This window comes from Tunturiibacter gelidiferens, assembly GCF_014201335.1.
Classification (GTDB): Bacteria; Acidobacteriota; Terriglobia; order Terriglobales; family Acidobacteriaceae; genus Edaphobacter; species Edaphobacter lichenicola_E.
In genome coordinates this window covers 55976-101537 of record NZ_JACHEB010000018.1, presented here as the reverse complement: position 1 = coordinate 101537, position 45562 = coordinate 55976, and the positions used below count along the sequence as shown (strand labels likewise).

Genomic DNA, 45562 nt, shown 5'->3' with positions numbered 1-45562 from the left:
AATCTGCATATCGATGATCCTCCTTATACCTGCCTACAAGATCACCCAGTCCAAACCAGGTGATCAAGCGGCGGACCATCTCAGTAACCCCGTTTCTCTCGCGAACGACGCTTACGATCGGTGTATTTGCTCATGCCGTTCGGCGCCTTGCGACTCGTTGCCGCGAGGGCCAGATCAATGGGTTGATGCCGGCCGTGTAGTACCTTCCCTCGGACTGAAGAGCCCACTCCTCTTGCCCTTGAAAGCAATGGGTATTCGATTCTTCGTCTCCATCATCCACGTCGTCTGCAAGTCGCAGATGAACTCGGGAGAGCGTGTCAAAACGAAAAGGCATTGCGATACGAATAGAACATTTCTTTTTGAGGGCCGTTGAAACCAGATGTCCTAGATCCGGCATGATGACTCTACGTTCTGTTGTGTCATAAAGAAGGATGCTCAGGCCGCCGGCATCTGACTCATAAGATCCAGTCCGATAGACGACAAGCAGCCATCGCTCGTCCGGCGACCAACCGATAGGTTCAAGAGAATTCGCTGTCCCCCGGAGAGATGAACCGTTCTCCAGTAAACCTGCTGAATGCGTTCTGAGCTTTGACTTGAGACGAAAAGCCGTATCGTGTTGAGGCATTCCATCGGCCCTGCCGCCCTCGCTTCGATAACCGCATAGGCTGTAAATCTGCCGTCAGCGGAAGTCACTTGCGCCGTACGCACAGTCTTGGGTCCTCTCCATTCAGCGCTTGGAGGGTTTTGCAAAGCAGGACACCCATGGCGGCTGGGTACCGTCCCCTCAGAAACCGATTTCCTGCGCGAAGAATGTCGAACAACTCAAGCAAAATACGACAACGCGCCACATAGGTGCTCCGTTACCGACTTTACATCGTAATATCCGCCTTCACATTTGTTCGGCAGTACGAAGTCCAGTTGCGGCGGAGTATAGGATCGAAGCGTATCCTATAAGGATTAGCGAGTCTCTTCGCATCTCGCCTTAAGCAGTTATTTGCTTCGCGCTAGACGAGCACCCTCCAAGTACGCAGCGGAATTACTGGAGCAGCTATGTTAAACAAAGGATCGGATGTAAGAAATCATCTTTCGAGTGCTCACAAAGCACACCTGGTGACATCACCGTCAGACCATCCCCGCGACGTCGATCTGAAAGCCAACGACTCACATCCAGAGAGCGGGAGTAAGAATCCAAGACCGATCGATGAGCGACAGGAAGCGAATGCGGGAAGCCAAACACAATAAGGGCAATTCAATCGCGTGTTTCGGAGCACTCGGCTATTCAATCATTGAGCTGTAAAAGAAGTAAGAGCCAGCGGTCTAAACGACTGCTGGCTCTTGTATTTTGTCGCCTAATGCACCGAACACAGGACGTTCAATTACGTAGCAAGTCTCTACGGGTTGGTTGAGCGCCTTCAGCATTCACGGATCGCAACCAAGCTCCCCATGCTGAGAGTGGAATTGTAAGCCAGGTATGAAGTTTTATCATCAGCTTCAATATGGAAGAGAAGTCTAAACGTCTTCAACCAATTTTGCATCCAGACGAGACTATTATGCCGTTTGCTCGTATTGATCTACTTCAGGGGAAAAGTGCCGAGTATCGCGCCACTGTCGCTGACGTTGTGTACCAGGGATCGTCGAGGTCTTGAAGCGCCGGACGGTGACCGCTTCATCGTCATCGGCGAGCATTCACCGGAAAATTTAATTTACGACCCCAAATTCCTCGGCTGGGATCGATCGCCCGACTTCATCTTGATACAAGTGACCAGCACTGTCGGAAATAATAAAGATTCAAAGCTTGCCTTCTTCCGATATATAGCTGACGAACTGAAAAGCAAGCTATCCGTACGCTCGGATGACGTCATGATCAACATGGTCTTCGTTGACCGCTCGGACTGATCATTCGGCAATGGCGATCCGTGGGTTTAGCGGCTGATCGCCCCGATACGGCCCGATGGAGAGTAGGCGCAGCGACTGACAGCTTTACAACCGCAGAGTAATGCTTTGCGGCAGCGACAAGGGCGTACGTTTAGATTCGTACCGACAACCTTTCTTCACGGAAGTTGGCTGCGCTCGGCCTAAGGGGGTTAATGGACGTTTTTGACGTTCGGTGTAGTGATCCTCAGCCCCAGGGCGCGAAGCGCTAGCCTACCAGGGGTAAGTGCCGTCCTTGTGGAAGAAGCCGCCGGTGGGGCTGTCGTCGGTCTGTTGCGCAAAGCGGACGATGGCGATGGCGCCCTCTTCGATGGTCTGGGTACCGGTGTTGTTGTTGAGGTCAGTTGCCGTGAAGCCGGGGCAGATCGAGTTGACTTTGATCTTCGTGTCGCGCAACTCCCAGGCGAGATTTACGGTGAACATGTTCAGCGCGGCTTTGGATGCGTTATAGCCGAGGGGTTTGACGGAGTAGAAGGGCGAGGCCGGATCGTTGTTGAGCCCGACGGAGCCGAGGCCGCTGGAAACATTGATGATGCGGGCGCTTTCGGCTGCGCGAAGCAACGGCAAAAACGGCTGCGTGAACTCAACAGTGCCGAAGAAGTTGGTGGCAAATGTGCGCTTCATCGCGTCGATCGAAACGGCGCTCGCCGGGCCGTCGCCGCCAGTGAGATCGAAGGCACCGGCGTTGTTGATGAGAACGTCGAGGTGACCGAACTCTTTCTGTATCTGCCCGGCTAATGAAGTGGCTGTCTCGGGGGCACGATCAAGGTCTGCGATGACTGGGCGAACGTCAGACCCCTCAGCGCTGAGTTTTGCTGCGGCCGCTTCGCCACGTGAGGCGTCGCGTGCGCCGAGCAGAACGGTAAATCCGGAGTGTCCGAGTTGCCGCGCTACTTCGAAACCAATGCCCTTGTTAGCGCCTGTTATCAGAACAACCTTCGCCATCCGTGTCTCCTTATGTTGGTTCGCAAGAGTTAGACGCGGGCCGGAAGAGGAGGATTCAAAAGCGAGACGAGGGATCACAGATTGCAGGGCTAGCCTCCGACTGAATGAGGATAATAAAATCTTCTCTAAGGTCTGCTCGTTGCTCTCGTCGTTGGCGGCAAGCTGTTCTGCGACGTCCTCAAACGCGTTAGGGGCGATAGTAACGACGCCACGAAGAAATGACTGCGCTGACATGACTGGTACTCGAATGCGCTGCTATTCTGCATCCCGCCCAAGGAGGGCATCTACATGTGGCGCGGTCTGAGCGGGACGGTCTGAGCCGTCCGCCCTCACGAAGGAGAAGAACTTGTTAGCTGGCCTGCGCCAGTGCAGGTTCGTAGTCGGTTTCTGTCTCGGTCTGTCTCCGCAGTACTGGCTGGTGTCTCGATGGCGGAGAGAATCAAGGACGAGGTGCGCCGGATGACTTCCAGGCTCTCGGCCAGAAGAGCGGCGTTGCCGTGGTAGCGCTGGATGTAGTCGGCTGAGGCGTGGCCAGCGTCAAGGCCTATGGTTTGCGAAACAACGAAGGCGACGGCCTCGGCTTCCGTCTCGCGTATCGTCTTGGTGGCCGCTATTCTCCGCTCTGCCTTATGAAGCATCTCATGGGCAAGTTTATGGACCATCGTGCTGAACTCTTCAGCTGCTGGCTGTCCGGGAAGAATCGCGATGCAGCCTCCATAGCTCATGCCAAGCGCCGGGGTGATGCTCTTGTTGAACTCAAGCTCCATCCCCTGCGCCATCAGAAAGTCGATGAGGCGTTCTCGGTACTCGCCTACTTCACCCCTCACCCGCACTGAGAGATCGGGGAGCGGTGTGCCTTCGGTCTGGCTCACGTCGAAGACATAAGCAGGGCGAAAGCCGACCAGTACGGGATGGTTCTGTTTGGTAATGTCCTTCTCGGCTTCCTTCTTGCGACGAACCCGAATCATCGGGACCAGAATGCGGATATCTCTCACCCTTGAGAGAAGCGGTAGCGAAACGAAAAAGGCGGCCGAGGGCCGGTCTGCACAAGCGCAGCGCGGAAGACTGGGGACACTCCTTGTCAGGCGCCAGGGACGGAGTCCCTCAGGAGGCTTGGTTACGTCGCTTTGCGCGTAGCGCAGGAAGATGCACTAGCAGTTGTTCTTGGAAGTCGTACGGCAGGAACACGATGGTTAGCGGCCGGCCTCTAATGGGAAGACAAAAGACTTGTGCGATTAGTTCGATATGCCTCTACAATTCGTGACTGCATAGGAACACAAAGATTGAGGGGTCTGAATGGCTGAGAAAACGATAGTGGATAAGGCAGGGGAGACAGTTGGGGTAGGAATGGCGATGGCATCAGATGTGGCAGGCGCCATCAAAGCGGCAGTTGGGGCGGCCGTGACCACGGTGACGGAGGTTTTGAAGAAGGCACCTGCCAAGCAGGCAGTGAAGAGGATCGTGGCGAAAAAAGCGGCTAAAAGGACATTGCCGAAAAAGGCCACGAAGAAAACCGTGACCAAGAGAGCTGGGAAGAAAGAGCCTGCGAAGAAGGTTGCTACGAGAGCTGCTGCCAAGAAGACTCCAACTAAAAAGCCCGCGAACTCAGCGGCAAAGAAGCCTGCAAAGAGGGCGGCCCAATCGCGGTAATAATTGTGAGGCGTTCCCATCATTGCGTAGCCTCAGCCGCTGCAACGGAAACAACGAAAGGGTGCCGCTGTACCATTCCCAATTGCGGCCAAACTGCCTGTTGAGGTATTGCGTAATGGCAAAGAAAGAATCTGAGAGGAAGGCGTTGAATGCGATTGATAAAGCCGCAAAGAAGGCCATGAAACATGGCGTCGGCGGTGGTCTAGTGGATCAGACGGTGGCGGGTTCCATTCACAGCGCGGCGGTAAAGGCAGCAAGGAACGCGACGAGTTCGAACTGAGATCATAGGAGATCTGCATTTAATTCGGCAGAATGGCAAATACACTCAAAACCTGTCAAGCTGCTTGGGAAGGGCAGATTATTCTTTCCTGCCGAAAATGTCAGAAGAAGCTCAAGGGAAGACACGCTTTGCTTGCGCTGGCGAAGCTGAAGAAAACCATCAAACGCCGCAACAAGGAACATTCGGGCGACGTGTTTGCAGTAATTGGCGTGTCGTGTATGGACGGAGTGACCGTTTGCGATCCGCGGAACGCAAGTCAGCTTTCGATTCTGCGGAGTGTGGAGGATATCGATCGATTATTTGATCGGGTATAGATCATACTTTCCTCCCGCTAATGAGAAATTTCAAGAAGGCGGATTTAAAGGGTAATTTGGACGAATAGGTCCGTGCAGTCGTGCTTGGAAGGAAAAAGTCATGTGGTGGATCAGCTATCGGGGTGAATCGGGGCACGGAGTTGATAATATCGGCGTCTTTGAAGACAACGGCTCTCCGCGCAAGACGCATCCGCTGCTGCTCGATCCGTCGCCGGCCGCGCATCCGTTACACATCGCGCGCGGCTTCGTGTTGCTGGGCGAGGATCTCTACATCGCGAATGCGTGGCGCCAGGATAGCCACATTGCGCGCTATCACCGCCATAGGGACACCTTCCACTTCGAAGAGGTCCTCGCAAAGACCGAGCAGATTGCGGCTATGGTGCACCCCTTCGATGTGGCTCTGGGGGACGATGGTCATATCTACATCTCCTGTCAGGACACCAACACCGTGGTGTCACTTGTACCGAAGACTCGCAAACCCGCATCGGTCGCTGCGCACCTCCGCAAGCACTATCCCAACGGGCAGTTTCTTCCCGGCACGCTCGTCGCGTCAAGCCATGGGAGCCTCCCCGAGTATGGTGGACGCACGTCACTCGACGTGCCGGCGCCGCTTGGCCTTAAGGTGGTGCTCGACAAGCGCGGCAAGCCTCGGCATTCGGTGCGCGGCATCGTCGTGCACCGCAATAATCTATACGTGGCGGATGAAGCAGCCGACGCGGTGAAGGTCTTCAATGTGCAATCGGGGGAGTTGATGGCCCGCATCGCGGGGCGCTCGCTCAGGGCTCCCGTGCACCTAATCCTGCATGGGGAGACGCTTTACATCGGTGCCTCGGGCAGCGGCAGCATTCTCGCGCTGGACCTGACGTCCACACCACCGAAGGGCGACCTTGAAGGCCGCATAGTGATCGACGGGAAGCTCGACGCCCCCTCCGGCTTCGCGGTCGGTCCCGACGGCGATTTTTACGTGGCCGAGCGGAAGAAGCAACGAGTGCGGCGCTTTTCCTCCAAAGGGAAAAAAAAGGGGACTTTCATTGACGATCTCCCGGACATGCCAGAGTTCCTCGTCTATGTTGCCTGAGCGCACTAAGGGGTCTGAAGATGGATGAGTGATAGAGTGCCAGCGCACTTCACCGAGCGTTCATGGATAGGCATTCGGGGGGCCCTAGCCCCGCGGCAACGCTAAACGTGAGCGCAAACGCCGAAAAAAGATATGAGAGTAGGCGCGTAGCCAGCAGAGCGAACATAAGACCAACAGCTGCCCCCGCGATAGTCAACTTCAGACTTCGTCCCATCACCAGGCGTAGGATGGCACTCCTGTCTGCTCCCAACGCCAGGCGGGCGCCGACCTCATGAGACCGTTGTGCCACCAAAAGGAATAATTCCTTAAAGTCCTGCAACTGCAAAACTCTCGGTTTTCTTAAAAGGGTCTACATTGATTAACTTCGACCTCCCTGATACACGCGCCGGGGTGTCTAGTCTCGAAGGAATCCTATTCCGAGCGACTCTCAGACGCTAGAGAGCATTGCTTTGGTTGTTGGATAGCCGATCAGAAAGGTTACTGGCAAGAAACCGTCGTCTTGGGTCCCCACCTGCCAGTAATAGCTTTTATCCGTCAGGTTGCCCACCATCTCACTCAGCTCTTGGTGGGAATAGCTGCGCAAGCACGACATCAATCCGTCAAACCAAAGAACAAAAGGCACGATAGGGATTATGTAAGTCAAAACTAATCGAGACCAACGGAAGGGGCGGATCCACGGCGTAAGTAATAGGATCAGGAAAGGAAGACAACAGACTATTGACATTATCTTTAGGTTCCGTCGCGCGGTTTCGAAGATAGCGATTCCCTTGCCACTCTCCACTGCACTACTGAGGATGCTCTGCGCATCGTCGGGGGAAAAGTGGTGAAAAGATGAAAAGATTGTCCTAAAACCGGGAATGTCCGGCGGAACTTCGATAGCAGATACTGGCCTACTGTCAAAGTCGATTAGGCTGGAGCCCGAAGCTGCTTTCTCGAATGCCTGCTGATTGGGATACATATCCGTCAGGCAGACACTGATTTTGCAATTTTCTTTTTCGAAGTCGCGTACTAGTTGAAACCAGGGGCCGCCTCCGCCAGAACAGAGATCGAGGACAACTTTCGTCCCGGCATTCGCGAGCGCGTCTCTTAAGCGTGGAACGATCGGCTTGTAGGAATTGCTCAACCTCCAGAACGATTGAAGCCCATCCGTTACCAGGTTTCGTAAGTTGACTGGGAACCAAGATTGATCGTGAATTTCGAAGAAAAACATGCGGCGCATTGGCCACCTATTGGTTTAGTGCACAAGCTCTAACCGCCGAGACGGTATTCGCAACACAGAAGTTGTCCCGGAGTGCTCTGCGCTTCATGATAACGATTGGAGTCAATTAGATTGTCTGAGAGATGTCATTTCATCGTAAGAAGACTCCCACCGCGTGTTCATCTTTAATTAGTCGGAATTCACGTATTGACTCGGGAACCAGCACATCTGCATCGGATGCCATGAGAGTGACGATCGGTTGCGAAGGGTTTTAAACGCTCTTCTTTGGTATCGATACGTCGACTTGTGTTTAGTAAGAGATTTGAATGAGGGCATTAGCCTGATATCCAACTGACGATAGAGTTCCGAATGGAATTTTTCGTTAGTTTCTCGACCTGAGCGACGCGTAGAGTCTCTCGCTGGACGTGCCGGACCGCGGACATCCGTGCGATAAAGGGCGGCTCTACCTGCGGGCCCGCCTTTTTAGGGGGCCTACAATCAGAGGATCGCTCAATAACGACCGAGTACGGGGGCAAATTGCCGGATTTCATAGAATCGTCGCAGCATCAAAGCTCCACGAACCGACGTCGCAGAATCATCATTTTCTTGACCGCTTTAGCTGTAGGCGTTTTCGTCTGTGGTCGGATCGGGTTGTCTTATTGGGTCGACCTCCTCTGGTTCCGGTCCCTTGGATTCGGCGAGGTATTTTGGAAATCGGTAGGGTTGCAGATTGCGGACTTCACGATTTTTGCAGGGGTCACATTTCTGATTCTGTACGGAGCGTTTTCGGCTATTCGACGGTCGCATGAGGACGATCTGCCAACAGCTCACGCCATCGTTATCGCGGGACAACCAATCAACCTTGCGATCCAGCCGACTCTGCGCTTCATCTCACTTTGCCTCTCCCTTGTCATTGCCTGCGTGACTGGCTTGGGGTTGATGGCGGACTGGCCGATACTAGCGCTATTTTGGTACGCGCCGCATGCTGCACCTGGCGGGGTTGCTGACCCTATCTTTGGTAAGCCGCTGAATTTCTTTTTATTCACTTTACCCGCATGGCAACTCGTCAATAGTTGGCTTCTCACGCTAGCGGTTGCGATCTGTGCTGTAGCTGTGCTGTTCCTCATTATTACGAGTGGTGCCCGTTCCCTTGCCAAGCGGCAAATTACGTACGGCCCGTCACCGTGGCGTGGACTCTCGATTACGGTTGCATTCCTTCTGCTCGTCCTCGGTATGAATTTGTATGTGGGCCGGTTCCAGCTCTTGCTTGAACATCACACGATCTTTGACGGCATCACATACACCGACGCTCACGTCACAATCTATGGACTTCTCATCGTCTGCGCAGCCCTTGCACTTGGTGCCGTGGTCTCAGCCTACAACGCGGTACGGCGCTCACGTGGTCGATGGATTCTGGGTGCAATCTTTCCTGCAGCAGTCTGTTATGTAATTCTGGGAATAGTCGGATGGTACGTTGGCAACTTCATCGTCAAGCCAAATGAGCTTGTTCGTGAGGAACCATTTATCGCCCATAACATTGAGATGACCCGTCAGGCTTACGGGCTCGATCGCTTCGCACAGCAGGAATTTCCTGCAGAGACAACGGTAGAGGCAGCTGATCCAGCGAACAACCAGCCTACTCTCCAAAACATCCGGCTGTGGGACTGGCACGCCTTGCAGGATACGCTGCGTCAGGTTCAGGAGATCCGCACCTACTACGACTTTCCTGACATCGACATCGATCGCTACAAGATCGATGGCACGACGCGTCAGGTAATGCTCGCAGCGCGAGAACTAAACGTCGAAAAGCTCCCGGTAAGCAGTCGTAACTGGATTAACGAGAAGCTGATTTACACCCACGGTTACGGAGTAACGATGAATCCGGTCAATGGATTCACGGCGGAAGGATTGCCGACGCTGTTACTGAGCAACATGCCTGTCCAGAGCACTGTGCAAGGCCTCAGCGTATCGCGCCCTGAGATCTATTTTGGCGAACTGACCGACACCGACGTGTATGTCAAGACAAGGCAGCAGGAGTTCGATTATCCGCAGGGCCAGAACAACAATCTCACGTCTTATCAAGGCACCGGTGGCATTGTGCTGGGCGGATTTTTGCAACGCGTCATCTTGGCAATCGACCGCGGCGACCTTGGGAAGTTGCCCTTCAGTGACGACGTCAATTCACAGAGTAGGCTTCTCATGCGGCGCAACATCCGCGAACGCGTGGCGGCGGTTGCTCCATTCCTCACCTTTGATCAGGACCCCTACATGGTGGTAGGCGATGATGGGCGGCTTTCCTGGATCATGGATGCGTTCACGGTCTCGAGCAATTATCCGTATTCTACCCATTACAACCTCGGTGATAGCGCGGTCAACTACATGCGAAACAGCGTCAAGGCCGTTGTGGATGCTTATACCGGGGCTGCGACACTTTACGTTTTCGACCCTGAAGACCCTATCCTCGCTACTTATCGGCGCATCTTCCCAACTCTTTTCAAGGATGGTGCGGCGATGCCCGCCGACTTGCGCAGGCATATCCGGTACCCAGAAGATTTGTTCAAGGTCCAGTCGGTGGTATACGGTCTCTACCATATGACGAATCCTCAGGTCTTCTTCAACCGTGAGGATCTCTGGACGGTTGCGACCGAGACCGGCACCGACAGTAACGGACAACAGACAGTTCAGATGATGCAGCCGAACTTCGTACTGATGAAGTTGCCGGGAGGTGGAGGAGAAGAGTTTGTGGAGATCCTCCCCTTTACACCTGCCAACCGGAACAACTTGATCGGCTGGATTGCCGGTCGTTGCGACGGCGCAGACTATGGGACAGCCGTGGTCTACAACTTTCCTAAGACAAAGCTCATTGATGGCCCGCAACAGATAGAAGCTCGCATCGATCAAAATGCGCAGCTCTCGGGACAGTTGACTCTGTGGAATCAACAAGGTTCCCACGTTTTACGCGGAAGTCTGCTCGTCATTCCGACTGGACGAGCACTCTTGTATGCGGAGCCAATCTACCTTCAGGCTCAGCAAAGCCCCATGCCTGAACTGCGCCTAGTTGTGCTCGCGCTGCAGGACAAGCTTGCATACGGGACTACATTCGAGGCAGCACTGAGATCCCTTTTTGGCGGAGACGTTTCATCGCTGAACGCGAGCGAGACGCTACAAGCCACGCCTGCATCCCAAGAGGCGGCCCAACCCGCGACGGATGTCAACGAACTCATCTCTGAGGCGAGCAAAGATTTCGCCGATTACCAGCGCCTCACAGCAGCGGGCAAGCTCGGCGAAGCCGGGCTAAAGCTCGATGCGCTCAAGGGCATTCTGGCCCGCCTAAATGCCCATGGAAAGTAAACTCATTTAGATTTCTCAATAAGTATTCGCATCGACGACATCAGAGGCTCGGTGGACACAATACTTCCGGAAGCATCGAAGCATTTCAACTCGCCGGTGGCGTTCGCGCTCAAACGGCTTCTGGTTCTATCAGAATTTCACAGATTAGCCCTGCTCCCATACGGGCTCTTACAGGCTCAGGAGCTATCAGGGTTGAATTGGCGGCGGGGGAAGGTTACATGCTCGACGCGCAATCTGAGAAAGGAAGATTTCCGGGAAAGCAACAGAAGGATTTGCGAAAACGAAGGAACATGAGCATCTCCTCAAGGGACAGACCGGCTCAGGGGGGCCGCTCGTCGACCTGGATACCCGATCTTCGAAGACTGAAATCAACTAACCTGTTATCACCGACTGAGAGTCGCGGTTGCCGAAAAGCCGACTTTGAGCGTGGCCGTCGATGAGTGTCCTGAGTGCCATGCCTTTACGTTGCGGGAGACCATCTGTTCAGTGCAAAAACCTAAATCGCAGAAACGGTTCGCGTCGAATGACTCCCTCGAGAATGGGTAGTAGGTCTCGGGGGGCGTCTGCTTTTACAACGAATCCGTCGCCCACCTTCAACGCCTCTCGCATTATATCGATACCTTGATATGAACTGAGAAACAGGATTCTCGTAGTTGGACACGCCGCCCGAATAGATCGGGCAGCGGCAAGGCCATTCATCTTGGGTAGTTGTACGTCCAGCAGAACGAGGTCGGGTCTCAACTTTTCGGATTGGTGAACGGCGTCCATGCCGTCCGAGCTTTCCCCGACGATTTGAATTTTGCTGGAGTCTTCAAGCAGGGAACAAACTGTACGTCGCCAAGGCTCGAAATCGTCAACAATCAAAACACGAACTTTTTCGAAGTGCGCGACCTCGTTGACAGAGGCGTTCAAGCGATGCCTACCTTGGATAGCGAGATCATCAATATTTAGATTGCCATGCGACTGCGGTTTCGTCATTGCTCTTCAGCAATGATGACATTGAACCCAATCGCGATCACTGGTCAACGGGTGCTCTGCAGGAGTTCCTTGGCAGAACCAAGTACCACTCGCCCTCGTCTCTTTTCCAGCAATCCTTTTTGTTGCCATTCGCTCATAAGACGACTGATCGTGAAGATACTTACGTTTGCCTCGTTGGCCAGTTCCTCATTCGTGACTTCAATGGCTATCCCACCAAGTTCCTCCCGGCCCATTTTATGAGCCAAGTTGCTAAGCACTTGAGCGACCCGTTGACCGGCGCTGTCGTAGCTCGCAGCTACGTGAAAATCACGATAAGCGGCCAAATAATCCGAAGCAATGAGCAAGGCGTTCTCGATCAAGCGTGGGCACTGTTTCGAGAGAGAAAGCAACACCTGCCGCTCCCAGACGATTGCTGTACTGTCCGTTATTGCCTCGGTACTCAGTAAATAATTTGTGGGCTGTGAAAGCAAAGCTCTTCCGCCAGACGCCTCCCCCGGAGGTATCCATAGAAGTACGATCTTCTCTCCTTTTGGCGTAGTGGTGAAGGTCCGCGCTAACCCATCTAATAGCAGGAACAACTTGTCGGCAGGATATCCCTCGTGAGCGATCAGAGAATGACGCGGAAATCGTTGGCTGGTAGCACCTTTAAGCACACGAATCAAATCGTCCGGGGCGAGCCCATCCAATAGTCTTGGGCTGAGCTTGCCTACGAGTGCAGCCATCTCAGCGGGCGTCATCCGACTTTCGGGGCAGGGTCTTTCATTATTGCGACTCACCATTACGAGATCCTAAAAACCCAAACTCTGCATCTTGATGAGCCCGGTTGAGTCGACTCCAAGAAGTTATGAGAGATTTGCTAGCTTTCGATGGAGGAGCTGAATGTCGATGATTCCATGATCTTTGTTCATGTACGTGTTAACTGGACTAGTGTAGCCAGCCCCAAGCAAATGTGAAACAAGATATTTTGGTGGTTCGGCTTCTGTGAATTGACGCGACTCCTCAGCTAGAACTCTGAAGACTAAAAGACGGTCAGCGCGTTGATTGAAGGTCTTCAACGACAATTACTGCTCACGAGCGCCAGATTCGCTAATCGCCAATACCGACCACGAAAACCGGCATCATAGGCGCAGATGCGGAAACGGCAACAGTTCTTTGATCGATGTTTCGGACCGCTTCTGCGTTTTACAACGGAGGTGCAGCATGGCGAAACTCACGACTGCCGCGCGAAAGGCGTTACCTACTAAGGCTTTCGCAGAACCCGGCAAACGAAAATATCCGATTGAAAATGAATCTCACGCCAAAAATGCCCTATCGCGGGTTTCTCAATCTGGAAACCCGACTGAGAAGGCTAAGGTCAGGGCCGCCGTAAAGAAGAGATATCCCTCTCTTGATAAGAAGGAAAAGTAATACGAGCTTGCGGCGGACCCGTGGTCGGTTTGACCTTGTGCAGAACTCTAACAGGGCCGAGAAGGGAAGGGGATAAGACCTTCTCGGTTCATTCACCTGGATGCACCCTATCGGCTCCGTGCACTCGGTGAGCAGGCCGTGTCGATCTTTGGGAGCAAGAAGAACATTACGATGAGCCAGCGTAGCGAGAGCAAGCATAGCCAATAATGCACCGAATCTTCTACTTGCTTGAGCGCAACGAACTACACGTCTGTTGCTGGTACCCTTGGTTCGATGCAAACCTATCAAGGGGTCAGCATATCCGGAAAAAACACGTGTCAAGTTGATGCAGAACTGACGAAGGGTCTGGACGACGCGATTCTTAGGATCGACGAGTCACAATGCGATCAAAGCCTCTCTCAGAAACAAGCGGGCGAAAGTCTTGCAATTGCACAGGCAGCGTGGATAGAACATAAGATGTCCTGTGTATTGTGCTGCGGTCAGCTTACCGGCGCCTCTCATAGCTTTATGAACCTCACTTCCCAAAGTGAAAGAGATGCAGCGAAGGGTTTCAGTCCTGCTTTTTGAGCCTCGCCGACGGCGCCCGCATTGAGGTTATGACCACAAAAGAGCTAACACCTCTCGTCATACCTGGTACAGAGCGGATGGGGTTTACCCACCTTGCCATATCGGTGGGATCCGAGGAAATCGTCGACAGTTTAGCCGAGAAGATGGGTTTCTCATAAACGAGCTAATCAGATGAGTGCAGCGGCGGACGTGAACGCAGCAGCGTGCGGTGGCGACGCATCAGCAGCACCATGGCGCGTCGAATATAGATGGCAAGCAGCGGCATCACGATGGCAGCCACTACACCCCACACGATCAGTGCATGCCATTCCCACTGCCAGATCTCGCGAATCAGGCGCCAAGGATGATGGCTCAGATGCTCGAGCTGCTGCCGATTCAGCGGAAGGCGGCCCGTGTGAAAAAGATGGACGCCCAATTCAATGAAAGGAAGAAACAGAAGCAAATGCAGCGGTGTCATCGCATGAGCCCCAATCTGTGACGCTACTTGGTTTAGACCGAACGCCCATGCAAGCAAAATGACCAGAAACGTGGTGATACCCACTGAGGGGTTAATCCCGATGACAATGCCTAACGCTAAACTCCACGCCAGGCGCCGCGGTGTCACCCCGCCACGGAGCAGACGAAGCAGCGGACGCAGTATTCTGCAACGAAGGAACTCACGTATTGATTCGGGAACCAGCACATCAGAATCGGATGCTATGAGGGTGCTCTTCGGTTGCGAAAGTAATTTCTCAGAGAGGGGGTTGCGTTTCATAGCCAGCACTAAACTTGCAGCGGCAAGCAACGATGGCCCCAGCTTCACCCAATCTGGTTCCTTGTTGTAGCTGCCAATGTCCATGTGGGCAGTATAGCGAACAAAAGACGAAACATGAAGTTGAAGCGTCAGAATGCATTGTCTGCTAACTTGTGACCATTGCTTTGAAGGGATCAGGTGCTACGGAATGGGCGAGAAAGTGGCCGAAGCGCTCCAGAAGCTGTTTGAAGTTTATGAAAAAAGACCCAAGATGACTCTTCTGCTTGTATTGGTGTTATCGGTGGTCGCAGTGTACGCAGTTTATGGGTATATCCATAAGCCGGTCGCCAATGATGGCTCACAGCAGATCAAGTCAGATGGCGACGGCAACACGAATACCAACATCAGGTAGAACTGAACAATGGAAGTGATATTTGTGTTGTTGTCGCCTTTAGAGATGATCGTCTGTTGTTGTGCGTGAATTACAACGCCAAGAATCTGGTCGTGGTGCAAGTCACAAACATCACGACGACCCAAGTTCTGAAAGCCGCCGCTAAGCGATCTCTGGGCGACGAAGCAGAATGGCAGGGTCTATTGCTGCCCTCTCATAACAAACTTCCTCTGATTTGTCCGCTTATCGACGACGATGAAATCAGAACTGACACTCAGCGTCCCAGATTCAAACCGTCTCATACGAGAACGCTCGGCAGTTGCGATGTTACCTACAGTGGGTACGCCGGTGGTGAAATCGGTGGCTTCAATATCGGAGGGACGAATCTGAAATAGTTACGGAGAATACGTACATTTCTAATTTTGATTTTATTTTGACTTTTTTGAAGTTTATGGCGCGAGTAATAGCCTAATAAAACTCGTTTAAGTTGTTTGTTTTGTTTATGGTGAGAGCGCTGGGGCTCGAACCCAGGACCAACGCCTTAAAAGGGCGATGCTCTACCAACTGAGCTACGCTCTCAAACCACACTACCAAGTTAGCACATTTGGCGAGTTGAAGATCCACTCCAACCATCGCCAAAGTAAGCTCTTACCGTCTCTCCCCATTGCGTCGAACTAAGAGACAAACTAAATCCGGAACATGGTTTCTAACCCCTCCTCACAAAGTCCACAGACGCCCTGCAGTCAGTTGCACCTTATTCTGATCGAACCCAAAGAGTTTCATTACGGGAAGACCATAGTATTCCTTGATGTTTAGCCTCGATGAATGCCGAAAACCCGCGCCCCTATTGGCTTCTCACACTTAAGTCGCACGACCGTTTCATTGACTTGGGGTAATACCCACAGTAGCCTCAGGCTATTGCATAGCAACAGGTGCAATTATCTCCATTGAGCTGGCAGCGAACCGGCGCAGCTCAAACTAAACGAACCGGGTCACCAACACATAGGACCAAGAGCTATGGACTCTAACGGCACCGACAAGATCACCGACAAGATCGATGATCTTCCAGTAACGGAAACACCTGAAGACGTGGCAGTACTTTATTCCTGGGCAAATCTTCACGGAGCGAAGTATCGCGACTTCTCCGCATCACGTCGCGAGTACCGCGCGCAGTTGAGACAGCGCGCTGCTGAGCAGGTAAAAGAACAGGCTCTCCTCGCTCAAGCCGAGGCGGAAGACGCCGCCACTTCGGCAGAGATCGTCGCTCGTCACGCGACAAAGGCTGCGCTCAATCCCCAAACCGATGACTCCGACTCCACCAGGCGACGTGCTCTGCGCGAGGCCGAAGATGCCGCCCGGACAGCTTCAGCCGAACGACTCGAAGCCGCGCGAAGGGCCGAGGTCGCAGCATTGGCCGAAGCAACTGCCCGCCGCGAAGAACGCGAGATCGCAGAGGCCCACGCCTCAGCCCGGCGCCAGGCCGCTAGATATGCAGACTCGGAGATTCGTCGAAAAGCCGCCGCTGGCGTCCCCGAGATTCCAGGCCGAATCTCAGATCCATACGTTCCCCATGCGCAGCCCTCAACCGCAAGCCCAGCCTCAGAGGCCACCGTCCGCCAACCGGCTGCTTCGACACAGGAATCGCCGATGACCAACGAGCGGACCGAGCCCGAGCCCAGGGTCTCAGTACAAAATATGACCCCCCGCCGCCCCCAGGGCTATCGCCCCGACGAGGCATCCGGGGTCCGCCAGATTTATCGCGGCCCAGATGACTCTCAAGCCGAGTACACTACGTTTGATCCGCTCAGACATTTGATTCCAACACAAAGCCGAACTGCGCCTGCTCCTTCTTTATCCCAGGATATGAAGCCAATCTCCGAACAGCCCGCTACTCAACCCCTTTCGCCGTCAAGCGAAGGTTCGACTGAGCTCACAGGGCAACGTCGCGGCGATTCTCAACCGCGACCGGAGGTCCGTACAACTCAATCTGAACCACTCTCTGCATCCACAACGGACGAATCCTCGACTTCGATGTCCAAAGATCGCTCGAAGTCCACGGCTGATGCGCCCCTCGATTCGACCCGGGAATCGTCACAGGAAGCGCTCGCACCGCCCCGGCTGTCCGGTGCGTTTCGGTCCGCACCGCCCCTCTTTTCAAACCCTGCAAGACCCGTCTCCCCGTTCTCGCAAGCGCTGGTGCCTTCCGACTCTAGCCGCGGTCGCCGGGCCCAGGATGACTTCGACTATCAACAGCCACACAATCAGCCGGAACTGCCGCGTCGCAACCCGGCTGAGTCGTCACCCGAACCGCTACCTGTAGCCTCTGCGCGACCCGCGTTCCAGTCAGATCCAGCCGGCCCTGCGTGGCTCTACTCGCCGCCCGCTCAGCCTGCCTCGGCAAAGCCGCTCACGCCAGCGACCCCACCACCTTCCCAGTCCTCCGTAGCCGATACTCTTCAACACTCCAGAGAGCGCGTCGCCGCCCGTTGGTACGCACTCAAGGGCGTGTTCGAGCAGCCCGGACAGGACCAACCGGAAGCTGCGCCTGTACGTCAAAAGGAAACCCGCACTCCCGTACTGGCTGTCTTCTCTCTCGCCGGCGGAGTCGGCAAAACCAGCCTCGTCGCAACCGTAGGCCGCGCTCTCTCCTCTATGGGCGAGAAGGTTCTCCTCACTGACACCACCTCTCATGGCCTGCTGCCGTTCTACTTCGGTGCCAGCGAACTCCGCCACGGAACCGTCCGTACCTTCTCGCCCCCAAGTGGAAGCACCGACGCTCCCATCTACCTCGTCAGCTACGATGTCGACCACAAGACGACCAGTGATGACGCGCAGGAACTGCTCGCCGAGGACATCATCAACAACGGCCGCGGAGCCCACCGCATTTTGCTTGATCTGACAGTCGGTTCCAGCTGGATCGTCCGCCGCATGTCCCGTATGAGTCCCACCATCCTCGTTCCTGTCGCACCCGACATGAACTCTGTCATCAGCCTCCAGACCGTCGAAAAGTTCTTCAGCGGCGTCAACGACGGAGATGGCCGCCCCCTGCAGCCCTTCTACGTGCTCAATCAGTTCGACACCTCGCTGCCGCTGCATCTCGACGTTCGTGAGGTCATGCGTCGGCAGTTAGGAGATCGCCTCCTACCCTTCGTGATTCGCCGCGCGCAGTCGGTCAGCGAAGCCCTCGCCGAGGGCATGACCGTAGTCGACTACGCGCCCGATGCACCCGTCGCCGAGGACTACCTGAACGTCGCCACCTGGCTCCGCACCGTTGCCGCGCCCGCCACGGCAGGCTTCCGCAACGTTCGTTGGAGCGAACGATGAGGGAGGCTCCTCTCTTCGATCAATTCCAATCAGGTGACGCACTCTTCTACAAGGCACTTCGCGTTCTCATCCTGTTTAGTGGAGTATTTTTACTAGCGTTCACCGGTATCCTGGAGCTCACCTGGCCCCAGCAGATCGTTCTGGGCATCCTCACCGTCGCGCTAGTCATCTGGGCGGATCACAGCTCCGGCTCTTATCTGGTTACGCTGACGTTGATGCTCGCGTCCATGTTCTCCACCTTCCGTTACGGTTTCTGGAGAATCTCCACCACCATAAAATTCTTTCGTGACCCCGGCTCCACATGGAGCATACTCGACGGCTTCTTCATCTGCCTCCTGCTCTTCGCCGAGATCTACGCCTTCGTCGTCCTCTTCCTCGGTTACTTCCAGACGCTCTGGCCGCTGCGCCGCACCCCGGTCGCATTACCCGATGACATCAACCAGTGGCCCGCCGTCGATCTCCTCATCCCCACCTACAATGAGCCTCTCAGCGTCGTAAAGTACACCGCGCTCGCCGCCATGAACATCGACTGGCCCGCCGACCGGCTCAATGTCTACCTGCTCGACGATGGCAGGCGCGAAGAGTTTCGCCAGTTCGCGGAAGACGCCGCCATCGGTTACATGACCCGCGAAGACAACGAGCACGCCAAAGCCGGCAACATCAACCACGCCCTGGCTCAACTCAATGCTCCCTACGTCGTGGTCTTCGATTGCGATCACGTCCCAACCCGAAGCTTCCTGCAGATCACCATGGGCTGGTTCCTGCGCGACAAAAAGCTCGGGATGCTACAAACCCCGCATCACTTCTATTCGCCAGATCCCTTCGAGCGCAATCTCGACCAGTTCCGTACGATCCCCAACGAAGGCGAGCTCTTCAACGGAATCGTTCAGGATGGCAACGACTTCTGGAACGCGACCTTCTTCTGCGGCTCCTGCGCTGTCCTTCGCCGCTCAGCCCTCGACGAGATCGGCGGCATCGCCGTCGAAACCGTCACCGAAGACGCCCACACCTCGCTCCGCATGCAGAGGAACGGCTGGAACACTGCCTACATCAATATCCCCCAGGCCGCCGGTCTCGCCACCGAGCGCCTCAGCGGCCACATCCGGCAGCGCATCCGCTGGGCACGCGGGATGGTCCAGATCCTGCGCACCGAAAATCCGTTGTTCGCCCGCGGCCTCAGCGCAGCGCAGCGTCTCTGCTACTTCAACGCAATGACGCACTTCCTCTACGCTCTGCCACGCCTCATCTTCCTCACCGCACCGCTCGTCTATCTCATCTTCGGACACGTCAATCTACCTGGCTACTGGTTGCTCATCTTCGCCTACGCCCTCCCACATCTGGTCCTCGCGAACATCGCCAACTCCCGCATTCAGGGCCAACATCGCCACTCTTTCTGGAACCAGATCTACGAGACCGTGTTGGCGCCTTACATCTTTCTGCCAACCCTATTCGCGTTCATCAATCCCAAATTCGGCAACTTCGACGTGACCGCAAAGGGCGGCATCGTTACCAAAAGATTCTTCGACGCCCGCATGGCCCAGCCCTTCCTGTTCCTTATTGCGATCAACGCCTTCGGAATTCTCTGCGCCATTCCCCGGTTCTTCGAGTTTCCCGGTGCAGGAACACCCTCGCCATTGCATTTCATCGCCGACATGTACGACGGCGGCCATCCCGGCACCATCCTGATGAACCTTCTCTGGGCTGCCTTCAACATGGTGATTCTTGGCGTCGCCACCTCTGTCGCGTGGGAGAGCCGCCAGCGCCGTCAGGCCGTCCGTCTTCCCATGTCGGTCCCCGCCGACGTCGAACTCGCCAATGGAACCATCGTCCGCGGCGTCACCAGCGACATGTCCAGCGGTGGTCTCATGGTCCGCATCGAGCGCGCCTTCACCGCCACCACCGGCGACTCCGTCAAGCTCACCCTCCCGGTTCTCGACGGCAAAGCAACTTTGCCTGCCACGCTCATCGGCATTGAAGGGAACACGCTCCGCGCACAGTTCGATCCGCTCACCCTCAGGGAAGAAGAGGCTCTCACCATGGTCCTCTACTCCCGCGCAGATACCTGGCTTGGCTGGGGAGAGGCACGCGAGGCAGATCACCCACTCACCAGTTTCCGCCGCATCGTTCAACTCGCCGGCCAGGGCTTTCTCCGAACCTTTCGCAGTGGATCGAAGTCGAAGGAGACATCTCCCAACGGAAAGTTAGCTACAAGCGTCGTGCCGCTTCTCGCATTGGCTGTCCTGTTCTGCTCGCCCGCTCTCTCGGCACAGATTCATCCGCTTCACTCCGCACACTTGCTGCTACAGAACGACGCCACTACCCCGCCTCCCGCCCAGGCCACGCCCCCCGCTCAGGCTCCGCCAGCAGCTCCCGCTGCCCCATCAGCCCCCAGCACTCCAGCAACTCAGACCCCACCTTCGGCCGATGGCTCGCAGCCACCCCAAACCCCGCCTGCGGTGAAGCCATTCCTCTCCTACAAGGCATACGCCGCTCGACTCGCCGCTGCACAAGCTGCCGCCGCTCTGCCACCCGACACATTCGACAACGTCATCCACCTCTCCGACCTTGGCGCCCCTCGAACCATCATCATGCAGGGAGTCGATGCCTTCAACACGCTTCACTTCTCCTTACCCCAGACGCAAGTCGCCAAGACCGCAAACCTGCATCTCCGCTACCACTTCTCTCCTGGCCTCATCCCATCGCAGAGTCACCTCAAGCTGAGCCTGAACGGAACCTACTTCGCAACGCTCTCAGCCGTAACTCACGACATCCCCCAGACAGCCACATCAGCCAAGCCGGTGCCTGATCCCGGCAACGACCTCCTCGAATCAACCCTAACCATCCCCGTCGATGCGCTCACCCGTGACAACAAACTCACCATCGAGTTCGTAGGGCACTACGCCGCGCAGTGCGAAGACCCATCCCACTCCACCCTCTGGGCCCACATCGACAACGACTCGACCCTCGAAGTCACCGGATCGCTCACTCCTTTACACGACGATCTCAAGCTCCTCCCCGCGCCATTCTACGAGCCTCAGATCAACCATTCCGTTATTCCCATCGTCTTCCTCGGCCAGCCTTCGCAGAAAGCTCTTCAGGCCGCCGGCATCGTAGCTTCATGGTTCGGCATCCTGGCAGATTCACGCCCGATCCGCTTCCCGGTCTCTGTCGGCACCATACCCACCGGCAACGCCATCGTCATAGGCCAGAGTGGAGCCTCGTTTCCAGCCGCTCTCCAAATCAACTCCATCGCCGGCCCCACCATCGTCATGCGAACCAACCCATCGGATCCCTATTCGAAGGTTCTCGTCCTGACAGGTGAAACCGACGCCGACGTCCTCAATGCAGCCCTGGCGCTCGTTCTCCAGCGCAACCTCCTCACTGGCGATCGCGTCCGCATTCCCGAAATCAAACTGCCGGCCGCCCGCGAAGCCGATGACGCACCACGTTGGCTCAGCACCGACAGGAACATCCCCATCGGCGACCTCCTTCAAACTGCAAATCTTCAGACCGACGGCACAGATCCAATAGCCCTCTACCTTCGCCTGCCGCCCGACCTCTTCTACGGCACCCGGCAGAACCTAGGTTTTCACCTCGCGTACCGCTACAACGGCGTTCCTCTCTCCGACGATAGCTCGCTCCAGGTCTATCTCAACGACGCCTACGTCAACTCAACCCCGCTCTCTCACAACGACAAGCCCACTCCCGAGCGCATCGTCCCGTTCCCGGTCTCTGACCTGCGCCCCTTCTCGAACTCCGTCCTGTTACGCTTCTTCTTCCAACTCGCCAGAAAGTCCGATTGCCCCGAAGTCGGCTTGACTAACCTTCAGGGCTCCATCCTCAAAGACTCCTACCTCGACCTCAAGGACATCCCTCACTTAGCCGTCCTGCCGAACCTCGAGATCTTCGCCAACGCAGGTTACCCCTTCACCCGCAAAGCCGACCTCTCCGACACCGCAGTCGTGCTGCCCGACACCCCGAGCACCGACGAAATCGAGCTCTTCCTCACCCTGATGTCTCACTTCGGTGCACAGACCGGCTATCCCGTCCTCAACGTCACCGTCACCAACCCCGAAGGCATGAAGCCAGACGCCCACAAGGACTACCTCGTCCTCGGCACCGTCGACGATCAGTCCGCCATCAACCGCCTCAACCCCTCGCTCCCCGTCAGCGTCGATGGCAGCGGCCTTCACATCCAGGACACCCAGGACTTCTTCACGCAACTCCAGCATGCCTGGTGGAAGGTCCGCAGCTCCGACCACGTCCAGTCCGGCCAGCTCGAAACCGCAGGCGGCATCCCCGACGCGCTCATCGAAGGAGTTGAGTGGCCCAGCGGATCCAAGCAGTCTGTCGTCGTCATCGCTCTCCGCGACAAGAGCGTCGTTCCAAACTTCCTCTCCACCTTCCTCCAGACCTCGCAGTCCTCCGACATCTCCCAATCCGTAAGCGTCCTCCATGGCTCGCACTTCTCCTCTTATCGCATTGGCAACGACGTCTACCGCGTCGGCTCGCTTTCCCTCTGGCTCCAACTCAACATGCTCTTCGCCGACTATCAGTGGCTCATGGTGATCTCCACCCTGGTCGTCTGCTTCCTCCTCGCCGTCATCCTTCGTTCTGCTCTTCGCCGACGAGCACGCGCTCGCCTGCAGGGAACCAGCTACACCCACTCCGCCTGATCCTCGTACTCCAAGACCCAATGCTGAAGCGGGAATATCCCCCATTCGACGTACCGTGCTCACCTCTGAATTCTCTTGAACTGCCCGTCACTCCCACGTATAACTCTCAAACGTACACAAATCCTGTCACGCAGCCGGATGTCTCTCCTTCGACGATGGGGCCGATAGTGTATCGAAGACCCATGAACCTACGAACTAACCCGCAAGCCGAGCAAGTGCGCAAATCCCCCCTGCATCTCTCAGTCACCCTTCTCCTGGTCAGCGCTCTACCCGCACTCGCTTCCAAACCCGACAGTGTTCCCGACTGGGTTCGCGCTGCCGCACAGCAGAATCTTCCGCAGTACCCGCCCAACACCAACGCAGTCGTTCTCCTCGAAGACACCACTTACACCGTGGCTCCCGATGGCAGCGCCACCGAACACTTTCGCAGCGTCGTGAAAATCCTGCGACCGCAAGGCCGCGACGAGGGCATCATCGGCGTCCCCTTCGACAAAGACACCAAAATTCTCTCTATGCATGTCTGGAGCATCGGCCCCGACGGCCACGAATACGCCGTCAAGGACAACGAGATGGTCGAAATCGGCTACCCGAACCAGGGCAGTCTCTTCGAAGATCTCAGAATCAAAGCAGCCAATGCACCCGCCCGTGACCCCGGCGGCGTCGTAGCCTACGAATACGAGCAGCGCACCCATCCTTACCTCACCGAAAAGACCTGGTTCTTCCAAAGCCAACTCCCCCGGCTCAACCAGAGCTTCACCCTCGAACTACCCCCCGGCTTCACTCACGGCACGGTCTGGGCTCATAGCAAAGAGACCGCGGTCATCGACCTAGAACATCAGCGCTGGCGTTGGCAGATCAAAGACACTCCCCCCATCGATCTCGATCAAGTTGAGCTTCGCCCATCGGAGTTCTCCCTTGAGGGCCGCATGACAGTCCACTACGCTGGACCAACTCTCCCCGCGCCCACTGAGGGCACTTGGCAGAGCATCGGCGAGTGGTATCAGACCCTTGCAAAGGATCGCCTCGTCGCTACACCCGAGATCGCCGCCAAAGCCAAAGAACTCGCCGGCGACAAGACAGATTTCTACGACAAGACCGAAGCTATCGCCGAGTTCGTTCAGAAACAAGTCCGCTACTTCGTCATCGAGATGGGCATCGGCGGCTACCAGCCGCACTACGCCGCCGACATATTCCGTAACCGCTACGGCGACTGCAAAGACAAAGCCACCCTGCTTGTCTCGATGCTGTCCACGATAGGGGTCCACGGCGCTCTCGTCATGGTCGACGACCGCCGCGGAGTCATCGATCCCGATGCCCCTTCAATCGTCGGCGACCACATGATCGCTGCCATCGAAATCCCGAAGGACTACACCTCGCCGAAACTTCGCAGCGTAGTTACTTCAAAGTCCGGTCGCCGCTATCTCATCTTCGACCCCACCTGGGACAAGACCGCCTTCGGGCAACTGGAGAACAACCTTCAGGGTGGCTACGGGGTCCTGATGGAAGGTCACGAGAGCCAGATCATCCGCTTTCCGGTCCTCCCTCCCGATCTCAACACAGTCCGCCGTACCGCCGTCTTTCAGTTGCATCCCGACGGCTCCCTAAAAGGCACTGTTATCGAGAAGCGCTTCGGCGACCTTTCAGAACACCGTCGCGAGCTCTACATCAGTGGAGACGCCAAAGAGCAGACGAAATACCTCGACCATCTTCTCGGCCAGGACTTCACCAACTTCACCGTTGCCGACTTCAAAGTCCAGAACGCCGAGGCTCTCAACAAGGACCTCACGACCTCCTACTCCCTCACCGCCGACCGCTTCGGAAAATCCATGGGCCCTCTGCTCATGGTCCGTCCCCGCGTCCTCGGCAGCGATCAGCTCTACGCCGATCGCAAAGAACGAAATAACATCCCCATCAACCTCAACGAGACCATGCAGGAGCAGGACGACTACACCATCGAACTGCCCCCAGGCTACGTAGTCGATGAGATCCCCAATCCCATCAAGCTCGACCTCGGCTTTGCCTCTTACGAAAGCTCCAGCATCGTGAAAGACCACACTCTCCACTACACCCGCACCTACACCGTCCGCGAAGTCACTCTTCCCGCTGACAAATATCCCGATGTCCTGCAGCTTTCCGGCGTCATAGCAGCCGACGAACAGAGCAAAGCGGTCCTCAAAAAGCAGTAAAGCCAGTTCAACAAAAACCAATAAAGAAAACCTCAGCTCGCGTACAAGAAGCAATCGAACAAGGAACAAACCATGAACCAAACTTCTCGTTGTCGTCTCCTCTGCTTTTCTCTTTTCTCTGCCTTGACTCTCTTCGCTACACCTCTCACCCTCGCTCAATGGACCGTCCCCACCGCCGAAGAGCTCTCGATGACCTCGCAGTCCGAGGTCCCTGGAGCCCCTGCCGTCTATCTCTTCCGCGAAGAGACAACCGAAGACAAGCTGCATATGTTCAGCACCTACGTCCGTCTCAAGGTCCTCACCGAACGCGGCAAAGAGTACGCCAATGTCGAGCTCAATTACACGCACGATAGCGAAGGCAGCTCCATCGTCATTGACAACATCGAAGGCAGAACCATCCACCCCGACGGATCCATCATCCCGTTCACCGGCAAACCCTACGACAAACTCGTCCAAAAGACCCAAGGCGTCCGGGTGATGTCCAAGGTCTTCACCCTGCCAGACGTCGAGGTGGGCAGCATCATCGAATACCGTTACAAGCTTCGGCTCGACGACAACTGGTTCATGGCACCGCAGTGGTTCATTCAGTCCTCCCTCTACACCCGTAAGGCCCACTACACTTGGAGGCCCACCGACCAGCAGTTGATCTCGGATGAAGACGGTGCACCCTCTACCTCCATCTCCTGGACCAAAATCCTTCCCGCCGGCGCGCAACTGAAACAGACCCAACTTCCTGCAACAGGCCTCTCGAATGGCCAGTACATCTTCGATCTCGACGTGCATGATGTCCCCCCTGCTCCCGAAGAGGACTACATGCCACCCATCTCCAGCTTCACCTACCGTGTCCTCTTCTACTACGCTGCCTATCGCTCCCCGGATGACTTTTGGAAGAACGCAGGCAAGCACTGGGCGAAGCTTCAAGACAAGTTCATCGGGCCCGGCCCTGCAGTCGCTGCCGCCGTTCGCGACCTTGTCCTCCCGACGGACTCGCAGGATCAGAAGCTGCGCAAGATCTACGCTGCCGTGATGCGGCTCGAAAACACCAACTACACACGCGAACACTCCGCCGCAGAAGAGAAGTCGCAGGGCCTCAAAGAAGTTCGTAACACAGACGACATCTGGACCCGCAAGCGCGGCAACAACGACCAGATCACCGCGCTGTTCGTCGCCATGGCGCGCGCAGCCGGCATGAAGGCCTATCTGGGGGTGGTCACCAACCGCGACCACAGCCTCTTCTACCGTGCTTACCTCAGCATGTCGCAGCTCAACGATGACATCGCCATCGTCAACGTAGACGGCAAAGACGAGTTCTTCGACCCAGGTTCCCGCTACTGTCCCTACCAGCATCTCGACTGGAAGCACAGCCAGACCACTGGCCTCCGTCAGGGCGACGGCGGATCCGGTTCGCTCGAAACTCCGAGCGAGCCCTACACCTATTCAAAGATCCTTCGCGTGGCCGACCTCACAATGGACGAGCATGGCGAAGTCTCCGGCATCGTAAAGATGACCTACGTGGGCTCCCCAGCTCTTTATTGGCGACAGCGCAGCCTCATCGGCGACGACGAAAGCCTGAAACGCGAACTCCGCACCCTCGTCGAAAGCCTCATGCCTGCCGGGGCCGATGTCAAGGTCACCTCCATCGACAAGCTCGAGGACTATGACCAGCCCCTGTTCGTGAACTTTCAGTTCAAAGGAGCGATCGGCTCCGCAACCGGCAAGCGCCTGCTCGTACCTGCAGATCTCTTCGAAGCCAATACAAAACCCACCTTCCCGCACGAGAAGCGAGATATTCCTGTCTACTTCTCCTACGGTCTCATGAATCAGGATGCTGTCCGCATCAAGTTCCCACCCAACTTCACCGTAGAATCTCTTCCCACGAGCGACAAGATGAGCTTTCAGAAGTTTGCTGTCTATTCTCTGAACTCCGAGTCCACTCCGAACAGCTTCACGATCCGTCGCGACTACTTCCTGGGAGAGATCTATTACAAGACCGAAGAGTATCCCGAGCTTCGCGGCTTCTACTCAAAAATGGAGAACAAAGACCAGGAGACCGTCGTCCTCACCACCGCTGCCAACAAACCAACCCCGACAGGGAACTGAAGCCAGTGGCCGCCTGTCTCCTCAAGGCAGGCGGCACACCTTAACCGCTTCATTTTCGTAAGCGCAACCAAACCCCGTCGCAGCCTTCCGCTCCAAAACCACCCACGTCGCGCCAATCGACTTCAACGCCGCAAATCGTCCGCCATCTAACTCGCTGCCGAGCCCCGTTTGCAACGCCATTCCCTGCGACCACTCTTCCGTGAGTGCAGGCCAATTGGATGCCGTTCCACCATCCTTTGAATCGGGTAGGGAACTCCGTTCGGCAATCGCACGAAAGCCCTGGGCATCCTCACCATCCCTCATCGTGTAATTCGCGTCCAGTGCAAACACCGCGCCCTTCGGTGTGTTTTTCTTGATCCAGACAAACGCCCGCTCCCACTGATTACCTCCATCTCCTGCGCCCCACACCATCGCATCCGGCAATTCAAGGTGTTTCGAAGCAGGAAATCTCTCCCGGTCGGCCAGCATCATTGACGCCCCCAACACTGAGAACGTCCCCAACCACCACCACACTCGCCTCCGCAACACCCACTCCCCAAGCGCCGCCCCCACAAACAGAAACATCACCATATAGACCAGTTGAAAGTTCCGCAAAGGCTGCAGACGCGCCACCTGGTGCACCTCCGCGCCTTCCCGTGCAAAGAGCACTGCCACCGCGATCGCCGTCACTCCGGACACCGTCGCAACACGTGCCAGGCCAACGCGTGCCGCATCGACGCCACTCCCTCGACCCAGCGCGATGACCCCGAGGATCAATAGCGGCGCCACCAGTCCAACCCACTCGTACCAATGCCATTGACTGAGAAACCAGTAACTCCGCGTCAGCATCACTCTCTGATAGTTCGCGCTCTCCATTGGCGATGCTAACTGGACCCCCGCCGCCGCCACCACCGCCGTCAAACCCAGCCCCAGGGCTCCCCACATCCGCACCAACCGGTTCGTCGAAAGCACCGCAACCAGCACCAGCACCGATCCCACAGCATATGCGCCCATCAAAGGATGCATCAGGCCAGCCGCAACCAACGCTCCGCAACAAAGCTCCAGCCCGTGCCTCCGCTCGCCCTCCGTCTCAAAACGCGGCAACAAAAACTGCAACGCTCCCACCAGCGCCAGCAGCGCACAAGGAGTCGAGATACTTCGCGCCGTCACATATGGATCCATCAGCACCAGCGACGTTCCTGCAACTGGCATCGTCAACCACACCGCCAGCAGCGCCACCGCCCCGCCTCTCGCCTCGCGCGACGTATAGCAGCGGCTCGCCAGAACCCATGCAGCAAACAACGTTACCCAGAAGCTTGCCAAATGAACCAGCAGCAGTACAACCTCCAGGCTCAAGCGCGATTCGCGTGCCAGTCCGGCTATCAGCGACGCAAACATGGAGTACCGCAGGTGCCCCACCACAAACTCTGCCCCAAACGGATACAACCCCGGATCGAGCAGCCGCTTTATCTCAGGAAGATAAATGCCGCCATCTTCGGCATAGGGATGATAGCCATGGATTAGGAACGCAAAAAACGCTAGCGCAGTCACCAGCGCAGTCGCAAAACTTCGCTCCCGTCGGTACTGCTCAAGTTCTAGCTCCACCAAAGAGAGCTGTGATCCTATTGACGTAGCCAAATACCTATTGCTCCCAACGCGGTTTTACCTCCGCCGCATGCTTTCCGTCCAGAGTGCCTGCGAATCTAAACACATACAAGCGCCGTCTGTTTCGAGGTTAAATGCCGCACAGCTTCCGAACCAGGAATAGCACACAGATTTAGACGTCCAAGTACCGATTGTGCCTACATCCTTCTCTAAATTAAAAGAAGAAATCGTACGAGCCAGCATTCTAAGAGCGCTCTCATCTCATTGTGCCCTGAGTTGGTCCTCCGATTGCCCTATAAGGGCACAGTTGGTCAAACAAAACGAAGGGAACGATTCAAAGGAGAGAGAGCGACATGCACATCCACGGCAACCCAATCAGTCAGATGGCCCCTGCTTCCACGCAATCCACCCTGCAGGCGATGGAAGCAAGAAAAGCCGCGGCTGAAGTGCGTCGAAAGCTCACCAGCTTTGCAGCCAGCGATGACGGTGATGTCGTCTCCCGCGTCGAATCTCAAGCTGAAGCCGACCCTCAAAGCACAAAAAATCCGCAACAGGACGAAGAGGCCTTCCGCAGCGTCTTCTTGTCCGTCTCCGTCTAGCCTGTCAGTCCACCCACTCCGCACGATGCTTGCAACCATGTAAGAAATCGGCAACATACAGACGATACAATCGAAGGTGCATGCTTTATCGTCCCTTTCACACCCTGGTCTCCCGCGAAACGACACATCGCCTGCTGTCCACCCGGTTGCCCGCATGAGCGCCGCCGCCAATAGCCGCAACCTGCTGAAGACCATCCCCGGTCTATTAATCAGCGCCTTCTTCCTCTGGTACACCTTCCGCAACATCCATCTTGACGAGTTCCGCGCTCTTCGCGCTGCTCATCCTGCATGGATCCTCGGAGTCCTCGGCTTCACTCTTGGCAGCTACACCCTGCGTTGCGTTCGCTGGAGCCAGATGATGCCGCACAACGGCCGTTCCCTCCGCGACCACTTCGCCGTCTGCGCCCGCGTCCTCATGACTTCGCTCGCCGCCAACAACATCCTGCCTCTCCGGATCGGCGACATCATGCGCATCTTCACCTACGCTGACGACCTCGGCACCTCTCCCTCCATCATCCTCAGCACCGTCATCCTCGAAAAGCTCCTCGACATCTTCGTCCTAGTGCTCATGTTCGTCGCAACTGTCGGCAACATCGCTACACCGCACCTACGCCTCATTGCAAACATCTCGCTCGCCGTCTCAGCTATTGGCCTGCTCATCCTTCTCGTAGGGGCACGCAGCCTGCAGTCTCCCGTGCAACGCCTATTTGCCCGTCTCCCGGCCGGCCCGCTGTTGAAAAAAATCGAACACTGGGTCACGCTCGCGCTCGATGCTACAGGCCGCCTGGGCGTCACAGGCTCCCTCCTGCTTCTTCTCCAGACGGTCATCATCTGGACCTGCGAGGGCATGATCTTCCTCTCCGCCCTCCGCCTCCTCGGTCTATCGGTCGACGACATCGCTGCGTGGCTCTCCGTCTCCTTCGCGAATCTCTCCTACCTCATCCCCAGCTCTCCCGGAGCCATCGGACCCTTCGAGCTCGCCGTAAAAACCTCACTCGTAAACCACGGTGCCACCATCTCCCAAGCTGCGGTGTTTGGCCTGGCCATTCACGTTTGGATGCTCCTCGCGGTCACGGGAGCGGGTGGCATTATCTTTCTCACTCACCGCATCCGTATCCACAACCACAAGCCCCTGCTCGAAGAGATCGAGGATCTACCCGTCGAAATGCCGTAGAGACGTGTGTTCTGCCGGACGGGCCAACTGCGCGTGGGGCGGGCGTTCGCACGCCTTTTTAACTTGTCGAGTCGGGTCAATTGCACCGGTCCTCCCGTTGGTCGGAATCAAAGCCGAGCAACGCGAGGCCCCACACCGATCGCCTCACCGAGACCGGTACACACGCCACGAAGTGGCCCCCCCACGCGCAGTGGGCCCGTCCGGCAGGACAGGCTTCTAGTAAACTGAACTCATCTCCCGAAGTGGTGACCCTCAAAGCATGTATCGCACAATCCAGCAGTCTCTGTTGGCCCAAATCCAGGCCATCCTTCTCGCGAAGTACGACGTCACCCTCACCAACCTAGTGGTCGAGCAGCCGCCCAGCATCGCCCTCGGCGAACTCGCCCTCCCCGTAGCCTTCGAACTCGCCAAGCGCCTCCGCAAAGCCCCCCGCGCCATAGCCACCGAACTCGCAGCCGAACTCACCGCGGCCCTCCCATCGCTCGAAGGCGTCGCCAGCGTCGAAGTAGCCGGCGCCGGCTACCTCAACGTCCGCCTCAACCGCGCCGCCACCGTCCGCCGCATCGCCGCAGACCAGCACGCCGACATCGGCGGTCCCGGCTTCCGTCTCGTCGAGCACACCAGCATCAACCCCAACAAAGCCGCCCACATCGGCCACCTCCGCAACGCCATCCTCGGCGACACCTTCCAGCGTCTCCTCCGCCCGGATCGCTTCAAAACCGGCTACGAAGTAGGCGTGCAGAACTACATCGACAACACCGGCGTCCAAGTCGCAGACGTAGTCGTAGGCCTCGTCTACCTCGAAGGCAAAACACTCTCCAGCATCCGCGAACTCCTCACCGAACTCCTCGAAACCAATCAGCGCATCGACTTCTACTGCTGGGACCTCTACGCCCGCGTCTCCCAGTGGTACAACGCAGATCCCGATCATCTTGAGGCCCGCAAGCAGATCCGTCTCGACACCCTCCACGCGCTCGAGATGGGCAAAAACGACACAGCCGACATAGCGGACCTCATCTCCACCGCTGTCCTACGCCGTCACCTCCAAACCATGCAGCGCCTCAACATCGAGTACGACTTCCTCCCCCGCGAAAGCGAAATCCTCTCCCTCCACTTCTGGGACGCGGCCCGCACGCTCATGCTCGAAAAAGATGTTCTTTACCTCGAAACCGCCGGCAAAAACAAAGGCTGTTACGTCATGCGTCGCGCCGGTTCCGCTGAAGAAATCGCCGTCGAAGACTCCAGCCTCCCCGACGAGGACGCCAAGGTCATCGTCCGCTCCAACGGAACCGTCACCTACGTCGGCAAGGACATCGCTTATCACCTCTGGAAGTTCGGTCTCCTCCCCGGCAAGGACTTTGGCTACCTGAAATTCCACCAGTACCCCGACCACTGCTGCTGGATCTCCGCCGTCCACGGCGAAACCCCGCACCCCAGCTTCGGCCACGCCGATGCCATCTACAACGTCATCGATTCCCGCCAGAACGACCCACAGAACAACGTCACCGCGGCCCTCCGCGGCATGGGCTACACCGAAGCCGCCGACCACTACACCCACTTCAGCTACGAAATGGTCGCCCTCACCCCCCGTTGCGCCGTCGAACTCGGCTACACCATCAGCGAAGAAGATCAAAAAAGGTCTTACATCGAAGTCAGCGGCCGCAAGGGCTTCGGCGTCAAGGCCGACGACCTCCTCGACCGCCTCATCGCCGCCGCAAAATCCGAAGTAGACACTCGCCACCCCGAGATCGAAGCCGCCGAACGCCTCACCATCGCCACCCAGATCGCAGTCGGCGCTCTGCGCTACTTCATGCTCCGCTTCACCCGCAACACTGTCATCGCCTTCGACTTCAAAGACGCACTCAGCTTCGAAGGCGAGACCGGCCCCTACGTCCAGTACGCCATCGTGCGCGCGGCCAACATCTTCCGCAAAGCGAACACCACCGAAGCGGCATCCCTCGCCGCCATCACCACGCTCGACCTGTCCAACATCCTCGACACCGAAGAGGGAAGCAATCTCTGGGAGACCTGGCTCCTCGCCTCCAAACTCACACTGCTAATCGAACAGTGCATCGCCACAGCCGAGCCCGCCTATCTCGCCAAGTACGCCTTCCAGCTAGCCCAGCAGTTCAACAACTTCTACCACCGCCACCACGTCCTCAACGAAAGCGACCCCACCCGCAAATCCCTCTTACTCGCCACCGCCGCAGTAGCCCAACGCGAAATGATTCGCGCCCTCGACTACCTCGGCATCGAAGCCCCACCCGTCATGTAAGGTAGTTGGCTACTAACGACTCACTCTTCCGGCTTTTCGCTAGATTTCGGCGTCACATGAAGTGCTTTCCCTACGCTTCGAACTGACGCCCCGAGTGCGTGTTTCGTATTCCGATAACTTTTTTCCAGCGCATTTCCGGTGGAATCGCCGGCGACACCGATCGCGCCCGTCGTATTTTCACCGCTATTAAGAATCGCCCCACCCGTACTTCCGCTCACTGCGATCACACCCTGCGCTGGATGCCTTCCTGCATTGAATAATGCGACATCGTTTCTGGGCATTACTTCCAATCGCGCAATCGTCTCCGCTGGAAAATTTGTCGACGACATCTTGGCTGCCAACGGCCAAGCAGTCGACGAGACAAAGAGTGATCCATTCATCGGATGTCCGATCTCTCCGAGGTTGACGATCTTCGTTGTCTTAAGCGGCACCATCGCCTCGCATCTATCCGCACCACAGCCTTCTCGGCAGAAGCTTTCGCTTAGATAAGACGCGTGCTTGCCTGGAGAGATCCAAACCTTAGCCCCATGATCCACTGCGTCCACCGTCGATGCTCGCGCAATCTGGCTGACGTCACAGACCGTATTCTCGTGAGCAGCTGCGTACCAGTAAACTGCCGTCCAATGCCCGAATGCGGAGCCATCGTCGGCACGACGCACCAGCGCTGCGACATGCTCAGTATCAAGCGGATGTCCATGCTCTCCACAGTCAGTCTTCCATAGATGGTAGTAGTGCAACTCCACCGTCTGAGAGCCGGTCTTGGCCAGTCCTGATACAAACGCTTGCCCATAGATCGTGCCGTCTTCCCGCTCAACTGTAGGCGTCTTCACATCACGCGAAAACTCTGAAGGAAGATTGGAGCAGTCATTCTTTCCAACCCAAAATGCAGGTTCGAACTGACTCAACAGTGCTTGTTCAACTTCATCACTCAACCCATCTCGGTCGGTATCCGGCAACTCAACCTGAGCCGGCTCCTGCATCGCATAGGCCGCAGGGGAACGAAGACTCGCATATCCAAAAAACGCCAACATCACCAGTAGCCGGCAAGAGAGCAGAGAGAGTGGTCGGCAAAAAGTCATTCAGATTCGATGCTCAAAGTTCAGGCCACGTAACTTCGCACGGCCCTAAAATCGAATCAACTCGTAGCTGAATGCAATCTCTTTCGAAGGAACACCGTCGCCTGCGGATTATCGTTGTACCGCTCGCACGGCTGATAACCTCTCCTGACGTAAATCCGAAGAGCATCTTTCAGATCGTCCTTGCTGTCCAGATACACCCAATCAGCAGCCTTCTCAAGCGCAAACTCTTCCATCACATCCAGTAAAGCATCTGCGATCCCGCGGCCTCTAAATTGCGGACGAACATAAAGCCGCTTGCACTCCGTCGCCGCATCGATCGTCGGCAGCGGTCGAAGCACAACGCACCCTGCGGGAAAATCATCTACGTACGCGATCCAAAGCCCCGAGGCTTCGTCCGAGAGATAATCCGCAATCGCCGCTGGAGTATCTCTCTTCACGACTCCAACAGCTTCGTAGTACTCATTCAGCAAAAGCTCCGCCTCCACGCTATGAGACGGAGTTGCTCGAATGATCTTCACTGCAGGGGCCGTCAAGGTTAAGCCTCGTAAGCCCGCACCCATTCCAGAATCGACCGCACCGCAATCCCACTCGGTCCATTCGCAAGCCAGGGTTTATTCTCATCATTCCACGCGCATCCAGCGATATCCAGATGCACCCACGGCGTCTCACCCACAAACTCCTTCAAGAACATCGCCGCCGAAATCGCCCCACCCCACCGATTAGCACCCGTATTCCTCATGTCCGCGATATGGCTTTTAATCTGATCCTTGTAATCATCGGTGCAGGGAAGCCGCCAGAACTTCTCGCCCGAGATCTTTGTGGCGTCCGTAAACTTCTGCCACGTCGCCTCATCGTTTGAGAACAACCCAGCGTTCACGATTCCCAAAGCCACCACGCAAGCCCCCGTCAATGTAGCTGCGTTAATCAGATGCGTGCAACCCAGCGTCTTCGCATAGTGCAAACCATCCGCCAGCACCAGCCTGCCCTCGGCGTCAGTATTGATCACCTCAATCGTCTTACCCGACATCGCCGTCACCACATCGCCCGGCCGATACGCTTTTCCATCCGGCATATTTTCTGCCGAGCAAACGATTCCAATCACCTTAACCTTCGGCTTCAACTGCGCGATCGCCCGCATCGCGCCAATCATCGCCGCCGCCCCGGCCATGTCGTACTTCATCTTCTCCATGCCGTCGCCCGGCTTGATCGAGATCCCGCCCGTATCGAACGTGATCCCTTTCCCCACCAGCCCCAGCACCGGCGCGCCCGCCGCAAGCGACTCGCCTTTGGCCAACTTCGGTTCATACGTCATCACAATCAACGCCGGCGGCTGTTCCGAGCCCTGCGCCACCGCGGCAAACGCACCCATCTTCAACTCCTGCAGCTTCGCGGTCGAGTGCACCTCGCACTTCAAGCCCACCTCCACGCACATTGCCGCCGCCCGCTTGCCCAACTCCGTCGGAGTCAAAACATTTCCCGGCTCATTCACCAGCGTTCGCGTAAAATTCTGCGCCGCTGCAACAATCAGTCCCGCATCAAAGCCTTCCTGTATCTCCGTCCTCGTCGACTTCTCCGCTTCCTTCGCGATCACAGAAAGCGCTCGCACCGATCGGTCTTTCCGCTCACTCCGATACGTATCCCAGTCCAGCTCCGCCACCTCCGCGCCTTCCACCAGCACACGCGAAAGCAGCATGCAGGGCAACGTCTCCAGATGTTCGTCATCCAACGCATGGTCTTCAGGAAACGCAATTGCCAGCTCTTTTACTCCAAGAGGTTTGGCCGCACGCACCGCTGTCCCGGCACCCTTCCGAATCTCATCGACCGAGAGCGCCTTCGCCTTGCCCAGCCCCACCACCAGCAGCCGCTCTGCCTTCAACCCGTTCGGACCATGCAGCAGCAACGTCTCTCCCACCGTCGCCTTGAACTCGCCCGACGCCAACACCTTTGCCGCAGCATTCGCCACCGCATCGGTGGTCGTCAACAAAGCCACCACTGGCTCTGCATCTTTGCCGACAGCAATATCCACGCCAAACACCGCCAGCATTGGCGTCTGAAAACCGGCAGCATCCTGAAAAAGTAGCTTCGTGTCCATGCGTCTATCGTAACCCGACCGCATGTTGATCATCTTGCAACTAACGCTACAACGAAAGTTGAGCTACCCTCGTTGACTTCGAGCGACCGCTGCTTTCGCCTCATTATCGGCTTCACGCTTGCGTTCGGTGGCGCGCTTGTCGTACTCCTGCTTGCCTTTGGCCAACGCAATTTCGCACTTCACCCGCCCGTTGCGAAAATAAAGCCGTGTCGGGATCAGCGTAAATCCCTTCTGCTTCGTCATACCCTCGAGCTTCCGCACTTCGTTCTTATGCAGCAGCAGCTTCCGAGTACGCAGCGAATCATGGTTCATCGCATTCCCGTGAGAGAACGGTCCGATGTGCGCGTTCAGCAGAAAACACTCCCCGTCCTTCAGCAGCCCATAGGCGTCCTTCAGATTGGCTTTACCCTCGCGGATCGACTTCACCTCGGTCCCACGCAACGCCACCCCGGCCTCGAACTTATCCGTCAAAAAATAGTTAAAACCCGCCGACCGGTTGAACGCAGCGTCTCTCTTACCCGCCGCCACCGGGTCGCGGTCTTTCTCCTTCACCACTGGCTTCGGTGGGTGAGCGGCTATCGTGTTGGACATAGAGCGTGCCATGCAATCTCTTACTTTAACATGTCTGCAACTTTCGATTCATTTGCAGCCCTCACCCGTCGAAAACCCACGCGTCTAACCTCAGTCCTCATTCGTCAGTCATACCTGACGTCATGAGTCTATAAACCTCTGCCACCGCGAGCCGTGCTTCGAATACGACCGTAGAATTCACGGTTCCTACAAATCTTTTTGACGAGGTCGATTTTGGAGCGAATGCTATACTCACCCGAGCGCGACAGCCTGGCAGGCACGGCCCCCACAGGCAGCGCCGAAGCCGGAAAAATCTTCCCGGCGGGCGTTATCTCCGGCAAACGCCACAATCTTTACGGTGTAAAGGACGAAAACGGAAGCAGCATGGGTCGCCTGTACAAATCAATCAGCAAACTATCCACATCGCTTCGTCGCGTCCTCCCTGCGTTGCTCCTCTGCGGCATCGCCGGCCTAAGCACAGCGCGCGCCCACGCCCAGTCAGCTAACACCTGGGACAAGCGTGGTCAGGACGCCGAAGCGCGCCAGGACTTTGACGCAGCCTACGAGGACTATCACAACGCCGTCCTCAAAAAGCCCAAAGACCTCCGCTTTAGAGAGCACTTCGACCACATGAGGTTTCAAGCCGCCGTCTCTCACGTCGATCGCGGCCGCGTCCTTCGCCAAAGTGGAGACATCAACGGCGCACTCACCCAGTTCACCCGCGCCCAACAGATCGATCCCGGCAACCAGGCAGCCGCGCAGGAGATCGATGCCATTGAGAAGCAACAGCAGATCGAACGCGACAGCACCCCTCAAGCCAAAGAGCAGATGTCGCAGCAAAATGAGACTCTTAACACCATCGGATCCATCTCCGGCCCCGTAGAACTCAAGCCCGTCTCGAACGATCCCATCACGCTCCACATGGTTGAAGACGTCAAAGTAATCTATGACGCCATCGGCAAAGCAGCTGGCCTCAACGTCCTCTTCGATCCTGACTACAGCTCCAAGCGCATCCCCGTCGACCTCACCAACGTCACGCTCTCAGACGCCCTCCGCATCGTCGGCACCATCTCTGGCACCTTCTATAAGGTCATCACGCCGAACACCATCTTCGTCGCGACCAACTCGCGCACCAAGCGCACCGACCTCGACGAGCAGGCCGTCCAGACCTTCTATCTCACCAACGCCAGCCAGCAGAATGACGCGAATGAAGTCGTCATCGCCATCCGCAACCTGCTCGATCCCAGCGTCAAGATATATCTCGTTCCCAGCCAGAACGCCATCGTCATGCGCGCAACGCCCGATCAACTTCTCCTCGCGCAAAAGCTGCTGAACGATCTCGACCGAGCCCGTCCCGAAGTCGTCGTCGACGTCGCCGTCCTCGAAGTCAACAAGAACGTCGAGCACAACCTCGGTATCACCCTTCCACAATCCATCACTCTCACCCCGCAGGCCAATCCCAACACAACTTCGAGCAGCAGTAGCACCAGTACCGGCACTTCGACAGGTTCCACCACCACCTCCGACTTCACCCTCAACACCCTCGCCCACCTTAACGCGAACAACTTCGCCGTAAGCATCGGCGGTGGCACTCTCAACGCGCTGCTCACCGACGCCGATACCCGCGTCCTCCAGAACCCCAGCATCCGCGCCACCGACGGCCAGCGCGCGACCATGAAGATTGGATCGAAGATCCCCGTCGCCACCGGCTCCTACAACGCCGGCGTCTCCACCGGCGTCGCCAGCATCGGTGTGCAGACCCAGTTCACCTACATCGACATCGGCGTCAACATCGACATTACCCCCACGGTCCACTACGACCGCGAGGTCACCCTCAAGATGAAGATCGAGGTGCTCTCCCAGATCAACACTGTGACCATCAGCGGAGTCTCCGAGCCCGTCATCGGTCAGCGCACCTCAGAGCAGGTCATCACCCTCAAGGATGGCGAGCCAAGCCTCCTCGCCGGCATCATCACCAAATCCGACTCCCTCAACATCAACGGCACTCCCGGCGTCGGCGAGCTTCCCATCCTCAAGTACTTCTTCACCTCTCGCGACAAGATCAATGACAAGACTGAAATCGTCTTCATCATCATCCCTCACATCGTTCGCGAGTCGGTGCTGACCCGCGTCAACGTTCGCCCCATCGACACCGGCACAGGTCAGTCAATCGAGCTGCGTCGTGACGTCTCTGCCAACGACCACAACTCCGAGCCGGTGTACGCTAATGGGCCGCGCTCCGCCAGTAATCCAACCAGTGCCGCCAATGCTGCCAGCGCCATGGTCCAGCAGCTCAGCCAGCAGGCCCAGCCCGCCGGTCCGCCAGCCTCCTACGTCCCCGGTGCGCAAACTCCAGGAACCCCGCCGGTAACCCAGCCTCCTGCCAACCAGCCGCCAGCTCCGGCAGCAGCCCCAGGCGCAGGTGGCCCGCCCATTAGCTTCACCGTCGTTCCGCCAGACTCCACGCAGGCCGTTGGCAGCACATTCCAGGTCGCCGTCATGCTCGGCAACGGACGCGACGTCTTCTCCGTTCCGCTCCAGCTGCAGTTCAACCCTGCACTCCTCCAGCTCGTCAACGTCGACGCCGGAACCTTCCTCGGCAAGGACGGGCAGGCAGTTTCGCTCGTCCACCGCGAAGACAAGGGCCTCGTCGCCATCTCTTCCATACGTCCGCCCAACACCGCCGGAGTCAGCGGAACAGGCAGCCTTTGCACCCTCACCTTCAAGGCCATAGCCGCCGGCGACTCCTCACTCTCACTCGTCAAAGTCGGCGCTCTCAACAGCGCGCAGGCCAATCTTCCGGCCGTCGGTTCGCAGGCCGTGGTACATGTCAAGTGACACTTTGTACCAACCCGTCCGCCTCGCGGTCCGCCGAGAGCTTGCTGAAATATTCAAGCTCCCGGACGCGGGGGACGCTGCAGCTTCGTTCGCGACCACTTAACCGCGAATCCGGCCTCACCCTCGTCGAACTCATCATCTGCGTCGCCATCGTTGCTTTATTGGCCTCCGCAGCCATCCCCATCGCCCGCTTTCAGGTCAAACGTACTAAGGAGCGCGAACTTCGCCGCGACCTCTGGGAGATGCGCGACGCCATCGACCACTACAAGGACGCCGCCGACAAAGGCGCCTTCCAGATCAAAGCCGACTCCCTCGGCTACCCACCCGACCTTCAAACCCTTGTCGACGGGGTCGAGGTCACCGCAGCTCAAGGGAAAAAGGTAAAATTTCTACGAAAGATCCCCGTCGACCCCTTCACCAATAACACGGATTGGGGCCTGCGCTCCAACCAGGACGACACGGACTCCGACTCCTTCGGCGGCCAGAACGTCTTTGACGTCCACAGCAAGAGCACCGGAACCGCACTCGACGGAACGAAGTACAACACATGGTAGCCACTCCCAAAATCCGTTCCACACAGGCGACAGAGCAAGGCTTCACCCTGCTCGAACTCATGATTGTCATGGTCGTGATCGGCCTGCTGGCCGCCATCGCAATCCCTGCCTATACCAGCAACATCCGCAACGCCAAAGAGGCTGTCCTCAAAGAGGACCTCCACACCATGCGCCAGGCCATCGACTCCTACACGGTCGACAAGGCCAAAGCCCCCCAGTCCCTCGACGACCTCGTCCAGGCCGGCTACATCAAAACCATGCCCGTCGACCCCTTCACCCATCGCTCCGACACCTGGATGCCCGTCCAGGACGACACCCTCTCCAGCATCGATCAGACTGACTCCGGCATCGACGACGTCCACAGCGGAGCCCAGCAAACCGCCTCCGACGGCACCTCCTACTCCACCTGGTAATTCGCCGAACCGCAGTCTCAAAAGAATGAAGCGCAAGCTATCATCGCTATCGTGCCCAACTCCACGGCGCCAGCTCTCAACCTATGGAAGCGCCATCTCGGTGTCGTACCGGACTACGTCTGGCAACAAATTGACCTCGAGACCCTAATCCTCGCCGACAATGAGCTCTCCGAAATCTCCCCAAAGATCGGCAACCTCAAAAACCTCCGCACCCTCGACCTCGGCCACAATGAACTTACAACCCTCCCCGAAACACTCGCCGACCTCGTCAGCCTCACTGACTTCCTCTACCTCCACGACAACCGCCTGACCTGCTTACCGCCCTCCCTAGGAAAACTCAAAAGCCTCCGCTACCTCAACCTGAGCGAAAACGCCTTCCCGCTCCTACCCGACTGCCTCTCCTGCCTATCCAGCCTGGTCGAACTCCGCTCGACCGACAACCTCCTCACCGAGCTGCCCGACTCCATCGGCAGCCTCTCCAATCTCCGCGAGCTCCATCTTAGAAACAACCACCTCACCACCCTCCCAGCCTCAATCGCCCACCTCAGCGAACTCCGCCAGCTCGATCTCCGCGGCAATCCCATCGAAACCCTCCCCGAATCCCTCGCCCATCTGCCAAAATTGGAAAAACTAGACCTCCGCTGGGTCACAACCCTCACCGCGCCAACCTGGTTTAAAGATCTCGAAGCCCGAGGCTGCCTTATCTACCTCTAACCGTCGCCTCTGCTCACAAAAAGGCGCATACTATGGTCTAAGACACGTCGAGCTGCGTCCGTCCAGCAGGGAAGCGGCCCACCAGGAGACCCCACATGCGTTCCGTCACGCAAATTGGCCTAACCGCCTTCCTCACGCTCTCCGTTGCGGCGTACTCCCAGACTCCGACTAATTCCCCAAGCAGCCAAACCACGCCGCCCGCGCAAACGCCCACCACCACCACGCCCCAAAACGACCCCCAGTCGTCCACTCCCGTCAACGCCACCATCCCCTCCGACGTCCCCGCCGAGAAGCCCATCCCCGGCCACCCGACCGCCACTCCCAAAGAGAGCAAAGATGCCGCCGCTGCCGTCAAGGCCGAAAACAAGACCGACCACCTCCCATCCCCCGGCGAGGACATGAAGACCAACATCAAGCCCGGCAGCGAAGACGACGTCAACTCCGTCGGCACCCGCAACATCGGCGGCCGTGGCGTCGGCAACTGGTACTCCACCGACTGGGAGATCCGCACCGGCAAGCAGTACTCCATGGAGATCGAAAAATCCGCTCACATGGTCAACGACCCCGTCATCGTCGAGTATGTCAACCGCGTCGGCCAGAACATCGTCAAGAACTCCGACTGCAAAGTTCCCTTCACCATCAAGGTCATCGACTCTGACGAGATCAACGCCATGGCCCTTCCCGGCGGCTTCTTCTACGTCAACTCTGGTCTCATCCTCGCCGCCGACGAAGAAGCCGAACTAGCCGGCGTCATGGCTCACGAGACTGCCCACGTCTGCGCCCACCACGCCGCCCGCCAGATGACCAAAATGAACTACGTTCAAATCGGCTCCATCCCCCTCATCATCTTCACCCAGGGCTCTTGGACTGGTTACGGGATCTATGAAGCCACCCAACTCGCCATCCCCCTCGGCTTCCTCCAGTTCTCCCGCATGGACGAGGCTGAAGCCGACTGGCTTGGCGTCCAGTACATGTACAAATCCGGCTACGATCCCCAGGCCTTCATTCAGTTCTTTGAGAAGCTCGACGCCCTCGAAAAGCACAAACCCGGCACCCTCGCCAAGGTCTTCGCCGACCACCCCCAAACCCCCGACCGCATCATGCACTCTGAGGAAGAGATCGCCACCATCCTGCCCGCTCGCCCTGACTACATGGTCACCACGTCTGAGTTCGACGACGTGAAGGCTCGTCTTGCCCGCCTCGAAAACAAGCGCAAGATAAACGACGGCAAGGGCGGCAACAAGCCCACGCTCCGCCGCACCGCCAGCGGCAGCGGCAACAACGACCCCAATAGCACGAACAATCCCTCCACCAGTAGCGACGACACCCCAACGCTGGGCCGCCGCAACTAGGACGAGCAAAAACCGGTATACAAGTCACCAAGTGACCGCCCCGCGCGTAGCGGGCCCGTTCGGCAGAACTCCTCTTTCGCTTCTGCAAAGAGCATGAATCCCCCGCACTCGAAATCGACTCCAAATTTCAACTCTGACCCTTCGCAACCAATCGACCAAACGATCGCACCAACGCTCTCATGGAGAATGAACATGAGTAATCTGGACAGCTTGTTAGAACGGAACAAAACGTTTGCTGCTCAACAGTCTGCCTCCGGCACACTGATGCCCTCGCTTCTTGCCGCAACTGGAAACTTAAAAGCCACGATCATCGGTTGCGCCGATATGCGCGTCGACCCGGCTCATCTACTCGGGATCAAACCAGGTGAAGCCCTCGTCATCCGTAACATTGGTGGCCGAATCACCCCAGTCTTGCTCGAGGAACTGGGTCTACTCGGACGAATCGGTCAGGTCCTCGGAGGGGCTCCTGCTGGCGGCGGCGAGTTTTCACCTCATCGTGCTTCATCACACCCACTGCAGCATCACTCGCCTCGCAGGCGACGCCGATAAGCTGGCGCATTATTTTCAAATACCCGAGAGTGAAGTCAAAGCAAAATCCGTCACCGACCCATACGCCGCGGTCGCCGCCGACGTCGCTCTACTCCGCGCAGTTCCCGCACTGCCCGCCAAATGGCTCCTCTCCGGCCTTGTCTACGACGTAGCAACTGGCTTAGTCAAAACCGTCGTACCGCCTGCGCCGATTCGAACAAGTTAATTCCATCCCCGCCAATATCCTGGCCCGGAACCAGCTAGAATTGGCGAGGCAATCAATGAACATATCAAGAAGGCAATTTACTCAGGGAATAGGTGCGCTCGCAGCCGTAGCTGTCTACTCGCGCAAGAGCTTCGGCTTTGCCGAAAACGGACTCAGTCTTGGACTGAACACATGGAGCCTGCGAGCTCTTTCACAACAGGAAGCAATCCCCATCATCATCCAAACGATGAAGCAGGCGAGACTGCACAATTGTCAAATCCTGTTCACCCACGTGGAACCCGCGAGGTTCAATCCTGTGTTTCCCGTCGGCGTCTTCAGCCCGCCCAAATCATCTCCAACGCCCCAGCAGATAGAACAACAGAACGCGACCGACGCCGCACTGACGCAGTGGCGACTCTCGGTTCCCATGAGCTACTTCGAAGACATCCGCTCCACCTTCGAAAAACAGGGCCTCAGAATAAAATCCTATTCGCTCAGACTCGGAAGCTCTGAGGCCGAAATCGACCGTCTATTCCTGATGGCAAAAGCTCTGGGAGCGGATTCGATTGTTACCCGTCTCCCGCCAACGTTGACAACGATGATCGCGGCCGCAGCGGACGAACATCAAATGATCGTCGGTCTCCAATTCTCCGATCTGGACGAGGCGAAGAAACAGCTCGCCGCCTCTCAGTACTTCCGCATCGATCCCGACATAGGCGATCTAACGAAAGCAAAGATCGACGCGTTGCAGTTTGTCGAAAACAACTACACGTCCATGTCTGCGTTGGATCTCAAGGACGCAATGTCCGGAGGTGCAAGTGTTCCGTTTGGCCAAGGCGAGGCTCGCGTGAAAGCAGTCCTGCAGCTCCTCAAGGACAAGCAGGTTCCGATCACAGCGTATGTAGACTGCGACTACGCCGGAACCGGCCGATCGCCAGAAGAAGTAGAGAAGTGTGCCTCGTTTGCCAGAGGCATCATCGGTCAGGCGTAGAAGCAGCCGCCGAATCAGTTACCCAGAAACATGTCATCGTTTCTGGGTAACTGAGCGCAGAGCAGAACAAACCCCACCTCAGCTCTGATTATTCGCATTATCCCCTCCGGTGACATCGTAAGTAGCCCCCGTCACCATCGCCGCCAGATCAGACGCCAGAAACACCGCCGCTGGCGCCAGATCCTCCGGCTTAAGCCACGCCACCTTCAGCGGCTCATGCGGAGCCCGCGTGTCATACGCCTCCTTCTCCGTCGGGTTCTTAGGCGGATTCTCATTCGCCGTCACCTCGCCAATCAGCGCACTCCACCGCGCCTCATTATGCGTCAGCGGAGTATCCACCAGACCCGGAATCAACGCATTCACCGTAATCTTGTCCTTCCCTAGCTCCAGTGCCGCCGACTTCATCAGGCCAATAATCCCCCACTTCGAAGCCGAGTACGAAGCCATATTCTTCGACCCATGTTTCCCCTGCATGGACGACAGCACAATGATCCGCCCACCGCCGTTCTTCACCAGCATCGGCGCAAACGCACGAATCGTATTCGCCGTCCCATTCAAATTGTTGTTGATGACATCGTTCCACTCCCAATCCTCCATCTCAATCAGCGGCTTGAAGCGCTGCGTCGCTGCATTCGCCACCACAATGTCGATGTGCCCAAACTTCTGCTGCACCTGATCTGCGGTCGCACGCAAAAAAGCAATGTCCCTTACATCTCCCACAACCTCCATAAACTGCCGCCCATGCTGCCTCACCAACCTGCCAGTCTCCTCGAGATCCGCCTTTGTCGCCACCGCATACGCCTGCTCCGGCGTTATCTTCGCGCAGATATCCAGCCCCACCACATCCGCTCCATTCGCCGCCATATCCACGGCAATCGACCGCCCGATCCCACGTGCCGCGCCAGTAATCACCGCGACCTTCCCCCTCAGCAGATCGCTTCCAAATGCCCGCCCCGGCCAAGTCTGTTTCTCCGCCACCGCGTCGGTCGACTGTTGCCCAAATGCGCTGCTCCCCAACGCCACTCCACCCACAATCGCCCCTCCCGATGCCAGCAAATCTCTCCGCGACATCGTCGTCCGCTGCCGCTCAACGATCTCTTCCACCGGTCCCTGTGTACGCTGCCTAACGCTATTCAACGGTCATCTCCTGCGGCAATAGCCGTCTTCGTAAGATGACCCGTCCTCCAAAAAGTCTGCCTGTCTGAGAATTCCCCATCGCACGAGCTTCTCGTCGCCAACAAACCGTCCCGTGTCTTGCAACCGCATCAACGCAAACGAATATCTTGCCCCGTCGGTCTCGAAAACCACACATCGCAGCATCTCAAGCGTCAACGCAAGCAACACTAAGCCGTCAATACAATCTTCCCTCGCGCATGTCCTTCCGCCAGGTAGCCAAGCGCTTCCGCCGCCTCGCTCAACCGATAACTTCTATCAATAACCGGCACAACTTTGCCGCTCTCTAGAAGATCCTTCATAAAGTCCAG

General features: G+C 57.0%; 36 protein-coding genes, 1 tRNA gene and 1 pseudogene (1 of these 38 only partly in view). 23 read left to right on the top strand and 15 right to left on the bottom strand.

The features are described from left to right. Nucleotides 1–1557: 1557 nt before the first annotated feature. A complete protein-coding gene (locus HDF14_RS25765; protein WP_221304890.1) occupies nucleotides 1558–1896 on the top strand; it encodes a tautomerase family protein in 339 nt (112 codons plus the stop codon). A 249-nt stretch (nucleotides 1897–2145) separates the two neighbouring features. Here HDF14_RS25765 and HDF14_RS25760 read toward each other — a convergent pair whose 3' ends face one another. Further along, nucleotides 2146–2877 carry an SDR family oxidoreductase gene (locus tag HDF14_RS25760; RefSeq protein ID WP_183981619.1) on the bottom strand — a complete coding sequence of 244 codons (732 nt, stop codon included), beginning with the start codon at nucleotides 2875–2877 and terminating at the stop codon, nucleotides 2146–2148. A gap of 329 nt (nucleotides 2878–3206) precedes the next feature. Next, entirely contained in the window at nucleotides 3207–3845 is a 639-nt protein-coding gene (locus HDF14_RS25755) for a hypothetical protein (protein WP_406707277.1), read from the bottom strand. Nucleotides 3846–4173: 328 nt separating this feature from the next. Here HDF14_RS25755 and HDF14_RS25750 point away from each other — a divergent pair, with 328 nt between their 5' ends. The 4 genes from HDF14_RS25750 to HDF14_RS25735 all read left to right on the top strand — a co-directional run bounded on the left by HDF14_RS25750 (nucleotide 4174) and on the right by HDF14_RS25735 (nucleotide 6199). Further along, entirely contained in the window at nucleotides 4174–4527 is a 354-nt protein-coding gene (locus HDF14_RS25750; RefSeq protein ID WP_183981618.1) for a hypothetical protein, read from the top strand. Between the two features lie 115 nt (nucleotides 4528–4642). Then, nucleotides 4643–4807, top strand: a complete 165-nt coding sequence (locus HDF14_RS25745) for a hypothetical protein (protein WP_183981617.1) — start codon at nucleotides 4643–4645, stop codon at nucleotides 4805–4807. A 32-nt stretch (nucleotides 4808–4839) separates the two neighbouring features. Continuing rightward, nucleotides 4840–5121, top strand: coding sequence for a hypothetical protein (locus HDF14_RS25740; protein WP_183981616.1), 282 nt, complete (start codon nucleotides 4840–4842; stop codon nucleotides 5119–5121). A 100-nt stretch (nucleotides 5122–5221) separates the two neighbouring features. Beyond that, a complete protein-coding gene (locus HDF14_RS25735) occupies nucleotides 5222–6199 on the top strand; it encodes a hypothetical protein (protein WP_183981615.1) in 978 nt (325 codons plus the stop codon). Nucleotides 6200–6248: 49 nt separating this feature from the next. Here the strand turns inward: HDF14_RS25735 and HDF14_RS27810 are convergent, their stop codons facing one another. Together HDF14_RS27810 and HDF14_RS25725 are read right to left on the bottom strand one after the other, a co-directional pair. After that, complete coding sequence (locus HDF14_RS27810) at nucleotides 6249–6488, bottom strand: FtsX-like permease family protein (protein WP_183981614.1); 240 nt, start codon at nucleotides 6486–6488, stop codon at nucleotides 6249–6251. Nucleotides 6489–6626: 138 nt separating this feature from the next. Then, complete coding sequence (locus tag HDF14_RS25725; RefSeq protein WP_183981631.1) at nucleotides 6627–7418, bottom strand: hypothetical protein; 792 nt, start codon at nucleotides 7416–7418, stop codon at nucleotides 6627–6629. 516 nt (nucleotides 7419–7934) lie between these two features. On the opposite strand from HDF14_RS25725, the gene HDF14_RS25720 reads away from it, so the two are divergent. Then, nucleotides 7935–10748 (top strand): UPF0182 family protein, encoded by a 2814-nt coding sequence (locus HDF14_RS25720; RefSeq protein ID WP_221304889.1) that lies wholly within the window; start codon nucleotides 7935–7937, stop codon nucleotides 10746–10748. 483 nt (nucleotides 10749–11231) lie between these two features. Here HDF14_RS25720 and HDF14_RS25715 read toward each other — a convergent pair whose 3' ends face one another. Together HDF14_RS25715 and HDF14_RS25710 are read right to left on the bottom strand one after the other, a co-directional pair. Then, on the bottom strand, nucleotides 11232–11726 hold the full coding sequence (locus HDF14_RS25715) for a response regulator (RefSeq protein WP_183981613.1): 495 nt from the start codon (nucleotides 11724–11726) through the stop codon (nucleotides 11232–11234). A gap of 44 nt (nucleotides 11727–11770) precedes the next feature. After that, a complete protein-coding gene (locus tag HDF14_RS25710) occupies nucleotides 11771–12448 on the bottom strand; it encodes a Crp/Fnr family transcriptional regulator (RefSeq protein ID WP_260698611.1) in 678 nt (225 codons plus the stop codon). A gap of 478 nt (nucleotides 12449–12926) precedes the next feature. Between HDF14_RS25710 and HDF14_RS25705 the strand changes: the two genes are divergently transcribed. Further along, entirely contained in the window at nucleotides 12927–13133 is a 207-nt protein-coding gene (locus HDF14_RS25705; protein WP_183981611.1) for a DUF6582 domain-containing protein, read from the top strand. 730 nt (nucleotides 13134–13863) lie between these two features. Here the strand turns inward: HDF14_RS25705 and HDF14_RS25700 are convergent. Further along, complete coding sequence (locus HDF14_RS25700) at nucleotides 13864–14538, bottom strand: DUF2062 domain-containing protein (RefSeq protein ID WP_260698610.1); 675 nt, start codon at nucleotides 14536–14538, stop codon at nucleotides 13864–13866. A gap of 103 nt (nucleotides 14539–14641) precedes the next feature. Here HDF14_RS25700 and HDF14_RS25695 point away from each other — a divergent pair, with 103 nt between their 5' ends. Beyond that, entirely contained in the window at nucleotides 14642–14845 is a 204-nt protein-coding gene (locus HDF14_RS25695) for a hypothetical protein (RefSeq protein WP_183981610.1), read from the top strand. Nucleotides 14846–15327: 482 nt separating this feature from the next. Here HDF14_RS25695 and HDF14_RS25690 read toward each other — a convergent pair. Further along, nucleotides 15328–15403: transfer RNA gene (locus HDF14_RS25690), tRNA-Lys, on the bottom strand. Between the two features lie 438 nt (nucleotides 15404–15841). Between HDF14_RS25690 and HDF14_RS25685 the strand changes: the two genes are divergently transcribed. The 4 genes from HDF14_RS25685 (at nucleotide 15842) to HDF14_RS25670 (ending at nucleotide 27110) form a co-directional block, all read left to right on the top strand. Then, a complete protein-coding gene (locus HDF14_RS25685; RefSeq protein WP_183981609.1) occupies nucleotides 15842–18148 on the top strand; it encodes a cellulose synthase operon protein YhjQ/BcsQ in 2307 nt (768 codons plus the stop codon). Then, complete coding sequence (bcsA, locus tag HDF14_RS25680; protein WP_183981608.1) at nucleotides 18145–22824, top strand: UDP-forming cellulose synthase catalytic subunit; 4680 nt, start codon at nucleotides 18145–18147, stop codon at nucleotides 22822–22824. The genes HDF14_RS25685 and bcsA overlap by 4 nt, the downstream gene beginning before the upstream one ends. A 182-nt stretch (nucleotides 22825–23006) precedes the next feature. Then, nucleotides 23007–25010, top strand: a complete 2004-nt coding sequence (locus HDF14_RS25675; protein WP_260698609.1) for a DUF3857 domain-containing transglutaminase family protein — start codon at nucleotides 23007–23009, stop codon at nucleotides 25008–25010. 72 nt (nucleotides 25011–25082) lie between these two features. Continuing rightward, nucleotides 25083–27110, top strand: coding sequence for a DUF3857 domain-containing protein (locus HDF14_RS25670; protein ID WP_183981607.1), 2028 nt, complete (start codon nucleotides 25083–25085; stop codon nucleotides 27108–27110). A 21-nt stretch (nucleotides 27111–27131) separates the two neighbouring features. Here the strand turns inward: HDF14_RS25670 and HDF14_RS25665 are convergent, their stop codons facing one another. Next, a complete protein-coding gene (locus HDF14_RS25665) occupies nucleotides 27132–28694 on the bottom strand; it encodes a hypothetical protein (protein ID WP_183981606.1) in 1563 nt (520 codons plus the stop codon). A 353-nt stretch (nucleotides 28695–29047) separates the two neighbouring features. On the opposite strand from HDF14_RS25665, the gene HDF14_RS25660 reads away from it, so the two are divergent. The 3 genes from HDF14_RS25660 (at nucleotide 29048) to HDF14_RS25650 (ending at nucleotide 32742) form a co-directional block, all read left to right on the top strand. After that, on the top strand, nucleotides 29048–29293 hold the full coding sequence (locus HDF14_RS25660) for a hypothetical protein (RefSeq protein ID WP_183981605.1): 246 nt from the start codon (nucleotides 29048–29050) through the stop codon (nucleotides 29291–29293). Between the two features lie 154 nt (nucleotides 29294–29447). After that, nucleotides 29448–30467, top strand: a complete 1020-nt coding sequence (locus tag HDF14_RS25655) for a lysylphosphatidylglycerol synthase transmembrane domain-containing protein (protein ID WP_183981604.1) — start codon at nucleotides 29448–29450, stop codon at nucleotides 30465–30467. 259 nt (nucleotides 30468–30726) lie between these two features. Continuing rightward, complete coding sequence (locus HDF14_RS25650) at nucleotides 30727–32742, top strand: arginine--tRNA ligase (protein WP_183981603.1); 2016 nt, start codon at nucleotides 30727–30729, stop codon at nucleotides 32740–32742. A 20-nt stretch (nucleotides 32743–32762) separates the two neighbouring features. Here HDF14_RS25650 and HDF14_RS25645 read toward each other — a convergent pair whose 3' ends face one another. From HDF14_RS25645 to smpB, 4 genes are all read right to left on the bottom strand, one after another. Next, nucleotides 32763–33773 (bottom strand): hypothetical protein, encoded by a 1011-nt coding sequence (locus HDF14_RS25645; RefSeq protein ID WP_183981602.1) that lies wholly within the window; start codon nucleotides 33771–33773, stop codon nucleotides 32763–32765. Nucleotides 33774–33877: 104 nt separating this feature from the next. Beyond that, on the bottom strand, nucleotides 33878–34354 hold the full coding sequence (locus HDF14_RS25640; protein WP_260698608.1) for a GNAT family N-acetyltransferase: 477 nt from the start codon (nucleotides 34352–34354) through the stop codon (nucleotides 33878–33880). A 2-nt stretch (nucleotides 34355–34356) separates the two neighbouring features. Then, nucleotides 34357–35913: a leucyl aminopeptidase gene (locus HDF14_RS25635; RefSeq protein ID WP_183981600.1), complete on the bottom strand. Its 1557-nt coding sequence runs from the start codon at nucleotides 35911–35913 to the stop codon at nucleotides 34357–34359. 63 nt (nucleotides 35914–35976) lie between these two features. Next, nucleotides 35977–36516: an SsrA-binding protein SmpB gene (gene smpB / locus HDF14_RS25630; protein WP_260698607.1), complete on the bottom strand. Its 540-nt coding sequence runs from the start codon at nucleotides 36514–36516 to the stop codon at nucleotides 35977–35979. 210 nt (nucleotides 36517–36726) lie between these two features. Here smpB and HDF14_RS25625 point away from each other — a divergent pair, with 210 nt between their 5' ends. The 8 genes and pseudogenes from HDF14_RS25625 to HDF14_RS25595 all read left to right on the top strand — a co-directional run bounded on the left by HDF14_RS25625 (nucleotide 36727) and on the right by HDF14_RS25595 (nucleotide 44078). Continuing rightward, nucleotides 36727–39321 (top strand): cohesin domain-containing protein, encoded by a 2595-nt coding sequence (locus HDF14_RS25625; RefSeq protein ID WP_183981599.1) that lies wholly within the window; start codon nucleotides 36727–36729, stop codon nucleotides 39319–39321. 77 nt (nucleotides 39322–39398) lie between these two features. Continuing rightward, on the top strand, nucleotides 39399–39875 hold the full coding sequence (locus HDF14_RS25620) for a type II secretion system protein (protein ID WP_183981626.1): 477 nt from the start codon (nucleotides 39399–39401) through the stop codon (nucleotides 39873–39875). Next, nucleotides 39869–40288 carry a type II secretion system protein gene (locus HDF14_RS25615; RefSeq protein WP_183981598.1) on the top strand — a complete coding sequence of 140 codons (420 nt, stop codon included), beginning with the start codon at nucleotides 39869–39871 and terminating at the stop codon, nucleotides 40286–40288. The genes HDF14_RS25620 and HDF14_RS25615 overlap by 7 nt, the downstream gene beginning before the upstream one ends. Nucleotides 40289–40339: 51 nt before the next feature. Next, nucleotides 40340–41002 carry a leucine-rich repeat domain-containing protein gene (locus HDF14_RS27305; RefSeq protein ID WP_221304887.1) on the top strand — a complete coding sequence of 221 codons (663 nt, stop codon included), beginning with the start codon at nucleotides 40340–40342 and terminating at the stop codon, nucleotides 41000–41002. A gap of 95 nt (nucleotides 41003–41097) precedes the next feature. Continuing rightward, on the top strand, nucleotides 41098–42354 hold the full coding sequence (locus tag HDF14_RS25605) for a M48 family metallopeptidase (protein ID WP_183981597.1): 1257 nt from the start codon (nucleotides 41098–41100) through the stop codon (nucleotides 42352–42354). A gap of 93 nt (nucleotides 42355–42447) precedes the next feature. Then, nucleotides 42448–42714: pseudogene (locus tag HDF14_RS27805) on the top strand (hypothetical protein); the annotation flags it as partial. 4 nt (nucleotides 42715–42718) lie between these two features. After that, the gene (locus HDF14_RS25600; RefSeq protein WP_260698606.1) at nucleotides 42719–43108 is read left to right on the top strand and encodes a hypothetical protein; all 390 of its coding nucleotides are present in this window, start codon (nucleotides 42719–42721) and stop codon (nucleotides 43106–43108) included. Between the two features lie 55 nt (nucleotides 43109–43163). Further along, nucleotides 43164–44078: a hypothetical protein gene (locus HDF14_RS25595; RefSeq protein WP_183981596.1), complete on the top strand. Its 915-nt coding sequence runs from the start codon at nucleotides 43164–43166 to the stop codon at nucleotides 44076–44078. Nucleotides 44079–44156: 78 nt separating this feature from the next. Here HDF14_RS25595 and HDF14_RS25590 read toward each other — a convergent pair whose 3' ends face one another. Beyond that, nucleotides 44157–45215 carry an SDR family NAD(P)-dependent oxidoreductase gene (locus tag HDF14_RS25590; RefSeq protein ID WP_260698605.1) on the bottom strand — a complete coding sequence of 353 codons (1059 nt, stop codon included), beginning with the start codon at nucleotides 45213–45215 and terminating at the stop codon, nucleotides 44157–44159. A gap of 206 nt (nucleotides 45216–45421) precedes the next feature. Continuing rightward, nucleotides 45422–45562: the final stretch of an NAD(P)-dependent alcohol dehydrogenase gene (locus HDF14_RS25585; protein ID WP_183981595.1), read on the bottom strand. The gene runs 819 nt beyond the window's last position; only the last 141 of its 960 coding nucleotides appear in the window; its start codon lies beyond the right edge, outside the window; the stop codon is at nucleotides 45422–45424.

Bases quoted from the DNA above. Each gene is read 5' to 3' on its own strand.
- HDF14_RS25670 (WP_183981607.1), top strand. From the start codon at position 25,083: ATGAACCAAACTTCTCGTTGTCGTCTCCTCTGCTTTTCTCTTTTCTCT.
- HDF14_RS25660 (WP_183981605.1), top strand. From the start codon at position 29,048: ATGCACATCCACGGCAACCCAATCAGTCAGATGGCCCCTGCTTCCACG.
- smpB (WP_260698607.1), bottom strand. From the start codon at position 36,516: ATGGCACGCTCTATGTCCAACACGATAGCCGCTCACCCACCGAAGCCA.
- HDF14_RS25635 (WP_183981600.1), bottom strand. From the start codon at position 35,913: ATGGACACGAAGCTACTTTTTCAGGATGCTGCCGGTTTTCAGACGCCA.
- HDF14_RS25725 (WP_183981631.1), bottom strand. From the start codon at position 7,418: ATGCGCCGCATGTTTTTCTTCGAAATTCACGATCAATCTTGGTTCCCA.
- HDF14_RS25605 (WP_183981597.1), top strand. From the start codon at position 41,098: ATGCGTTCCGTCACGCAAATTGGCCTAACCGCCTTCCTCACGCTCTCC.
- HDF14_RS25625 (WP_183981599.1), top strand. From the start codon at position 36,727: ATGCTATACTCACCCGAGCGCGACAGCCTGGCAGGCACGGCCCCCACA.
- HDF14_RS25710 (WP_260698611.1), bottom strand. From the start codon at position 12,448: ATGGCTGCACTCGTAGGCAAGCTCAGCCCAAGACTATTGGATGGGCTC.
- HDF14_RS25750 (WP_183981618.1), top strand. From the start codon at position 4,174: ATGGCTGAGAAAACGATAGTGGATAAGGCAGGGGAGACAGTTGGGGTA.
- HDF14_RS25700 (WP_260698610.1), bottom strand. From the start codon at position 14,538: ATGGACATTGGCAGCTACAACAAGGAACCAGATTGGGTGAAGCTGGGG.
- HDF14_RS25615 (WP_183981598.1), top strand. From the start codon at position 39,869: ATGGTAGCCACTCCCAAAATCCGTTCCACACAGGCGACAGAGCAAGGC.
- HDF14_RS25695 (WP_183981610.1), top strand. From the start codon at position 14,642: ATGGGCGAGAAAGTGGCCGAAGCGCTCCAGAAGCTGTTTGAAGTTTAT.
- HDF14_RS25655 (WP_183981604.1), top strand. From the start codon at position 29,448: ATGAGCGCCGCCGCCAATAGCCGCAACCTGCTGAAGACCATCCCCGGT.
- HDF14_RS25735 (WP_183981615.1), top strand. From the start codon at position 5,222: ATGTGGTGGATCAGCTATCGGGGTGAATCGGGGCACGGAGTTGATAAT.
- HDF14_RS25760 (WP_183981619.1), bottom strand. From the start codon at position 2,877: ATGGCGAAGGTTGTTCTGATAACAGGCGCTAACAAGGGCATTGGTTTC.
- HDF14_RS25675 (WP_260698609.1), top strand. From the start codon at position 23,007: ATGAACCTACGAACTAACCCGCAAGCCGAGCAAGTGCGCAAATCCCCC.
- HDF14_RS25715 (WP_183981613.1), bottom strand. From the start codon at position 11,726: ATGACGAAACCGCAGTCGCATGGCAATCTAAATATTGATGATCTCGCT.
- HDF14_RS25745 (WP_183981617.1), top strand. From the start codon at position 4,643: ATGGCAAAGAAAGAATCTGAGAGGAAGGCGTTGAATGCGATTGATAAA.
- HDF14_RS25755 (WP_406707277.1), bottom strand. From the start codon at position 3,845: ATGATTCGGGTTCGTCGCAAGAAGGAAGCCGAGAAGGACATTACCAAA.
- HDF14_RS25595 (WP_183981596.1), top strand. From the start codon at position 43,164: ATGAACATATCAAGAAGGCAATTTACTCAGGGAATAGGTGCGCTCGCA.
- HDF14_RS25740 (WP_183981616.1), top strand. From the start codon at position 4,840: ATGGCAAATACACTCAAAACCTGTCAAGCTGCTTGGGAAGGGCAGATT.
- HDF14_RS25650 (WP_183981603.1), top strand. From the start codon at position 30,727: ATGTATCGCACAATCCAGCAGTCTCTGTTGGCCCAAATCCAGGCCATC.
- bcsA (WP_183981608.1), top strand. From the start codon at position 18,145: ATGAGGGAGGCTCCTCTCTTCGATCAATTCCAATCAGGTGACGCACTC.
- HDF14_RS25685 (WP_183981609.1), top strand. From the start codon at position 15,842: ATGGACTCTAACGGCACCGACAAGATCACCGACAAGATCGATGATCTT.
- HDF14_RS25645 (WP_183981602.1), bottom strand. From the start codon at position 33,773: ATGTTGGCGTTTTTTGGATATGCGAGTCTTCGTTCCCCTGCGGCCTAT.
- HDF14_RS25705 (WP_183981611.1), top strand. From the start codon at position 12,927: ATGGCGAAACTCACGACTGCCGCGCGAAAGGCGTTACCTACTAAGGCT.